The sequence below is a fragment of the Myxococcus sp. XM-1-1-1 genome, assembly GCF_020037095.1.
Taxonomy (GTDB): Bacteria; Myxococcota; Myxococcia; order Myxococcales; family Myxococcaceae; genus Myxococcus; species Myxococcus fulvus.
Genome location: NZ_JAIQDH010000004.1, coordinates 171555 through 229225 on the forward strand (window position 1 = coordinate 171555; position 57671 = coordinate 229225).

Annotated in this window: 42 protein-coding genes (2 of these 42 cut by a window edge); 23 read left to right on the top strand and 19 right to left on the bottom strand. The window is 69.3% G+C overall.

Annotated features, from left to right (window positions below):
- Positions 1 to 2539, top strand: partial view of a VWA domain-containing protein gene (locus K8640_RS11210; protein ID WP_223747041.1) — the 3' portion only. Its footprint begins 227 nt before the window's first position; 2539 of the gene's 2766 nt are visible here — the last part of the coding sequence; its start codon lies beyond the left edge, outside the window; its stop codon occupies positions 2537 to 2539.
- 33 nt (positions 2540 to 2572) lie between these two features.
- Here the strand turns inward: K8640_RS11210 and K8640_RS11215 are convergent, their stop codons facing one another.
- Positions 2573 to 3829, bottom strand: coding sequence for a calcium-binding protein (locus tag K8640_RS11215; RefSeq protein WP_223747042.1), 1257 nt, complete (start codon positions 3827 to 3829; stop codon positions 2573 to 2575).
- Positions 3830 to 4135: 306 nt separating this feature from the next.
- Between K8640_RS11215 and K8640_RS11220 the strand changes: the two genes are divergently transcribed.
- Positions 4136 to 5818, top strand: coding sequence for a hypothetical protein (locus K8640_RS11220; RefSeq protein ID WP_223747043.1), 1683 nt, complete (start codon positions 4136 to 4138; stop codon positions 5816 to 5818).
- 42 nt (positions 5819 to 5860) lie between these two features.
- On the opposite strand, the gene K8640_RS11225 is transcribed toward K8640_RS11220, so the two are convergent.
- Complete coding sequence (locus tag K8640_RS11225; protein ID WP_223747044.1) at positions 5861 to 7168, bottom strand: hypothetical protein; 1308 nt, start codon at positions 7166 to 7168, stop codon at positions 5861 to 5863.
- Between the two features lie 246 nt (positions 7169 to 7414).
- Between K8640_RS11225 and K8640_RS11230 the strand changes: the two genes are divergently transcribed.
- Positions 7415 to 8470 (top strand): hypothetical protein, encoded by a 1056-nt coding sequence (locus tag K8640_RS11230; protein WP_223747045.1) that lies wholly within the window; start codon positions 7415 to 7417, stop codon positions 8468 to 8470.
- 25 nt (positions 8471 to 8495) lie between these two features.
- Here K8640_RS11230 and K8640_RS11235 read toward each other — a convergent pair whose 3' ends face one another.
- Both K8640_RS11235 and K8640_RS11240 read right to left on the bottom strand, forming a co-directional pair.
- Positions 8496 to 13208 carry a translocation/assembly module TamB domain-containing protein gene (locus K8640_RS11235; RefSeq protein WP_223747046.1) on the bottom strand — a complete coding sequence of 1571 codons (4713 nt, stop codon included), beginning with the start codon at positions 13206 to 13208 and terminating at the stop codon, positions 8496 to 8498.
- Positions 13205 to 15334, bottom strand: a complete 2130-nt coding sequence (locus tag K8640_RS11240; RefSeq protein ID WP_223747047.1) for a BamA/TamA family outer membrane protein — start codon at positions 15332 to 15334, stop codon at positions 13205 to 13207. The genes K8640_RS11235 and K8640_RS11240 overlap by 4 nt, the downstream gene beginning before the upstream one ends.
- A 166-nt stretch (positions 15335 to 15500) precedes the next feature.
- Between K8640_RS11240 and K8640_RS11245 the strand changes: the two genes are divergently transcribed.
- Entirely contained in the window at positions 15501 to 15809 is a 309-nt protein-coding gene (locus K8640_RS11245) for a hypothetical protein (RefSeq protein WP_141325756.1), read from the top strand.
- A 66-nt stretch (positions 15810 to 15875) separates the two neighbouring features.
- On the opposite strand, the gene K8640_RS11250 is transcribed toward K8640_RS11245, so the two are convergent.
- Positions 15876 to 17426 carry a 4-alpha-glucanotransferase gene (locus K8640_RS11250; protein ID WP_223747048.1) on the bottom strand — a complete coding sequence of 517 codons (1551 nt, stop codon included), beginning with the start codon at positions 17424 to 17426 and terminating at the stop codon, positions 15876 to 15878.
- 134 nt (positions 17427 to 17560) lie between these two features.
- On the opposite strand from K8640_RS11250, the gene K8640_RS11255 reads away from it, so the two are divergent.
- The 4 genes from K8640_RS11255 (at position 17561) to K8640_RS11270 (ending at position 20171) form a co-directional block, all read left to right on the top strand.
- Positions 17561 to 18148: a DNA-3-methyladenine glycosylase gene (locus K8640_RS11255; protein ID WP_141325767.1), complete on the top strand. Its 588-nt coding sequence runs from the start codon at positions 17561 to 17563 to the stop codon at positions 18146 to 18148.
- Positions 18149 to 18183: 35 nt separating this feature from the next.
- Positions 18184 to 18798: an RNA polymerase sigma factor gene (locus K8640_RS11260; RefSeq protein WP_141325754.1), complete on the top strand. Its 615-nt coding sequence runs from the start codon at positions 18184 to 18186 to the stop codon at positions 18796 to 18798.
- Positions 18799 to 18867: 69 nt separating this feature from the next.
- Positions 18868 to 19107, top strand: coding sequence for an anti-sigma factor (locus K8640_RS11265; protein ID WP_141325753.1), 240 nt, complete (start codon positions 18868 to 18870; stop codon positions 19105 to 19107).
- Positions 19104 to 20171, top strand: a complete 1068-nt coding sequence (locus tag K8640_RS11270; protein ID WP_223747049.1) for a radical SAM protein — start codon at positions 19104 to 19106, stop codon at positions 20169 to 20171. The genes K8640_RS11265 and K8640_RS11270 overlap by 4 nt, the downstream gene beginning before the upstream one ends.
- A 14-nt stretch (positions 20172 to 20185) precedes the next feature.
- Here the strand turns inward: K8640_RS11270 and K8640_RS11275 are convergent, their stop codons facing one another.
- The 7 genes from K8640_RS11275 to K8640_RS11305 form a co-directional block, all read right to left on the bottom strand.
- A complete protein-coding gene (locus K8640_RS11275) occupies positions 20186 to 20611 on the bottom strand; it encodes a hypothetical protein (RefSeq protein ID WP_223747050.1) in 426 nt (141 codons plus the stop codon).
- Between the two features lie 23 nt (positions 20612 to 20634).
- Positions 20635 to 20820 carry a hypothetical protein gene (locus K8640_RS11280; RefSeq protein WP_223747051.1) on the bottom strand — a complete coding sequence of 62 codons (186 nt, stop codon included), beginning with the start codon at positions 20818 to 20820 and terminating at the stop codon, positions 20635 to 20637.
- Between the two features lie 39 nt (positions 20821 to 20859).
- Positions 20860 to 21657, bottom strand: a complete 798-nt coding sequence (locus K8640_RS11285; RefSeq protein ID WP_223747052.1) for a barstar family protein — start codon at positions 21655 to 21657, stop codon at positions 20860 to 20862.
- 121 nt (positions 21658 to 21778) lie between these two features.
- Positions 21779 to 22513, bottom strand: a complete 735-nt coding sequence (locus K8640_RS11290; protein WP_223747053.1) for a class I SAM-dependent methyltransferase — start codon at positions 22511 to 22513, stop codon at positions 21779 to 21781.
- A 351-nt stretch (positions 22514 to 22864) separates the two neighbouring features.
- On the bottom strand, positions 22865 to 23050 hold the full coding sequence (locus K8640_RS11295) for a hypothetical protein (protein ID WP_223747054.1): 186 nt from the start codon (positions 23048 to 23050) through the stop codon (positions 22865 to 22867).
- Positions 23051 to 23057: 7 nt separating this feature from the next.
- A complete protein-coding gene (locus tag K8640_RS11300) occupies positions 23058 to 30095 on the bottom strand; it encodes an RHS repeat-associated core domain-containing protein (protein WP_223747055.1) in 7038 nt (2345 codons plus the stop codon).
- Between the two features lie 30 nt (positions 30096 to 30125).
- On the bottom strand, positions 30126 to 31727 hold the full coding sequence (locus K8640_RS11305; protein ID WP_223747056.1) for a putative metal-binding motif-containing protein: 1602 nt from the start codon (positions 31725 to 31727) through the stop codon (positions 30126 to 30128).
- Between the two features lie 412 nt (positions 31728 to 32139).
- On the opposite strand from K8640_RS11305, the gene K8640_RS11310 reads away from it, so the two are divergent.
- Positions 32140 to 33309 (top strand): DUF6183 family protein, encoded by a 1170-nt coding sequence (locus K8640_RS11310; protein WP_223747057.1) that lies wholly within the window; start codon positions 32140 to 32142, stop codon positions 33307 to 33309.
- On the opposite strand, the gene K8640_RS11315 is transcribed toward K8640_RS11310, so the two are convergent.
- On the bottom strand, positions 33298 to 33615 hold the full coding sequence (locus K8640_RS11315) for a hypothetical protein (RefSeq protein WP_223747058.1): 318 nt from the start codon (positions 33613 to 33615) through the stop codon (positions 33298 to 33300). The two genes, K8640_RS11310 and K8640_RS11315, sit on opposite strands and share 12 nt — an antisense overlap.
- 157 nt (positions 33616 to 33772) lie before the next feature.
- On the opposite strand from K8640_RS11315, the gene K8640_RS11320 reads away from it, so the two are divergent.
- Both K8640_RS11320 and K8640_RS11325 read left to right on the top strand, forming a co-directional pair.
- Positions 33773 to 34393 (top strand): DedA family protein, encoded by a 621-nt coding sequence (locus K8640_RS11320; RefSeq protein WP_223747059.1) that lies wholly within the window; start codon positions 33773 to 33775, stop codon positions 34391 to 34393.
- 67 nt (positions 34394 to 34460) lie between these two features.
- Positions 34461 to 36599 carry a hypothetical protein gene (locus K8640_RS11325; protein WP_223747060.1) on the top strand — a complete coding sequence of 713 codons (2139 nt, stop codon included), beginning with the start codon at positions 34461 to 34463 and terminating at the stop codon, positions 36597 to 36599.
- Between the two features lie 171 nt (positions 36600 to 36770).
- Here the strand turns inward: K8640_RS11325 and K8640_RS11330 are convergent, their stop codons facing one another.
- Positions 36771 to 39914 carry an ABC transporter substrate-binding protein gene (locus tag K8640_RS11330; protein WP_223747061.1) on the bottom strand — a complete coding sequence of 1048 codons (3144 nt, stop codon included), beginning with the start codon at positions 39912 to 39914 and terminating at the stop codon, positions 36771 to 36773.
- A 66-nt stretch (positions 39915 to 39980) separates the two neighbouring features.
- Between K8640_RS11330 and K8640_RS11335 the strand changes: the two genes are divergently transcribed.
- Positions 39981 to 41000, top strand: a complete 1020-nt coding sequence (locus K8640_RS11335; protein ID WP_223747062.1) for a lasso peptide biosynthesis protein — start codon at positions 39981 to 39983, stop codon at positions 40998 to 41000.
- A 106-nt stretch (positions 41001 to 41106) separates the two neighbouring features.
- Here the strand turns inward: K8640_RS11335 and K8640_RS11340 are convergent, their stop codons facing one another.
- Positions 41107 to 42132 carry an arginine N-succinyltransferase gene (locus tag K8640_RS11340; protein WP_141331855.1) on the bottom strand — a complete coding sequence of 342 codons (1026 nt, stop codon included), beginning with the start codon at positions 42130 to 42132 and terminating at the stop codon, positions 41107 to 41109.
- Between the two features lie 350 nt (positions 42133 to 42482).
- Between K8640_RS11340 and K8640_RS11345 the strand changes: the two genes are divergently transcribed.
- Positions 42483 to 43469: a polysaccharide lyase gene (locus K8640_RS11345; protein ID WP_223747063.1), complete on the top strand. Its 987-nt coding sequence runs from the start codon at positions 42483 to 42485 to the stop codon at positions 43467 to 43469.
- Positions 43470 to 43512: 43 nt separating this feature from the next.
- On the opposite strand, the gene K8640_RS11350 is transcribed toward K8640_RS11345, so the two are convergent.
- The gene (locus K8640_RS11350; RefSeq protein ID WP_223747064.1) at positions 43513 to 44265 is read right to left on the bottom strand and encodes a hypothetical protein; all 753 of its coding nucleotides are present in this window, start codon (positions 44263 to 44265) and stop codon (positions 43513 to 43515) included.
- A gap of 117 nt (positions 44266 to 44382) precedes the next feature.
- Between K8640_RS11350 and K8640_RS11355 the strand changes: the two genes are divergently transcribed.
- Both K8640_RS11355 and K8640_RS11360 read left to right on the top strand, forming a co-directional pair.
- On the top strand, positions 44383 to 44841 hold the full coding sequence (locus K8640_RS11355) for a MarR family winged helix-turn-helix transcriptional regulator (RefSeq protein ID WP_223747065.1): 459 nt from the start codon (positions 44383 to 44385) through the stop codon (positions 44839 to 44841).
- 54 nt (positions 44842 to 44895) lie between these two features.
- A complete protein-coding gene (locus K8640_RS11360) occupies positions 44896 to 46125 on the top strand; it encodes a hypothetical protein (RefSeq protein ID WP_223747066.1) in 1230 nt (409 codons plus the stop codon).
- A 60-nt stretch (positions 46126 to 46185) separates the two neighbouring features.
- Here K8640_RS11360 and K8640_RS11365 read toward each other — a convergent pair whose 3' ends face one another.
- On the bottom strand, positions 46186 to 47130 hold the full coding sequence (locus K8640_RS11365; protein ID WP_223747067.1) for a haloalkane dehalogenase: 945 nt from the start codon (positions 47128 to 47130) through the stop codon (positions 46186 to 46188).
- A 66-nt stretch (positions 47131 to 47196) separates the two neighbouring features.
- On the opposite strand from K8640_RS11365, the gene K8640_RS11370 reads away from it, so the two are divergent.
- The 4 genes from K8640_RS11370 (at position 47197) to K8640_RS11385 (ending at position 50159) form a co-directional block, all read left to right on the top strand.
- Positions 47197 to 48108 carry a LysR family transcriptional regulator gene (locus tag K8640_RS11370; RefSeq protein WP_223747068.1) on the top strand — a complete coding sequence of 304 codons (912 nt, stop codon included), beginning with the start codon at positions 47197 to 47199 and terminating at the stop codon, positions 48106 to 48108.
- Between the two features lie 169 nt (positions 48109 to 48277).
- Complete coding sequence (locus tag K8640_RS11375; RefSeq protein ID WP_223747069.1) at positions 48278 to 48544, top strand: hypothetical protein; 267 nt, start codon at positions 48278 to 48280, stop codon at positions 48542 to 48544.
- Between the two features lie 161 nt (positions 48545 to 48705).
- Positions 48706 to 49296, top strand: a complete 591-nt coding sequence (locus K8640_RS11380; RefSeq protein WP_223747070.1) for a hypothetical protein — start codon at positions 48706 to 48708, stop codon at positions 49294 to 49296.
- A 161-nt stretch (positions 49297 to 49457) separates the two neighbouring features.
- Complete coding sequence (locus tag K8640_RS11385) at positions 49458 to 50159, top strand: hypothetical protein (RefSeq protein WP_223747071.1); 702 nt, start codon at positions 49458 to 49460, stop codon at positions 50157 to 50159.
- 50 nt (positions 50160 to 50209) lie between these two features.
- On the opposite strand, the gene K8640_RS11390 is transcribed toward K8640_RS11385, so the two are convergent.
- Entirely contained in the window at positions 50210 to 51676 is a 1467-nt protein-coding gene (locus K8640_RS11390; RefSeq protein WP_223747072.1) for a hypothetical protein, read from the bottom strand.
- Positions 51677 to 51748: 72 nt separating this feature from the next.
- On the bottom strand, positions 51749 to 52546 hold the full coding sequence (locus tag K8640_RS11395; protein WP_223747073.1) for a TetR/AcrR family transcriptional regulator: 798 nt from the start codon (positions 52544 to 52546) through the stop codon (positions 51749 to 51751).
- A gap of 89 nt (positions 52547 to 52635) precedes the next feature.
- Between K8640_RS11395 and K8640_RS11400 the strand changes: the two genes are divergently transcribed.
- The 4 genes from K8640_RS11400 to K8640_RS11415 form a co-directional block, all read left to right on the top strand.
- Positions 52636 to 53040 (top strand): VOC family protein, encoded by a 405-nt coding sequence (locus K8640_RS11400; protein WP_223747074.1) that lies wholly within the window; start codon positions 52636 to 52638, stop codon positions 53038 to 53040.
- 53 nt (positions 53041 to 53093) lie between these two features.
- Positions 53094 to 54617 carry a pyridoxal-dependent decarboxylase gene (locus tag K8640_RS11405; RefSeq protein WP_223747075.1) on the top strand — a complete coding sequence of 508 codons (1524 nt, stop codon included), beginning with the start codon at positions 53094 to 53096 and terminating at the stop codon, positions 54615 to 54617.
- 375 nt (positions 54618 to 54992) lie between these two features.
- Entirely contained in the window at positions 54993 to 56468 is a 1476-nt protein-coding gene (locus K8640_RS11410; RefSeq protein WP_223747076.1) for a serine hydrolase, read from the top strand.
- A 60-nt stretch (positions 56469 to 56528) separates the two neighbouring features.
- On the top strand, positions 56529 to 57671 hold the 5' portion of the coding sequence (locus K8640_RS11415; protein WP_223747077.1) for a TIGR04013 family B12-binding domain/radical SAM domain-containing protein. 141 nt of this gene lie beyond the right edge of the window; 1143 of the gene's 1284 nt are visible here — the first part of the coding sequence; the start codon lies at positions 56529 to 56531; its stop codon lies beyond the right edge, outside the window.

The window sequence follows — 57671 nt, forward strand, 5'->3', positions numbered from 1 at the left end:
CCAGGAGCTCCTCTCGCACCTGGAATCCCAGCGGCGCCCCGGCGACCGCGTGGGCGTCATCACCTTCGGCCGCGAGGCCCGGGTGGAACAGCCCCTGTCTTCGGTCGGCGCCTTCGGTGGCTTCAGCCGACCGTTGGACGCCGAGGCTTCGGACCTCTCCGCCGCGCTCGACGCCGCCAATGTCCTCATCCCGCAGGAGCGCACCGGCCGCGTGCTCGTCCTCTCCGACGGCCGCGCCACCGGCACGGATGCACGAGGCGCGGCGCGCAGGCTCGCGGCCCGAGGCATCGCCGTGGACTGGCGACAGCTCGCCCGGCCCGAGCCCGCGCTGGACGTCGCCGTCGTCTCGCTCAACGTGCCCACCGTCGTGGCCGCGCGCGAGCCCTTCCAGTTCTCCGCCCAGGTGTACGCCTCGGCGGCCGTCACCGGCACCGTGCGCCTGGAGCGCAACGGCCGCGTGCTCGTGAAGGGCCCCTTCGACTTCCTGCCCGGCCCCAATGTGCTGCCGCTCAGGGACCTCATCGAGGAGCCCGGCCTCGCGCGCTACCAGCTCACCGTGGAGGTCCCCGGCGACGGCGTGGTGGAGAACGACAAGGGCCTCGCGGTGCTGCGCGTCGAGGGCCCGGGCCGCGTGCTGCTGCTCACCCACCAACCCAAGGGCACGCTCGCGCAGGCGCTCCAGGCCACGGGCCTGCTCGTCGATGTCCGCGCCCCCTTCCGCCTGTCCCTCGATGACCTGGACGGCGTGGGCAGCGTGGTGCTCGAGAACGTGGACGCGAACCTGCTCGGCGAACCGGGCCTCAACGCGCTCGCGTCCTACGTGGAGCAGGCCGGCGGCGGGCTCGTGATGACCGGCGGACGCGAGAGCTTCGGCGAGGGCGGCTACCGTCGCTCGCCCATCGAGCCCCTGCTCCCCGTATCGCTGGAGATGCGCGAGGAGGTCCGCCGCGCCTCCATCGCCATCAGCATCCTGATGGACTGCTCGTGCTCCATGGGCGTCACCGTGCCCGACGGGCGCACCAAGATGGAGGTCGCCGCCGAGGGCGTCGTCGCCGCGCTCTCACTGCTCAACCCCCAGGACGAGGCCTCCGTGCACATGATCGACACGGAGACGCACGAAATCTTCCCGCTGCGCTCGGTCCAGGCGGGCCTGCCCTTCGACAAGGTCGCCCAGGGCTTCAGCGGAGGCGGCGGCATCTACGTGGGCGAGGCGCTGCGCTCCGGCCGCAAGCAAATCCTCCAGAGCGACAAGGCCACGCGCCACGTGCTGCTTTTCTCTGACGCGGCCGACTCCGAGGAGCCCGACGACTTCCGGCGCACGCTCGAGGAGCTCCAATCCAAGTCGGTGACGGTGTCGGTCATCGGCCTGGGCACACCGAAGGACTCCGACGCCAAGCTCCTCATGGAAGTCGCCCAGCGCGGCGGCGGGCGCATCTACTTCGCCGAGGACGCGATGAGCCTGCCGCGCATCTTCAGCCAGGAGACGCTCGCGGTCGCCCGGGCCACCTTCATCGATGAGCCCGTGTCGATGGAGGCCGCGCCCGACCTGCCGCTCCTGGGCCGGCTCCCCTCCGAGGGCCTGCCCCAGGTGGGCGGCTACAACCTCACGTACCTGCGCCCTCAAGCCAACGTGGCGCTGCGCACGCTCGACACCCACGCGGCCCCGGTCCTCGCGATGTGGCCCCGAGGCGCGGGCCGCACCGTGGCCTTCACCGCCGAGGTCGACGGCCCGTTCACCGGAGAGCTGCGCCAGTGGGCCTCGCTGCGCGCGACGCTGGAGGCGATGGTGCGCTGGACGCTGGCGGGCTCGTCTCCGCTGGGCGAGGCGGTGGTGCGCTCCGAGCGCCGCGGACACCTCCTGCGGGTGACTCTGGACCTGCCTCCCGAGGCGCCGCTGCCCGGCACGCTGCCCTCGATGATGTTGCTCGCGGGCGATGGCAGGTCGGAGCCGGTGGAGGTGCCCATGCGCTGGGAGGACGACGACCGGCTGGTGGCGGAGCTCCCACTGGAAGGCAGCGGCACATGGCACCCGGTGGTCCGCGTGGGCACGCGCGCCTTGAGGGCACCGCCCGTCGCGCTGCCGTACGCTCCGGAGTTCGAGCCAGGAAGTCCGAAGGAGGGTCTGGCGCTGCTGCGCGCCCTCGCCGCCGTGGGAGGCGGCGTGGAGCGACTGTCCATGACGGGCCTCTTCGCCGAGGCCCCCGAGTCCGAGGGCCAGCTCGCGCTGGCGCCGTGGTTGGTGTCGCTCGCGATGCTGGTGTTGCTCGCCGAGGTGGCCGTGAGGCGCTTGCTCTCCGCGCCCCGGCAGCGCGTGGCCACCGCGGCTTCACGGGGCACCGCCACGCCGAGAGGGGCCGCTCCCGGCGTGACGATGCCCGCACCCGACAGCACACGGGGCGCCTTGGAGTCGCCCACGTCCACTTCGAGCACCCCGGAGCCGAAGACAGACACCTCCGGGGCGAAACCATCAGGGGAGGGCGGCGTGGACTCGGCGCTGGAGGCCGCGCGCGCCCGCTCCCGTCGTCGACTGGACCGGTGAGTGGCGAGACGCGCCGCCCGGCTCGGGCCGGGTTCACAGATACGGCGTGGTGCTCACCGGATTGCCGAGTTCGCTCTGGAGCGTGTTGCGCACGGACATGCTCACGGGCCACCGCCAGGCGGTCTCGAACACGTCGGCCAGGTTGACGTTGGCCGCGCGGCTGGCGGCGAGCACGAAGTTGTCCGCCGAGGTGTAGGGGCTCGTCGCCGTGCCGGAGATGGCGCCCACCTTGCGCCAGAGCTGGAAGATGAAGGGCCAGCCATGGACGTGCTTGAGGCGGAGCACGAAGGAGGCGAACAGGTCCGTCGTGTCCAGGCCGCCGACGCCCTGCTTCACGAGCAGCGTATTCGCCCAGTCATGCTGGTAGCACGTCGTGCTGCCCGGCGAGACGCGCGTGCCGGAGACGCCCGGCGTCGTGCACGGCGCCGTGGCGATGCGGTACGTGTTCACCAGGCTCTTCACGTTGTTGTAGAGGCTCGCGTGCCCCGTGGAGACAGGCAGCGCGTAATAGTCCATGGACAGGAAGCGCATCAGCACCGCGTAGCCCGTCACCATGGCGTGGGCGTAGTTGCCGTTGGTGGACGCGAGCTGGTTCTCGTAGAACCAGAAGTTGCGGCCCAGCTCGTAGAATCCCGTGTTGTTGAGCGTCGCCACCGTGGCGAGGGCTTCCGCGCAGATGTCCGTCTGGTACAGGTTGTAGCGGAACTCGATGCCCGTCCGGCCGCGCTCACCGCAGGCCGGGTCCGTGGAGCTGCCGCAGCCCGTCGCGTACCCCGAGGGCAGCACGGCCATGCTGTTCAAGCCGTAGTAGTTGCGGAAGAGCGAGGGCTGAGCGCCCGTGACGTCCTTGTAGAAGGTGTAGCCCCGGTCGAACCCATCCACCAGCAGGGCCATCTGCGCGGTGATTTCCTTCGTCGAGCTCGCGCAGGTGGTGATGTCCGGCGTGCGCAGGGCGACGTACTGCCCCTTCCAGACATAGAGCGAGTGCGTCAGCCCCTGCTGCGACGTGTAGTTCGCGCGGAGCTGGCAGTACCAGGAATAGGCGTCGTTGAAGTTGCGGTACGCGGCCTGGAAGCCATTCGTGTGCTGCGTCTGGCACGCCTGGTTGAGGTCCATTCCCAGGTACTGGCCATTCTTGTAGCAGGACCAGCCATACGCATTGTTCGCGGTCAGCGTGGCGAAGGCTCCCGAGCCGTAGCGCTGCACGCAGTGCGCGGTGAGGTCCAGCCCGGGCAGTTGGAGGGCGGCCTGCGCGCTCCCCGGCGCGACGGCTCCCCAGACCAACGCCACGGCTCCAACGGCCCCAAGACATGAACGAGCAATCGCGGAGCGCCTGGCGCCCCACGGCTGGTGCTGAGACATGTGGTGATTCCCCCTCTGCGAAATGACGCGGGCCGCCCCGACCTGGAGGTGTCGTCACGGGATGAGGGGGCGGCCCGCTCCCCTTGAAGCTCACAGGGTAAAGACGAGATACACGGAAAGAGCGGTATGCACAACTGGGTCAAAATAGTTCCCCACTATCAAAAGTTGATGCTCGGTTCATGCGGTCAGGACCACCCCAGGAGGTGGGAGGGATCCGGGGTAAGAGGGCGGCCGATGACGGACGCACGGTGGACGCGCGTGGGACTTGGGCTGGGACTCCTGGGGTTGGGGGTGCTGGCCGCGCGGCTGGCCTTGCACAAGGCCTTCAGCATCGACGAGTTCCAGTATGCCCATGCGGCGTGGCTCGTCTCGAAGGGGCAGGTCCCTTACCGGGACTTCTTCGAGGTGCACTTCCCGCTCGTGTACCAGGCGCTGGCGCCGCTGTTCTGGCTGCTGGGGGACTCGCCCAGGGGCGTGCTCGCGTTGCGCGCGGCCATGCTGGTGCCGCTGTTGGGGAGCTGTGTCGCGGTGGCGGTGCTGAACCGGCGCGAGGGCCGGGCCGTGCGCTGGCTGGGGCCGGTGCTGCTGCTCTCGTGCGTGCCCTTCACGCGCTTCGCCACGGAGATTCGCCCGGATGCGCTGTCCACGGCGCTGTTCCTGGGCGCGCTCGCGGCGCTGTCGGTGCGGCCGGGGACGCGGTGGCCAGGCTTCGTGGCGGGGCTGGCGTACGTGACCGCGCTGTGGGCCTCGCAGAAGGTGCTGTTCTTCGGCGGGGTGGTGGGCGCGGCGCTCGCGGTGGACCTGATGGTTCGGCGCGGACGTGCACCCGCGCTGGTGACGCAGCCGGGGATGTTCCTGGCGGGCGCGGGCGTGGGGCTCGCGGCGGTGGCGGCGTACCTCACGGCGACGGCGTCGTGGAGCGCGTGGTGGCAATGGTGCTTCGTGTGGGCCGCCGAGCACCAGCGTCACTATCCCGGCTTCTCGCCGTGGGACTACCTGGGGCCGGTCTTGCGTGAGCAGCCGTGGCTCTTCGGCCTGGCGGGGCTGGGCGTGGCGGCGACGGTGAGGCGGTGGTGGAGCACCGGCCCCGAGCGCTGGGCGGACGCGGACCTGCCGTTGCTGCTCGCGGTGGTGGCGACGTTCGGCTCGTACGCGCTCCAGCGCGCGCCCTTCCCGTACAGCCTGCTGCCCTGGCTGGGCGTGCTCGCGCCGTTCATGGCGCGTGGGGTGGGCTTCCTCGTCGAGCACGTGCGCGCGAGGGTGGCGCTGGGTGTGGCATTGGGAGCGCTGGTCTGCCTGCAGGTGTGGCGACTGGAGTCCCTGCTCGACGGGGACGGCAATGCCAGACAGCGGGAGGTGCTGGGGCGCATCGCCACGCTCACGGGGCCCGAGGACGTGGCCTACGACAACTCCGGTGGCTACGTGAGCCGGCCGCACGCGCACTTCTACTTCTACACGGACGCGTACCTGCGCGGCGCCATCCCGGACCAGCTGGCGCGCGAGGTGCCCGAGGCGCTGGTGGAGAAGGGCTGCGTGCTGCGCGTGGATGACCTGCGGACGTCCGGGTTGCCGCCCGGGCTGCGCGGGTTCCTCGACACGCACTACCAGCCGTACGACGGGGACCTGTTCCTCTGGGGCCAGCGGTACGACGTGAAGAACGGGGACAGGCTGGAGGACCGCTTCCTCGCCGTGCGTCAGGGTCGCTACTTCGTCGAGCCCGCGTCCGTGCTCGAGACGGGCGCGCTGTTCATCGACGGCCAGCGGGTGACGCAGGCGGAGCTTGTGCTCGAGCGCGGCGAGCACCCGGTGCGCTACGAAGGGCCCGCGGAGCGCTTCCACCTGCTCTGGCTTCCTCGCGACGGCCGGCGATGGACGCCGCGGCCGGACGCGAGGCCCACCTACTCACGCCTGTTCTGAGCGGGACCGCGAGTCACCGCGGTCCCGCCTCCGTCCGGACGGCTACTTCACGCAAGGCACCTGTCCACCGGCCTGCTTGTACGCGCGGACGCGGCTGGCCAGGTTTCCGTTGTCGGTCTCCGGCGACGTCTGTCGGCCCTCACCCGCGCCGAAGGAGAAGCCCACGGAGTGCGCGGCGGCCAGCTCCGCGGTGTGCGAGAAGAAGTAGTCCACGCGGTTGTCCTTCCAGCGCGTGTTGCTGTTCGGCAGGCTCATGTTGCCCACCGGCAGCTGCCACCAGAAGTTCGGCTTGCCCAGCCGCTCGGAGATGGCGGCGGCCCAGGTGAAGGCCTGACGGAAGTGGGGCAGCTTGCGGTTGTCCACGTCCCACCACGTCTCCTCGCCGATGCTGTCGTAGAAGCCCGCGTCGCGGTCCGACGCCTCCACGACGATGAAGTCCGTGTCCGCCGCGCCCAGCTTCGACAGGAAGTCGGCCACCTTGCGCGCCTCGCCCGCGATGTCGAAGGACGCGTTGGTGTTGAGGTACACGTCGACGCGCGTCGACCAGGGGCTCGCGTGCAGGCTCACCTTCGCGTTCGGCGCGTACTTGCGCGCCATCGCAATCATGCAGCGGCTCAGGCCCGACGCGGTGTTCGCCATGCCCGCGCAGTCCGTGTTGTTCGCGCTCGCGACCTGCGCGGGCACCGAGTCCGGGTTGCCGTTGGAGAAGAACTGGAGATAGCCCCACAGGTCCGGCTCCAGGTGGAGCAGGGCGCGCGCGCTGCCCACCTGCTGCAGCGTGAAGCGATAGTCCGCGAAGTAGCGCCGCATCACCGCCGCGTCGTTGAGCGCCGTGAGCTGCTGCTCGCCCTCACCCGAGGGCCCCACGCTGCCCAGCAGCTGCTGGTAGTACGTGATGAACGGGAGCTGCTGCCGCCCCGCCGCCCGCGACACGAAGCCGCGGATGTAGTCCCCCGGCGGCTGCGACAGGTCCTGCCAGCAGCCCCACCACGCGCACGCGCCATTCGCGCAGGACGCGCCGCCCGCGTTGCAGCCCGACGTGCACGACGTGCACACGTTGTTCGAGTCCACCAGCCCGCTGGCGATGTACAGGTAGTGCACGTCGAACGGCGCGCTGGCCGCGGTGTCGTCCTCCATCTGCGCGCCCACCAGCAGCCGGTCCTCGCCCAGCGACTCCAGGAACGTCTCTCCCAGGCAGTCACCGCTGGCGGTGCCTCCGCCGTCCGGGGTGTTCGTGCCGCCATCCGCCGCGGGTGTCTTGCCGTCGTCGTCCGAGCTGGAGCAACCGCCCAGCACCGCGAGGGACACGCTGACCACCACCAGACGCTTCAGCCACATCGAGCAGGGCATGTGCATACGCCTAGGACGCTAGCCCGACGCGCCGCGTGAGCCTCAAGTCCCCTGGACTCCAGGACAGCACCCGCGCTCCGGGCGCCCATCCAGCTCGGCGCCAATAATCTGTCATTCCTTCAATTCAAGAAATTCTTGAGACGTGAGGCAGGGGCCGGGTAGACGAGAAGGCTCCCCCCCCTGCCGGGCCCGCTGGGAGGCGAGCGCTTCACTCGCGGGCACGGCGCATCTCCCCTCGAGGCCGTGATGAAGACGCGACTGTGGTGGCTCATGGTGCCCGCGCTGTTGGCGGTTGGCTGTGGCCCTGTCGAAGAGGAGCAGGACGAGTTCGTCGACGAGCTGACCGGACAGGTGTTGCAGCGAGCCACGGTGAAGTACGACATGCACCGGCTGCTGGAGGACGACAACCTCCTGGGCCACCAGTGGATTACGACCGAGCAGGTGCAGGCCTTCCTGACGCAGCAGGGCTCGTACCTGGCCACCTATCGGGACCCGGCCTTCAGCAACAAGACGGCGGCGGCGCTCATCGTCGAGCGCTCCAAGGCGTTCGGCATCAGCCCGCTGTACATGCTCGCGCGCATCCAGGTGGAGTCCAGCCTGGTGCAGAGCGGCACCTCCAACAACCTGAGCAAGGCGACCGGCTGTGGTTGTCCCGACAGCAGCGGGTGTGACGCGCAATACGTGGGCTTCGGCAAGCAGATTGATTGCTCGGCGAAGAAGCTGCGCGGCTACTTCACGGACCTGGACGCGGGGCGGGCCACCGTGTCCGGCTGGAAGGTGGGCACGACGAAGGCGACGTTGGACCCGTGCTCGGTGAAGCCGACCAACAAGGCCACCGCGGCGCTCTACACGTACACGCCCTGGGTGGGCGCGTACGCGACGCAGTGTGGCCGCACGACGGTGGGCGGCTCGTCGCTGGTGTCGGTCATCTACCACCGGTACGCGGATGGCGGCTTCAACTGGGGGGCCCCGACGTCCACGGGCTGCGTGTCGGAGACGGCGGGCACGACGGTGCCGGAGCTCGGCTGCGTGCAGAGCTCGTCCGATGCGATGTGGCGCCAGTGCGTCTCCGGCGTCTTCACCGCGGGCAGCACCACGCGTCCCACCAACTGCACCCAGGCGTGGCCGTGGTGCTCCTCCGCCACGCTGGGCCGCTCGGTGCCCGCGCGCACCTGCGTGCAGTCCTCGTCGAACCAGCAGTGGAGCCAGTGCGGCGTGGGCGGCGCGTGGGTGAGCTCGCCCATGGCGCCCGACAGCGGCGCGGGCCCGGTGGGCGCGTGCTTCGAGATGTACTGGCTGTAGCCCCCTCGCGCTTGGAGGGCGGCCCTCAGTACTCGTTGGTCCAGATGAGGTCGAGGCCGCCCGAGCGGGCGTCGCCGTACTGTCCTTCCAGGCTCCAGCGCGGTCCGAACTGGTACTCGAAGCGGACCGCGTTGGAGTTCTCACCCTGCTGGATGTTGGCGCCCACGCGTCCGGTGTAGCCGACGTAGATTTTGTCGGTGACGTAGGTGCCCACCTCCAGCTTGGTGCCGGCGATGCCCGCGCCGCCGGCTTCAATCGACAGCACGTCCAGCGGCAGCTTCGCGGCCAGCGCCTTGCGCGCCTCGTTGGCGACGAGCGAGCCCACCACGGAGGCCGCCTGCGCGCTGGCCGTCATGGACGCGCCGGAGCCTCGCTCCAGCGTGCGCCGGCCGGTGGCGAGCAGCGTGTAGATTTCGGACTCGGGCAGGGGCGGCTCGCTCGTGGGCTTCAGGGTGATGTCGCGGCCCTGGCCCCGGATGGTGACGTACACCGTGATGTTGGAGCTCTCGGCGCGGTGCTCCGCGGTGACGTTGATGTACGGGACGGTGGGCGGGCCGGTGAAGCTCACCAGGCTGTCGCGCTGCACGTCGAAGCGGCGGCCCAGCACGTCCACGCGGCCGCGCAGCACGCGCACCTGTCCGAAGAGGCGCGCCACGTCGGTGTACTCGACGCGGAAGTCCTCCGACAGGCCCAGCTCCACGTTGAGGTCGCTGCCCTTCACCCAGATGTTTCGCGGCGCGTTCACGTTCACCCAGTACGCGCGCTGGGGCTTCGGCTCGTCGCCCGTCTCCAGGTCCTCCTCCGCGTCGGCGGGCGTCGGAGGCTCCGTGGCCGGACCCGCGGCGACCTCGGGCTCGGGGTCTCCGGGCGAGGGCTGCTGGGGCTGCTTGCGCTTGCGCCGCTCGATGGGCTGACCGTTGCGCACGAGCACCACGTCGCCGGGGCGCTCCAGGTCCTGGAGGTCCTTGCGCTTGGCCTCGGGCAGCTCGACGGTGGCCTCCGGCACGGAGACGTTGCGCAGGTTGACCAGCCGCTCGGAGATAGTGCCCTCCACCTTCGCGCGCAGGCTCAGCACCGCCATCAGCTGGTCGTCGAAGACGATGGGGAAGTCGCGGGCGCGCAGCGGATATGGATTGTCCTGGGGGCTGGTCAGCTCGTACTCGCCCCGGGGGTTGCGCGTGGCCGTCAGCGGCGCGTCCAGCCAGACGGTGCCGCCGCCGGCCTTCATGGACAGCGTGTTGATGGCCAGGCGCTCCTGGCTGGCCTCCAGCGCCAGCTGGATGTCGCGGTACTCACCCAGCCCCATCAGCGCGAGCTTGCCGTCCTTCCACTTCATCGACCCCTGGAAGGTGGGCACCGCGAGCGTGCCCGCGAGCTTCGCGTCCGCCTGAATCAGCCCGCCGATGCTGCGCAGCATCTCCGCCGCGCCGGACAGGAACGACGGGTCGAAGTCCTTCGCCTGCAGCGTCACCTCCATGGGCGCGCGCGAGGTGTCCAGGCCGCGGCGAATCGCGGGCAGCGACACGTCCAGCTCCAGGCCGCCGTCCACCATCATGGTGCCGCCCGACGGCGCGGTGAGCAGCACGTCGAACTTGGAGCGCGCGTCCTGGTAGCCGTACTGCAACCGCGCCTGCCCCAGCGCCAGCGCGCCCATGCCCAGCTTCTGCACGCCGGCGGTCAGCTCCATGCGCGGCGCGTCCAGCGTGCCTCGCGCGGCCAGCTCCACCGCCAGCTCGCCCTGCAGGCCCTTCTGGGACGACGGCGCGCCCGTCCGCTGCGCGCGCTCACCCGTGGCGCGCGCCTTGGCCACGCCGGGCAGCTGCTGCAGCGACACCGGGCCCAGCCGGCCCTTGAGCTGGAAGGGGATGTGTCCGTAGACCTCCTGGTCCTGCAGCGCGCCCAGCGGCGCGTCCAGCGTGAGGTCCAGCTGCGCCAGGGGCCCGTCCTCGCGCTGCGCGGCCAGCGTCACGCGCACGTCCTGGTCGTCACCCACCACGCCCAGCTGGCTGTTCATCGGCGGCAGCCCGTACGCGGTGAGCCCCACGCCCAGCACGCTCAGGCGCGCCTGGGGCACCAGCGCGGAGCCGGTGAGGTTGAGCTGCACCGACACGTTGCCGCCGGGCTTCTGCAGTCCGCCCACGCCCTCGAACTGGGCCAGGGGCAGCTCCGCCACGCGGGCCTCCAGGTCCACCGACGCGGAGAGGAGGTCCTCGGCTTGCGGCGGCCGCGCCATCATCCCGCCCACCGTGAAGGGCGTGCGCAGCACCACGTAGGTCTGCTGGGTGCCCAGGCCGCGCACGTCCAGGCGCGCGTCCAGCGTGCCGTCCTCCTTGTCGGAGGCCGCGCGCAGCTCGAAGTCCAGCGGGGCCTTCAGGGCGAAGCCCGGGGGCGGCGCGCTGTAGTTCACCTGCTGGCCGAGCAACACGAAGTCCAGGCGCGGGTCCTTCGCGGTGCCGTCCACCACGAGCTGGGCGGACACGGTGCCGCTCACCGGCTCCGGACGCTCGAGCAGCTTCATCACCCCGGCCAGGTCCACGCCCTCGAGGTTCGCCTTGAGCGACAGCGTGTCCTTGCGCCGCTTCAGCACGCCCTGCACCGGCACGTCGAAGTTCGCGGTGAGCTTCGCCACCGGCAGGCCCGCGGAGAGTGTGCCCTGCGCGCGGTCCTTCACGTACGTCGCGTCCAGCGCGAGCTGCAGGTCCTCGTAGCCCTGCGCGCGTCCGTCGCTCCAGCTCAGCTTCACCTGCGCGTCCGGACGCGGCATCCGGCCCTGCGCGGTGACGAAGCCCGACACCGTGCCGCCCAGCCCCAGCGACTCCGGCACCGCGACGCGCGGCAGCAGCGACAGGTCCACCGCTTCCAGGTCCACGCGCGCCGTCAGCCGCTCGTTGACCAGCAGGGCGCGCACGCCCAGCGCCTGTCCGCCCGAGCCGAGCCGCAGCGCGGGCTCCACCTCCACCTTGCCCCCGCCGAAGCCCACGTGCGTGGGGCCTTGCAGCTTCCACGTTGCCTCCGGCCACGACAAGGTCAGCGCCTCCAGCGCCAGCCCCATGCCGTCGTCGTCCACCAGCCCCGCGAGCGTCAGCCCCAGCGCCGTGTCGCCCATGACGCGCACGCTGGCCTCCAGGCGGCGCTCCTCGGTGGCGATGCCCACGGACACGTCGCGGAACATCCGCTCGCCCACCTTCAGCACGCCCACCACCAGCGTCGCGTCGGTCGTCAGCGGGCGGGTGGCGTCCGGCACCTCCGCGTTCAGCGTGAGGTTGCGAATCGCGTAGTCGCCGTAGGTCAGCGACGTGAAGTTGCCCTGCGCCACCACGCCGGGCGCGCGCACGGGGCCCTCCACCTTGAACTCCAGCGTGCCGCTGCCGGAGATGGGCGGCACCGCGCCGGGCAGCAGCTTCGTCAGCGAGTCGGACAGCAGGGCCAGGTTGCCCGCCGTCAGCCCGCCGTCGATGCGCACCGCCTGCGCCGTGCCCTGGCCCTTGGCCTGGAGCGAGGCGCCCGGCACCAGCACCAGGAGCCGCGACAGCGTGTACTGGCCGTCCTTCGCCTTCGCGTGCAGCTCCACGGGCCCCAGCGGCTGGCCCTTGAAGCGCGACGGCGACACGGTGAGGTCCACCTCGCCGTCGAGCGTCTCCAGGCTGGTGCCGCCGCCCTTCGCGCTCAGGTCCGCGGACAGGCTCGTCTTCGGCCCCTCGGCCACGAGCGCGGACAGGTCCACGCCGCGCACCTTCACGGTGACGCCGCGGGTGCGCAGGCGCTCCAGGTCCACGTCGCCCTTCAGCTCGAGCGTCGCGTCCGCCGCCTTGCCGGACAGCTGGGCCTGGGCCAGGTCACCCTCGATGCCCGCCGTGCCCTCCACGTGCACGGGCACCAGCAGGGGCCACGAGGGCACGAAGCCGCGCGGCAGCTCCGGCGGCACGGTGAGCTTGCGCACCACTAGGTCCGCCTTCAGGGCGCCAGGAGGCTGGCCGGGCGGCGTCTCCGCGGGGAGCTTCGCGTTGGCGCTCGCGTCCAGCAGGAGCCCCGCGAGCTCCAGCTTCACGTCCGCGTCGAGCGCGCCCTCCTCGCCGCCGCCCTTGAGGCTCAGCTTCACGGGGCCCTTCGTCGGCTGCGTCAGGGCCGCGGTGGCCTCCAGCGTGGCGCCGAAGCCCTGCGTCGCCGCGGCGAAGTGTCCGGAGGCCGTGGCGTCCAGGTCCTCCAGCCGCGCGTGCCGCTCGCCGCCGTCCTCCAACTCCTGCCGGAAGTCGACGTAGCCGTCCTGGAGCACCAGCGCGTCCAGGTCCACGCGCAGCTTGCCGCGCGGACCGGGTGGCTCCTCGGGCTTGGGCACGCGGGGCGCAATCGCGCGCGACAGGTTCAACCCGCGCTCGTCCTGCGCGAGGTAGAGGCGGGGCGCCTCGATGCGGGCCTCCGTCAATCGGACCTGTTGCTGGAGGAGTCCGCCCAGCCGCACGCGGGCCTCGACGCGGGCAATCTCCGCGACCAGCTCTCCCTCCGGGTCATACAGCTTCACCCCGGTGAGCACCGCGCCCGGCGGCGCCAGGTCCAGGCCCCCGACTTCGAGCCTGCCGGAGAACTGCTCGTTGGCGATTTGAAGCCCCTTGCCCACCAGGAACCGCTCGCCCGGCGCGGACGTCGCCCAGACGAGCACGCCCACCACGGCGAGCACGATGAAGGCCAGGCCGCCCAGCAGCCCCCACAGCAGTCGTCGCCCCCAGCGTCGCCGGCTCAAAACGCCTCTCCAATCGACAGGTGCAGCGCGCACTGTCCGTCAGGGGCCCCCGCGAAGGTCGCCTGCCGGGAGGTGGGTCCATCCGGCTTCCACTTGCTGCCAATGCCGAAGCATCCACCGGAGGACGGATAGATGTACCCCGGCGTGGCCACGGGCAATCCCTGGCCCAGGTTGAGCCGCCGCGCGATGTCCAGGCGGATGGGGCCCACCACCGTCAGGTAGCGCAGCCCCAGGCCCACCGCGTGGTAGTGCTCGGGACCGAACAGCCGCGGCGCGCGTGGCGAGTCGAAGCCCTCCACGCCCACCAGGCCCGAGTCCCAGAACGTCGCCAGCATGATGCTCTCGGTGATCTGGTAGCGCAGCTCCAGCGAGGTCTCTATCAGGCTGTTGCCGCCCACCGGCACCGTCTCCCACTCCTCGTTCTGCACCGGGGTGTCCGGCTCGCCGTCCCCGTTGGTGTCCTCCTGCTTCTCCAGCGCGGCCAGGGGCGACAGGCGCTGGCCGTTGAAGCCGCGCATGGACGTGGCGCCGCCGGAGAAGAAGCGCGTGACGATGGAGCTCTGCGAGTTGCCCGCCGGGTTGAGCGTCCCCATCCGCAGCTTGCCCGCCAGCACCACGCGCTTCTCCTCGCCGAAGGAGCGGTAGAAGCGCAGGTCCGGCAGCAGCCGCACGTAGTTGAAGTCACCCTGCAGGAAGCCGCCGCCCTTCTGCACGGACATGCTCACGTAGTAGCCGTCGCGCGGCTCCACCGGGTCGTCGCGCCGGTCCCACGCGAACGCGACCTCCAGGAAGGAGAGCGACACGTCACAGCGCGTCTGCCCCTCGCCGCAGCCCAGGATCACGGGCGGCACGCGCGAGTCCGCGCTCACCCGACCCGACAGCCGGTACACCTGGAGGTTGTAGGACGGGAAGACGGAGAAGTTGCGGTGCGGCTGCCAGATGACGCCCGTCTGCAACCGGCCGCCGTAGAAGTCGTAGGCCTGCTCCAGGCCCTTCTCCAGCGTGAGCGAGGTCTGCTGGCGCAGGTCCCGGAAGAGGAAGCGCGGCTGCTCGTACTCGCCCGTCACCTCGAACACGGGGCCCTGCTTCGACGTGCTCAGGATGTTGGGGATGAAGGCGTAACCGGCGCGCCCCCGCACCGTCACCCGGCGCAGGCCGCCCAGGAAGTTGCGGTGCGTCCACTCACCCAGCGCGCGGACCTCCTGGCGCGCGGCGTCCACGCCGATACCACCACCCAGCCGCACCGAGCGGAACGGCGCCTCGCGCACGTCCACCACGACGGGCACCGTGGCGGACTCGCGGTCCGGCGCGCCCCGGTTCACCTTCACCGCGCCGAACACGCCCATGCGGAACACGCGCGCCTGCGCCTCCGCGAGCGCCGTCTCGCTGTACCAGTCCCCCTTGCGCAGCGCGCCCTGCACCTGCTCGATGATGCGGCGCGGAGGCACCTCGGGGTTGGCGTCCGTGGCCACGAAGGTGTTGCCGAAGCGGTAGCGAAGCCCCGGCTTCACGTCGAGCCGCACCCGGGCCAGCTTCGTGTCCACGTCCACCTGGACCTCGCCCGACACCTCGGCCTCCGCGTAGCCCTGCTCGCGCAGCTGCTCCTGCATCGCGCCCTTGGACTCCTCCCACGGCCCCTCGCGGAAGATGTCGCCCTTCTTGAAGGGCAGCTTCGACTCGAGCCGCTCGCGGTGCTTGCCGCGCTCCTCCTCCGGCAGCGCCTGCAGCCCCTCGATGGTGATGTCGCCGATGCGCGTGGGCTCGCCCTCGTTCACCTCCACGAAGAGCTCCACCGCGTCGCCCTTGGGCTTCACCTCGCTGTCCACCACCTCCGCCTGGTAGTAGCCCTGGGCCTGGTAGTAGCGCTCGATGCGGCGCAGGTCCGCCTGCCACGCGTTGGGGTCGAAGTAGTTGGGCCCGCCGAACGGCCAGAACGCCCACCACGGCGTCTGCGACGTGAGGATGCGGTCCTTGATGTCGCCCTCGCTCACCTGCTTCGTGCCCTCGATGTCGAGCTTGGCGACCTTGGGTCCCGGGGGCGGCGTGGACGTGGTGGCACAACCCGCCATGCTCAGGAGCAGGGCGACGGTGGCGATGCGGAGGAGTCGGAGCAGGTCAACGGCCACGGACTGTTCATACCCGGAAGGCAAGAGGGGCAGCGCGTCTTGTGGAGGACGACCTCCTCCCTTTGTCGCATTCCAACGTCTCTTCATCCCGGCCTCTGTCGGCAAGTCCTTGCTCGAAACACCTCGACACGTGCAAGCCGCGCCAAGGTGCGCCAGATTGGGGGCCATGCTCCTGTCCCGCCGAATCAGAGTCCTGGTGTTCTGCGTGGTGTCGGCGCTCGCCTCCGCCTGCGGCGTGGATGACGACGAGGTCGTCAAACTCCGAGAAGGTGAGAGCCTCGCGGACGCCGAGTACTGCGGCTCCTTCGGCTGCGAGCAGATCTACGAGTTCTGCGCCGAGGTATTCCTGGAATTCGGCCGCTCTCCGCCCATCTGCGTCACCGAGGACGTCTGCGACAGGCTCGAGTGCGCGAACTCCAACCGCCGCTGCGCCATCTTCGATGGCTTCCCCGGTCAGGTGAAGTGCATCGACTGAGGTGAGGGCCACGCCACCGCGCCCGGGTGCGAATCACCCCGGGCACGGCGGATGGGCAGGCGTCGTTCAGCGGCGCGCGGAGGCGGTGAGCCAGGCCAGCTTCTCGGCGGCCTCGCGCGTCGTGGCGTCGTTGAGCAGCGAGCCCACGTCCTGGGCGATGCGGTAGGCCCAGTTCGAGTCGCTCATGGAGCCCGGCAGGTTGATGCGGTCCCGGGTGCCGAGCACGTCCTGCCAGGGCAGCACGCACAAATCACTGCCCGAGTTGAGCGCCGCGGCCAGCAGGGCCCGGTGCACCTCCGGGGTGAACTCGCGCGACACCGGCACGCCGTGGAACTCCGGCCACGCGCGGGCGGCGGCCTGGCGCTCGTCGTCGCGGGCGCCCTCCCACCACTCCACCATGGTGTCGGTGTCGTGGGTGCCCGTCGTCACCAGGGAGATTGCGGGGAACTGGTGGGGGTTGCGGTACGTGTTGTCGTCGCGCTCCCAGCGCATCACGCGGTAGCCGGGCAGCTTGAGCTCCGCGAGGATGTGGCGCACGAAGGGCGGAATCACGCCCAGGTCCTCGGCGACGATGCCCGCGCCCTCGGAGAGCAGCTCGAAGTGCTTGCGGCCCAGCCGCTTGTGGCTCTCCTCGTCCGGCGGGATGAAGCGCCCGGTGGGCGTCTGCTCGTCGCGAATCCACTGACGGAAGTAGCCCACCGCGTGGTCCACGCGGCGCAAGTCGTAGTAGCTGGCCGCCTTCTTCGCGCGCGCCTTGAGCCAGGCGTAGTCGTCCTTCTGCATGGCGACGAAGTCGAAGTAGGGCAGGCCCCAGTCCTGGCCCGTGGCGGAGAAGTCATCCGGCGGCACGCCCAGCCGCGCGTCGCGGCGCAGGATGGTGGGGTTGGCCCAGCAGTCCGCGCTGTCCTGGCCGATGATGAACGGCTCGTCGCCGCACAGGAGCACGTCCTGGGCGCGGGCCTTGGCGCGCGCGGCGTTCCACTGCTCCTCGGCCACCCACTGCAGCCACGCGTGGTAGCGCACCCGGCGCTCCAGCTCCTTGCCCTTGGCGGCGAGCGCCTCCGGCTGGCGGGTGCGCAGGCCCTCCGGCCACTCCCACCACGCGCGGCGGTCCTCCTGCTCGCTGATGGCGGTGAACAGGGCGTAGGTCTCCAGCCAGCCCGCCTGGGCGTCGCGCCACTGGGCGAAGGCGCGGGCGCGCTCGGACTGGGAGGCCCAGTGCTGCGCCTCGAAGGTGTCGAACGCGCGCGCCAGGGCGGCGTCCTTCAGGGGGAAGACCAGGTCGTAGCGGATGCGCGGGGCGCTCCGGGCCTCGGCGAGCTGCCGGCGCTGCTCGTCGGAGAGCGCGGCCTCGCCGCCCGAGGCGGTGAACTCCGGCAGCGCGTGCAGGTCGATGAAGAGCGGGTTGAGGCCGAACGCCGAGCGGGTGGCGTAGGGGCTGGAGTCACCCGGCGCGGTGGGCAGCAGCGGCAACAGCATCAGCAGGCGCTGACGCCCGAGCTTCATCCAGGAGAACAGGCCGTCGAGCGCGCCGAAGTCACCGATGCCGAAATCCGTCGGGGAGCGCAGGGAGAAGAGCGGAAGCAGGAGACCGGAGAGCCGGCCGGGGGTGGACATGGTGCGGCGCAATCTGCACCAGCCCCGCGCTGGAGTGAACTGGTCCGGCGACAGGAAGTGCAGGGCCGTTTTCCGCTGGTGGACGGTTGTCCATTCCAAGGCGCAAGTCGGCCCTGACCGGTACACTGCTGGACGTGAGCGTGTTGCCTTCGTCCTTCTACGCGCGCCCGGCCCTCGTCGTGGCGCGGGAGCTGCTCGGTACGCTGCTCGTCGTGCAGGCGTCCGACGGCGCCCGGCGGGTGGGGCGAATCGTCGAGACCGAGGCCTATATCGGCGAGCACGACCTGGCCTGCCACGCCGCCAAGGGGCTCACCCCTCGCACCGAGGTCATGTTCGGCCCGCCGGGAAAGGCCTACATGTATCTCATCTATGGGATGCACCACTGCTTCAACGTGGTGACGGACGCGCCCGGGGTGGGGGCGGCGGTGCTGGTGCGCGCGGTGGAGCCGGTGGAGGGGCTGGACGCAGGCGCGCGCACGGACGGGCCCGGCAAGCTGTGCAAGGCGATGGGGCTGACGCTCGCGCACAACCGGGTGGACCTGGCCTCACCGGGGCTGCACCTGCTCCCGGGTGTGCCGGTGGAGGAGGGGCGGGTGGAGAAGGGCCCCCGCATCGGCGTGGAGTACGCGGGGGCGTGGGCGGACGAGCCCTTCCGGCTGTGGGTCCGGGACAGTCAACATGTCAGCAAGCGGCCTGGGACGAGGCGTCGCAACCGCGCTTGACGAAGGCGCTTCCGGCTGGTTGGGTGCGCCCCGCCATGTCCGACGAGGTCGCCACGGAAGATGATCGCCAGCTCCTCGCCCGCGCGCAGGACGGGGACATGTCCGCCTTCGAGGCCCTGGTGGGAGCCCACCAGGACAAGGTGTACGGTCTGGCGCTGCGGATGACGCGCTCGGAGGCGGACGCCGCCGAAATCACCCAGGACACCTTCCTGTCGGCCTACCAACATCTCAAGGATTTCCGCGGGGATGCGGCCTTCGGCTCGTGGGTGCACCGCATCGCGGCCAACCATGCGCTCATGCGCCTGCGCCACCGGCGGGTGGCCCAGGCGGCCGAGGCGGAGCTCCAGGGGCCGGAGTTCACCCCCCGGGGTACGCTGGCGGACTACCCCCAGACGGACTGGAGTCGGGACGCCGAGGAGAAGGCCCTGGACGCGGAGCTGGGCCAGGCCATCCGGCAGGCGGCGGACCGCCTGCCCGAGGGGTATCGTGAGGTCTTCCTCTTGAAAGACGTGGACGGCCTCAGTTACGAACAGATTGCGGAAGTGACGGGGGATTCCATCCCCGCCATCAAGAGCCGCCTGCACCGGGCTCGTCTCGCGCTCCGGGAAGCCATCGACGCCTTCTACAACCGCGACAATCCCGGGCCGTGAAACGCGAACGGGGGGCTCCGCATCTTCCGAAGCGAGGACGAGGGCGCGCCGCAGCCAGCCGAGGTTCGGATGTACACCTGTAAAGACTCCATCAACCTCCTGCTGGAATACCTCGAGGGCGAGATGTCGCCCGAGGATTCGCGCCATCTCCAGGAGCACCTGTCCGGGTGCAGTCCCTGTGAGGAGTTCCTCCGCACGTACCGGGCCACGCCCAGTCTGTGCAAGCGCGCGCTGGCGGCGAGGATGCCGAAGGAGGTCAGCACCAAGCTGACGGACTTCCTTCGCTCCAAAATCAAGTCCGCCTCGTGAACCTGAAGCAACTCTCGCTCCCGGAGCTGGAGGCGGCGCTCGCGCCGCTCTCCCCGTCCCCCACCGCGGTGCGCAAGGTGTTCGCGGCCGTCTTCGCCCATGGACGAAAGTCCGTGACGGAGGTGGCCCGCTCGCCGCAGGTGCCCCGCCGGGTGACGGACTACCTGGAAGCCCATGCCGAGATGCCGAGCCTCCAAATCGTGGAGCGCCGCAAGGCGGACGACGGCTTCGTGAAGTACCTCTTCGACTCCCCGCTGGGCGGGCGGATTGAAGCGGTGCGCATCCCCATCTTCGACGAGAAGTACGTCATCTGCGTGTCCAGCCAGGTCGGCTGCGCGCTGGCGTGCGACTTCTGCATGACGGGGAAGTTGGGCTTCAAACGGAATCTGTATACCTGGGAGATATTGGACCAGGTGCTGCAGGTGAGGGCGGAGGCGGACCGGCCGGTGCGGGGTGTGGTGTTCATGGGGATGGGCGAGCCGCTGCTCAACTACAAGGAGACGCTGCGGGCGGCGGGCATCCTGTCGAACCCGGCGGGTTTCTCGATTGCGGGCACGGCGATTACGTTCTCCACGGCGGGGCATGTGCCGGCGATTCGGCGCTACACGCGGGAGGGGCATCCGTACCGGCTGGCGTTCTCGGTGACGAGCGCGATGTCGGAGAAGCGGGCGAAGGTGCTCCCGATTGAGAAGACGCATCCGTTGCCGGAGCTGATTGAGGCCATCCGCGAGTACAGCCAGGTGCGGCGCGAGCGGGCGATGATTGCCTATGTGGCCATCTCCGGTTTCAACCTGGAGCGCGAGGACGCGGAGGCGCTGAAGGTGGCGTTCGAGGGGATTCCCATCAAGGTGGACCTCATCGACGTGACGGACCCGACGGGGAAGTACCTGCCGCCGTCGGCGGAGGAGCTGAGCGCGTTCCGGGACTACTTGCAGATACTGAAGGCGCCGGTGGCGCGGCGGTACTCAGGGGGCAAGGAGATTGGGGCGGCGTGCGGCACGCTGGCGGCGACGCAGTACGGCGGCACGGTGATGCCAGTTCCTGGGGCTTCGACGAGTACGTGACGGTGGGCTCGGGCTCACTGCGTGGTTGAGGTGTCGCGCTCGATGAGGAGTTTCGCTCCGCTGGGGGCGAGTCGTGCTTGGAGAAGCTCCATCTCCACGCGTGTGCCCTCTGCCAGTTGACGGGGCAGGGACTTCAAGAGTTCGCCCGTGTCCTGGAGGCTCAGGCCCATGACGTCGCGGACTGCGTGGAGAAGCTGGACTCTTCGTGGGCCTGGTTCTTCGAGACGCAGTGCCCATTTCCCGTGCGTCTCGTAGAAGAGAGGGCGGAGGTCTTCCGGGATGCGGGAGTCGTCGCTCTCGAAGGCGTCACCGCATTCGAGGCAGTGGAACGAGCTGGCGAAGCTCAGTCCCTCGCTCCTTGCCGTCGCCGTGTGGATGCACTGTTGGAGTGCGCCGCACTGACGACACGACATGCTCGTGGTGATTGTCTCGCGAACCATCTCGTCCTGAGCCCCTCTCGCTGTTAGCGAGGCGTGTTCGCATCCTCTTCGTTGTGCAGGTCGTAGACGGTGCACGTGCCGTGCTTTTCCTCGAGAAGATTGAAGGCCTCTTCGCCGTCTACCGCCATCACTGTCACCGGTGTTCCAGGCCAAGTGAGGTCCGGAGTCCAGATGAACGCTTTGTACTCTTTCAATTTCTTCTGGGTCATCTCTGTCTGCCTCAAGGGATTCGTGTGCGGAAATAAGTGTCAGAACGTCCCGGCCAGGTACTTGTGTGCGAGGGCTTCAAGGTTCTCCTGGACGCCCAACGCAATGGCTTTGTGAAGGAGTTCCACGCACGAAGGGACATCATCGTTCGGAATGCGTTCACCCGGGATGGTCTTGTTGTGGCTGAGCAGGACGAGCAGGCTCCATGTCGCCTGCTCCCTCAGTTCGAGTGATTCGTGGACGCAGAGGCTGGGGAGCGCTCTGGCGAAACGCTCCCGGTCCCAGCCCCGCATCCTGAAGGCCAGGAAGAGTGCATTCCTGATTTGACGCGTCGACCCGTCACGCTGCTCGACGATGTTCATCACGAACTCGAAGCCGTCGAACTTCTGGGAGATGAACTGGAGTTCGTCCCGAACGCTGCTGCTGTCCAGCTCCGCCTTGAGTCGCCTCCAGGGGGACCTGGGGCGGATGTCCGCGAGCGGCGCCAGAACCCGGTGCCTGTGCTTCTTCGCGAACACGATATCCAGCACGTAGTCAGTCCTCCCTCGCCAGCTCCCGGCGGACTCCTCCAGAACATGCAGATAGGTGCTGAGGTCCTCGGGAGACAGGGTCGGGAGCTCGTCGTGGATGAGCGTGACTCGTCCCGCTGGGAGCCAGGAGAGGTCCCTTAGGGACCTGGAGAGCGCGTCCCACGTTCGCTCGAAGGACGCGGGCAGTCGCAGCGCGGCTTCGAGCGCCTGCATCAACTGCTCGGTGCCAGAGGCGCCCGCGCAGACGCGTCCGACATGCGCGCCCCTGGGGTGGAATCCTTCGGGGTTCTTCACGAAGTAGATGGACATGGGGCGTGGGTGACCCAAATGGGCGAGGCCATGGATGCCTCGGAGGCATGGACCCGTGCAACCGCCGGGCCCTGACTCCTCCGAGATGCTCCCGCTGTTCCCCCCATCCACCGTGCGGGACTCAGCCCTGGGACGCAGTCCCGGACTGGGTGAGGAACACCTTGAACTGGAGCGAGACGAAGAGGGGCTTGGGCGGCGTGAAGCCCGCCTGCTCGAGCATGCCAGCCAGGGCCGCGTCTGACTCGATGGGCGTCACCTTGGCGTCGAAGAGCTTGCGACGGTGGTCCAGCTCCTCCTTTGGAATTCCATGGGCCCGCAGGCGGCGGAACTCCACGTCCGTCAGCACCGGGTCCTTTCCGACGCGGCAGCCGATGACGAAGGGCGCTCCGGGTTTGAGCCGACGGGCCACCTCGCGCAGCAGCTCCAGGCGGGCCGTGTCCCCCTCGACATGGTGCAGGATGCCCATCATCTGCGCGCCGTCGAACGCAGGTCCCTCAGGAAGGCTCTTCAGCTCCCCCACGTGGATGTGCGTGCGAGAGAGCAGCCCCTCGGTCTCCAGGCGCTTCCGGGCCACGTCGAGCATGGCCGAGGACGGGTCGATGCCCGTGAAGCGCCAACCCGGAACATCGAAGCGCAGGTAGGGCACCAGCTCCGTCCCCGTGCCCAGGCCCACGACGAGCAGGGAAGCGTCCTGCTGGCCGTCGAGTCGAGAAGTCATCGCGCTGACCACCAGCTCGTACATCGCCTGGACACCCGCGAGACTGAGCGCGGCCTGGGCGTCGTAGTGAGCGGCGCGGTCCGCGCCGAAGCCCGGAACGATGTGATGGACGGAATGTGCGGAGTGGTCGTGGGCCATGGCGTGTCCTCGAAGGTCGGGTGAGTCTTTCGAGGATGCGCGCCGGGCCGTCAGTCCGGTAGAGCGCGGATTCAGGCCACATCGGCGGATTGTTGGGCCAGCCGTCGGGGACGGAGTCTGTTGTGCGACACAACGGAGTTGCTCCGAATGTCAGGTTCTGCGAGGTGCCTGTGAGGGGGAGCACAGACCTGGGCTGAATCCCGGGTCTATGCTCCCCCACGAGGGTCGCCTCGTGACCTGAATGGGCACGGGACCACTGACCATGGACTGTGCCCTCCATCAAGGAGGACGGCGAGTTGGTGCTCGCACGTCCATCTTCAGCCACCGACACCTCGATAGATGACAAACCTGTTATCGGAACGTGCTCGCATCTCTGAGGTTGTGCACGTCGAAAACGTTGCCATTGCCATACTTCTTCGTGAGCAGCATGACTGCTTCAGGAGAGGTGGCCGCCATCACCGTCACGGGCAGACCAGGCTGAGTGAGGTCCCGGGTCAAGATGATTGCTCGGTACTCTTTCAAGTTCTTCTGAGTCATGTCGTGCCTATCTGAAGGGCGCAAGACAGGTGTCACTGTAGCACAGGGCTCCGATGATGGTGCCATCGCTCCTCATGACGCTTCTGATCTCTGCTGGCGACAGCTTGGTGATGTCGTAGACAGCTACGTTGGGTAGCATGCCCCAGCGAGAATCGTCGTCGATATGGAAGTTGGGCTCCGGAAACATCCCGCCCGAGCGTGAGCCGTGTGCCCCTGAGAGAATATGGACGTCTCCCTTCAAGAGACCGTTGTTCACCTGCGCCTCGAAATCAAGCTGGGTGATGGGCCCGTTGGAGGTCCAGACCTCTCCACCCGCCGTGTTCCGGGTCATGGAGAATGAGCCGGGCTGCGTGGGGGCGATTCGAGTCTGGAGGGCTTGAATCGCTTTTTTCAGTGCACCCGGAGCTTTCGTGGCCTGGGTTTTGATAGTCGATGCAATGACTCCCGCCGACTTCGTGGCCCCAAAAATGCTGGCACCGGATGACAGCGTGTAGAACGTCGCCTTTCCTGTCCCGATGACACAACCGCCGATGGCGCCACTCCCACAGGCGGACTTGGCCTCCAGAAAGCTCTCTCCCGCGGAGACGAAGGGTACGAACTCGTTGAGGGCGAAGCTGGCTGCGGCGAGCTTGCTGACGGGGGCGTATCGGTCATACGCCTCATAGGCGTTGACCGCGCTGTCCCACTGGCCCATGGCCATGTCTCTCGTTGCTTGGCACAGCAGCTTGTTGCGGCAGGGAAGCAGGCTCGCGAGCGCGTTCGTCACATTCTCGACCGTCAGCAGCGGTGATGTTCGCGTCGATGTGGCGGCCCCCGAGCTCTGCCCGATGTCACTCGAGTGACGTGCGTCGGGCTGGGTCCTGGCGTCGTCCAGTGACTGGACGCTGGGGAGCTTGGAGTTGACGCTGGGGAGATACAGGGACGGGCCCGGCATGGACAGGTGCCTCGCCAGGGCGGTCATCATCAGGCTTTGATTCGGCTGGGGACCCACGGACCAGCCGCCACCCCCGCTGCCCACCAGGCTCCCTCCGTAGGGCGTGAAGCCACTCGGGTCCGTGTAGCGGAGGGGGTTGTTGAGGACGTACGAGTACGCGTTGTGGGCCTGCGCGGAGCCCGGCTCGGCGATGACCGGGTCCACGCTGAGGAACTTCATCATCCGCGGGTCGTAGATGCGCCCGCGCATGTTGATGAGGCCCAGCTCGTCGTCCTGCTCGTGCCCCGTGAAGCCCCTGCGCGCCCCGGAGTGGCTCGTCGTGGACGCCTGCGCCAGGTTCGTCGCCTGTCGCCTGCCGCCGAAGGGCTCGTACTTGATGCGCTCGAGCACCGCGCCCGTCGCATCCGTCACCGTGTCGGGGCTCCCCTGCGGGTCGTTGAGGAAGTAGCGCGTGGACTCCGACGTCGAGCCCTCGTTCCAGGACACCTCGGCGACGACTCCTTCCGGACTCGGGATGCTGACGATGTGGGTGACAGTCAGTCCCTGCTTGCGCCGCTGGTAGAGGCCGCCGACGTAGACGGTCTCCTCCAGTCCATCATCGGAGCGCTTGCGGACACGCGTACCGGAGGCGTCGTAGTCGAAGAGGACGGTGCCACTCGACGAGGAGATGCTCTCGGGCAGGTTGAAGGGCGTGTACTGCACCGAGCGAACCAGCGCGCCCTGGTCATCGCGCATCGCGAGCTGGTTGCCGCGGTGGTCGTACTCGTAGGTGAAGGACTCGGCGCCGAGGTGGGCCTTCTTGACGGCGTGCGGCCCGCCCGACGTCCCGCCCGTGTACAGCAGACTCGCGGAGGGCTCCGAGCCGACGACAGGCGCACGGCTGAGCATGTTGCCGAGCTTGTCGTACTGGAACTGGACGTCGAGCGTCTGGCAGTCCTGCTGGACCTTCCACCGGTCCAGTCGGTCCAGCGCGTCGTAGGTGTACTTCTGCGTGACGCCGACCACGAGGTCGTGGCGCGCGGCCAGGTTGTCGTTGCCCGTGTACTCGTAGGCCAGCCGTTGGACGTCGGTGAGGTGCTTCTTGGCCTCGGTGAAGCGCAGCCGTCCCTGCGTATCGTAGCGGAACTCCCGCGCGACGCTGTTGCCGTAGTGGGCCTCCGTGAGCCGGCCCATGCTGTCTCGCTGGATGGCCCGCCAGTAGCTCAGGACGGTGTTGGGCCGGTAGACGCTCGAGAGCTCACCCTGGTTCGTGTGCGAGTAGCCCACCGAGAACGGCGCGCCGTTGAGCTGCGCGGGGTAGATGAGGCGGTCGACCCGTCCGTAGTCGTCGTACTCGCGACGGGTCTCGAGCGTGCTTCCACCCACCGTCTGGGAGATGCCCGTGTCGCGACCGAAGACGTCGTAGAGATACCGGGTGTCGACGAGCCCACCGGGGTTCCCCACGGGCGTGCGGCTCGCTCGCGTCAGACGTCCCTTGCCACCGGGGCCCTCGTCGTACCAGTACTGGAGGGACTCCTGGGGATTGGTGGCGGTGACGACACGTCCCAGCAGGTCGCGCGCGTAGGTGGTGGTGAGGCGACCGGCCGCGCCCACGGGGGCATCCGAGTGGCTCTTGAGCTCGCCGAAGGCGTTGTAGAGGAAGAAGCGCGTTCCAGCGTTGGGGTCGACCGTGCGCTCCAGTCGCCCCGCGGCGTCATAGAAACGGGAGCTGCGGTGATTGGCCGGGTCGTCGGTGTGTTCCAGCCGACCGAAGGGACCGTAGACGTACTTCATGGTGGCCGCCTGGCCTGTCCCCACGGCCTCCGTGGCTTCCACCATCAACCCGCGGAAGTCGACGAGCGTCTTCTTCATCACGGCGGCCGCATCCGTCGACGTCGCCTGGGTGAGGTAGGGGCCGCCCACGGAATAGGTGAGGGTCTCGATGTCCCGACCGTTGGGCCCGGTCGAGTCATCCGCGAATCGGCGCGCCGTGACGCGGTCGAGCGCGTCGTACTCGTAGTGCTCCCAGGCGGGACGCTCGGAATCGCGAATCGGCGCCTGGGTCTTCACCACGCGCCCGAGGGCGTCGTAGATGACCTTGGTGGTCACCAGGTTGCCGTCGAAGCGTGGCGACCGGGTCGACTCCGGGCGACCCATCGCATCGAACCGGGTGGTGGTTTCGTTCACCGCCCCGCTCTGCGTGGCGATGCGCGTCCGGTGTCGCGGCAGCGTGCCGTCCCACTCATAGAACGTCTCGACGATGGACCTGTTCGCGGGCGCCACCGACGGGCCCTGGTACAGCGGCGTCGCGATGCGCTGACGACCGAAGCCGTCGTACTGCAGGCGCACGTGGACCCCGTTCGGGTCCGCGCTCTGCGCGAGGACTCCCAGGCCAGGATGGAAGAGGTACTTCCAGGTGAGTCCCTCGGCGTTGGTGGTCGTGGCCAGTTGCGTCTGGTCGAGGCTGTCGTAGGTGACCGCCTCGGTCCGAGCGGGACCCGTGCTCCCTTGCTGAGTTACCTGCTCGACGAGGCCCTTGGCGTTCCGCTGGAAGGTCGTCTTGAGGTACGTCTCGGAGGTGGTGGGCGAGGCGGCTTCGCCGATGAGCGACGGTTCGTTCTCGGCGCTCGCGATCTGCCCCTGCGCGTCATGGGTCACCTGCTGCGTGCGGATGTGGGCCGGATCCGCCTGCGCGGGGCAGGAGACCTCTCCCTGGGTCGTTCGCGTGCAGGACGTCCAGGACGTCGTGACGGTCCAGGTCCCCGTGGGCAGCCAGCTCACCGGGTCGAAGGTCGAGGTGGTGACGGTCTTCACCTGCTCGGCCACGCCCGCGCCGTGGGTGATGACGGTCTGCGACTCCGGCGTGCCGTAGGCATCCAGGGTCGTCAGCGTCTCGGTCTCGGAGATGGGCGTCACGCCGCCGCCGCGGTGCTCCTGGGTCTTCTCGACGATGCGCGTGGCGTACTGGGCATAGGGCACGGCGTGGACCCCGATTCCCGAGCGCGCATAGGTCCACTGGCGCTGCGTCTCGAACATGACGCCCGGCTCCAGCGGCACATGCGTCACTTCCGTCAGAGGCAGGTGGGCCAGGGGCGCCAGGGCCTTGCGCTGCTTGTCTTGCTGAGAGGGGTTGCCCTCCACGGTGGTGGAGTTGTCGTAGGTCGTCGTGGTGCGAGCCCCCGTCACCTCGTCGATGACGATGTGCTGAGCAAAGCCCAGCCACCCCAGGCCCCGCGTGTCCGAGCGTCCATCACGGTAGAGGTGCCGCCAGCCGCGCACGCGCTCCTCGTTGGAGTGGATGGACATGCGCGAGACGACGCGCATCGATTCGGGCGCACGGCGCAGCCACGGCTTCTGGGGCGTCTCCGTGTGGTTGGTGGCGTAGAACGGCTCGTCTGGAGTGAAAGTCCCATGCGGCCTGCGCTGGGAGAGCGGTGCGTAGTCGAACGCGTAGCTCAGGCCCGAGTGGCCCTGATACGTGGCGAGCTGGATGTTGCCGTGCACGCGCTTGAGCTCGTCCACCGGCTTCTGCCGGCGCGCGATGCGCAGCTCGTTCCCCACGCGATAGGTGAAGTCCAGGACGCCGTCGTTGTTGACGTCGATGACCTGGGACCAGTCCTTGTTGTCGCCGCTCGGAACCAGGGTCAGGTTCTTCAGTTGGGTGAACTGTCCTTGAGGGCCCGCGAGCAGCAGTTGGACCGACGCGTTTGGCCGGAAGATGGCCAGGTCCACCCGGCCATCCCCGTCGAAGTCTCCGTGCTCCGTCTTCGCGCCGAGCAGCACGGTGGTGAAGTGGCTGGGGAGCACCGTCTCCTGGACCTCCGTGAAGCCCTTGCCGGTGTTGAGCTGGACCAGGAGCCGGAGCGTGGTGTCGGTCGCCTCGAGTTGCCCCAGCGTCACCGCGTCCTGGAGGCCGTCACCGTTCACGTCGATGAAGTCGAAGGTGAACGCGTACAGCTTCGGCCAGAAGGGCAGCCAGTTCGGAGGTCTGCGCAGCGTGGTGGGCGCGACCATCAGTTGGGCGACCACGTTGTTGGCCGACCAGACCTCTCGGAAGCCGACCGCATCCAGGAACGTGCCCGGGTTCGGGCTCGTGCCCAGGCCCACCAGACTCAGCTTGCCGGAGCCATCGAGGTCCGCCCCGCGCACGCCCAGTCGCGCGCTCTGGGGGTAGACCGCCGGGGACATGGAGAACGGCCTGTTGGCCGACAGCATGGGCGGTTTGATGGTGGAGGGGCGGTCATTGGTGATGACGACCCGTCGCTTGAGCGAGGCATTCGGGTCGTTCGGATTCAGGAGGTCCACCTCGTGCCGGCCGATCCACACGCGCTCGTTGCGCCGGTCTCCATCCACGTCGAGCCAGTACTGGGGGTTCAGCTCGGTACCGACCACGTGAAGCAATTGGCGGTTGGGGCTCAGTTGATGCGCGTAGACAGGCGTGTAGGTGGTGTTGCCTTCGAACAGGCCCCAGTAACAGGACAGGCCCATTACCTTGGACTGTCCCGCGCCATCCCAGTCCGCCAGCAGGGGAAAGAGGTTCCGGTCCTCGCGGTCTCCGCAGAATCGGTTCCCGGCGCCCCCGCCGAAGGGACCTCCATCCGCGTTGAAATAGGGGTCCCAGCTCGCGATGCCGCTGACGGTCGAAGACCCGAGCGTGGTGGACGCGGCGTCCTGGTACTGCAACAGCCGCATCTGGTCCTCCCAGAGCTGCTGCGTCCAGTCGGTGGGGAAGTTGGCTTCAACCTCGGTGACGAGCGTGGCGCCCGTGTAGTACGCGAGGCCCTGTCGCCCAGCGCCCAGTCCGAACGCGCTGAGGCCCGCGCCCGCCTTCGCGCTGCTCACGTCGACGGCCGGCAGGTAGTCGAAGTCCCAGGAGCCCTGCTCCCAGTCGAAGCGGACGGGCGTCTTGCAGACCTCGCGGCCATCGCACTCGCGCAGCTCGGTCAGCAGGCTGCGTCCGCTGACGGCGCCCGGGTAGTACGTCAGGCGGTAGGAGCGCAGCGGCACCGTGGTCAGCGTGGTCGCTCCCGGCGCGAACCCCGGGCCACGCATGTTGATGCGTGACAGTCGGAAATCGCGTCCGACCTTCACTCCGGAGAAGTACCCGGTGAAGGTGTCCGGCCGGGACTCGTACTCGAAGGTGACCTCGCGTCGCCCCTCCTCGACGGTGACCTGGGTCGTCCCCGTCTGCGGGTCGACGGCCTCGCGGCGGAAGCCGGTGTATGCGATTCGCGACGGGCGGTGCCAGGCGACGGAACTCGCGTCGACGGCGGGACCCTGGTCGTAATACACGTCCAACTGGTTGCCGAAGCGGTCCTGGATGGAGGCGAGCGCCCAGGTGATGGTCACCGCCTCGTTGTCCACGGAGGAAATGGTGCCGTCGGTGTTGGGCGTGGGCTTCGAGTGGAAGCCCCGGATGAGCGCGTCCGAGCGCTGTGTGCCGTGGACCGTCGTCGACCTGCCGTAGGTCCGGATGAGTCCGTCCCGGCCGCGCACCTCGAAGGTCGCCGGGTCGGTGGGACTCTGGCCCGTGGGGATTCGGATGGCGGCATAGGAGTCCACCTCCGTCTTGAAGGTGTTCGTCCCGGTCGACACGAGCCGCGCACCGTCCAGGCAGAAGACGCGGCTGTAGTCGTCGGGCTCGGCAGGCGACATCCAGTGGCGCGTGTCCGCGGGACGGAGCTTTCCGTCGCGCGCGAACGAGTTGGCGCAGAGCGTGATTTGTGACAGGCCCGCCAGGTTGAAACCTGGCCCCATCAGTCCGTCACTGCCCTGGCTGTCGTAGACGATGGAGAGCGAGGGTTGGAGGCCCGCGCGCCCCGGCGCGACCCACAGGGGAATCGAGACGGCGGCCGAGCCATCGGGCGTCACATTCGCCGTGAAGGGCGTGACACCCGGTGCTTCGGGTGTGGCGGAGGTGGTGTCGAGGAGGGTGTCGGGCCGCAGCTCGAACGGGATGGTGTCGAGCGCGGCTCGAGCGTGCGCGACTTCGCGGGTGCCTTCGACCTCCTCGGATGCGCCCGAGGGCATACAGCCGCTCAAGAGCTGGGTGCCGTAGAAGAACAACATCAGGTTCGCCGTGAGGCGCTTGAGGCGCCCGGGAGGGCGTGCGGGGTGTGATTCGTGTCTCATGTGGAAAGGACCGTGATGAGTCGAAAGGGGTTACTGACAGAGAGACTGGTCGCAGACGTTTCCGTCGTCCGGCGTCCCCGTGCAGTTGTTGTCGATGCCGTCGCAGACCTCGATGGCGCCGGGCTTCGTGTCAGCGCGGGTGTCATCGCAGTCGCCAGGGACGCGTGAGTAGGTCGCGGGCAGCCGGCACGCGCGGGTTGCTTCCCAGCTCGCGCCATAGCCGTCGCCATCGCCGTCGCGATAGAAGGTCAGCAAGGCCGCGCTGTCCGTCGAATCGTCGATGACGCCGTTGCAGTTCTCGTCGAGGCCGTTGTCACAGACCTCGGGGGCGGGCGCGCCGGGCGTGCACACGCCATGCGGGCCCCACTCGCAGACCTCGACGGGAGGCCTGTTGGGGCTCGTCTGCACCCACTCGCAGAGGTTGGCGCAGGCCGGAGCGGTGCGTCCGCACTCGCCCACGCCGCAGGCGATGGTCAGGTCATCCACCTCGCCGTTGCAGTCGTTGTCCAACTGGTCGCAAAGCTCGGGGCTGGGCGGTCGCGGGGTGCAGGTCTGCTCGACGCCGTTGACGCAGGCCGGGACGCTGGCCTGGCACTCCCCCACGCCACACTGCTTCGTCACCCCCGGGTTCACGTTGAAGTCGTGGTCGTTGCAGTCCAGGGCATTCGGTGCGGCGCCTCCGGGGACGGTGCAGGCCATGCCGATGGGCGCGCCCGCGCCGTAGCCATCCCCGTCCTGGTCGGCGTAGTAGGTCGTCATGACACCGTCGTCGACGGTGCCGTTGCAGTTGTCGTCGATGTTGTTGCAGGTCTCGGCCCTGGGCTGGCCCGGGGTGCACGAGTTGGCGATCCACTCGCAGACGATGACGGGGGGCTTGCCGGGCTGCGTCTCCTCCGCCACGCAGAAGTCGATGCAAGCGGGCACGGTGCGCTGACAGTAGCCCGTGCCACAGTTGATGGGCGGCAGGTCGTCCACCACGCCGTTGCAGTTGTTGTCGATGCGGTCGCAAAGCTCGGCGGTCGCGGGCTTGGGGATGCACGCCTGCTCCACGCCGTTGACGCAGGCCTGGACGGTGGTGGCGCACGCGCCGATACCGCAAGACTTGATGGCGCCCGGCTTCACGGTGGCGTCGGCGTCGTTGCAGTCGGTGGCGTTCGCGACGTGGCCAGCAGGCGCGCCGCACGAGTCCTGCCACTGGTTGGGATTGCCGAAGCCGTCTCCGTCCGCGTCCCGGTAGAAGCGGCCTGCCTGCCACACGGCGGGATTGGCGTCGTTGCAGTCCGTGTTGTTGGTGACCCAGCCATGGTCGACACAGCCCTGCACCGGGGCGCCCGCGCCGTGGCCATCGCCATCCGCGTCCCGGTAGATGGTGCGAGTGACACCTTCGTCCACCAGCCCGTCACAGTCGTTGTCGAACCCGTCGCAGATTTCGGGGTCGCAGATGGGCTCCTCGGGCTCGCAGTCGGGACAGCCGGGAGGGGGCAGGCGCTGCGCCCCGGGTTTCGCGCTCGAAGTGGGCGGAGGGCTTGCCGGAGCCGCGAGGTTCGAGCCCGAGGCAAGCAATGGAATCAATGCCAAGACATAGGGAAGGAGTCGCCACACGCGCGTGTGGACCCCGGGGTGTCGTTTCATGAGGTGCTTTCGTGGTGGACGCGCGTGCGCTTCGCGGAGCGCGAACAGGGAACCATGGCGCACTGCTCGCCGTCAGACGGAGAATCCTTGGCGAGTGCGCACGCGTGGGCCCGATACTGCGTTTGACGCGTGCGGTTCTCTTAAGAGATTCTTTGTTCAAAAAGCAAGCATGTCATTCCGTACGCTGGGTGTGCGCCGGACCCGGAATATGAAAGGGGCCGGACATACGTTTCGACGGTGGGTTTTGGGTTGTCGGGCCCGAAATCCAGTCAGGCTTCAACGACTCCTCGCCACGGGTTCGTGCTGCCCCTGGGATACGTTTCAGGAGGACGCCGTGGGACAGGGGCTCGGCGTTTCGAGGGAGCGCGCAGGGTGTCCCCCGGACCATATTTCCCTTGTAGGCTCGCATTCCATGAGTTCGACGGTGAGCGCGTTCCTCGACGACATCTCCACTCGCGACGGGCTGAAGGCTGCGCGGGCGCACATCGGCCGGCTGGGAGACGAGCGGGCCTATCCGGCGCTGGTGGCGCTCGCGGCGGAGCTGGAGGCGCGGCAGGCCTCGACGCCCGCGGAGGCCCGGGAGCGGCTGCACGCGCTCTCCGACCACCTGGAGGAGGTGCTGGCCCAGGGCCAGGACCTGGACAGCGCCCTGGCCCTCCTGGAGGTCGCCCGTCAGCCGCGTGACGCGCGCTATCAGGGAGGTCTCTCCGCCGCGCGACGTGAGCGGGAGCTGGCGGCGCTCCTGGCCACCCATCGCCCCGCGACGAGCTTCGTGGAGCTGCTGTCCCTTCGACAGGGCCCCGAGGACCTGCTGGAGCTGTTCGCCTGCTGCGTCCACGAGTTCGTCCTGCGCGGCGCGGACCTGTCCTCGGTGCCCGGGGTCCTGGCGCTCCAGGAGGAGCTGTCTCGACGCGGCCATCCGCTGGCGGTGCTGCCGCTCCAGCGTCGGCGCTGGGAGTCCTCGTTCGGGCGCCTCATGGGCACGGAGGAACTCGACCCGTACGACACGCTCGGGGAGCGGCTGTCCTCGGCGTCACGGGAGGACGAAGAGGACGAGTACACTGCGCCCGACATCCGGCTGGCGACGCAGGACGAGCCCGTGCCGCCCGGGCTCGCGGCCGTCCTGGTCTCGGAGGACGGGGAGAGGCCTCACGAGGCCATCGAGCAGCGGGTGCTCAAGCTGCGTCCCGCGCTGCCCAAGGCGCCCTCGGACACGATGACCTCGCTGCTCATCGACCTGGGCCTGCCGCTCATGAAGGACGCGGCCTTCGTGGTGTGCGAGCGGGACACGCTGTCGCGCGTGTCCGACTTCTTCTTCTCCCGGGTGGCGTCCCGCGCTCGTGGGTGGCTGGGCGCGGCGTATGGACGTCTGGCGTTGTGGCGCACGCTCGAGGCGCTCGGTGGCATCGAGGTCTCCTGGTCCAGCGATGCCCCCGAGAAGCGCTGGAACGCCTGCACCTGGTACCAGTTCAAGGGCTCCTGGCAGGACGCGCGTCCCCCTGTCATGGGGGTCGTCTGTCTTCGCCCCGGTGGGACATCGCTCGCGCTCGTCGCGGTGCGCGACACGGCGTCACTCTGGTAGGGACCTGCGCTTCCACAGGCGGAAGGCCCGCTTCGCGCCGTGGCCATCGGGGTCGCGAGGCTGGTTGAACTCCAGGAGCCGCTCGTTCTTCAGCTCGTTGGCGATGAAGCCCACCGCGCCGCCGCTCTCGTAGCCGCGCCACGTCTGGCTGCGCTGGATGGCGCCCTCGAAGAACCGCTGGCCCTCGGGCGTGTCCTCGACGAGCCCCTGGTAGACGAGGAACCGCCAGACCTCGTCGGCATTCCCCTGGAGGTCGACGACGTGCAGCGAGGTGGTCAGCCTGTCCCAGTAGCGCGGAAGAATCATGGCGGCGACTCCGACTCCTGAGTTCGAGCGGAGCATAGCCGACGTCCCGGGCACGGTGCTGTCGTTGCACTGTTCACCAACGGCCACTCACGCTTTCCCCTCCGCGAGGGCTGCCTTATGACGGGTGCCTGGCACCTGGAGGAGGTCGTTCGCGCGGATGGTGGAATACATCGACCAGCTCATCGGGGCGCTCGGTCCCCTGGGGCTCCTGGTGTTGGGCGTGGCGGCGGCCCTGGAGTACGTGGTGCCTCCCTTCCCGGGGGACACCATCACCCTGCTGGGTGGCGTGTACGCGGTGCGCGGTGAGCAGTCGATGGTGCTCGTGTTCCTCGTGGTGACGGCGGGCAGCGTGGTGGGCGCGGCCATCAACTACGCGGTGGGCCACTGGCTGGCGGGGCGCTTCGACGCGAACCCGGGGCGCAGCTACCTGGGCATCAGCCACGCGCGGCTCTCCGAGGTGCAGTCCCGGATGCGGCGCAACGGGCCCTGGCTGCTGCTGGCCAATCGCTTCCTGCCCGGCATCCGCGGGCTCATCTTCGTCGCGGCGGGTGCCTCGCGCGTGCCGCGCATCAACGCGCTGGGGCTGGGGGCGCTGTCCGCCATGGCGCACACGGGGCTGGTGCTCGCGCTGGGGGCCGCGGTGGGCGGAAATCTGGAGCGGCTGTCGGCGCTGATGAGCCGCTACCAGTACGCCGTGGTGGGGCTGGTGGCGGTGGGCGCGGTGGCGGTGTTGGTGCGCATGTTCGCCCGGCGACGGGCTCCGGCCCCCGGGCCTTGAGTCCTCGGGACGACGGCATTCCACGGCGACGTTGCATGGGGCGGCCCGGGCGCGCTTGAGTCGAGGGATGGCCTCGCGCACCTCTTCGTGGACGCTCCTGCTCGTCGCGCTCGCGCTGTCGCTGACGGGCTGTCGCTGTGGGGATGACTCGGGCACGGGCGACGCGCGCCAGGGCTTCCGTCCCCAGGAGACGGAGGTCGACTTCGGTCGCGCCCTGGAGGGCAGCCTCACGCGCAGGCAGGTGACGCTGCTGGCCACCGGACGCGCGAGCCTCACCGTGACGGCGTCCGTGGGCGCGCCCTTCAGCGTGGCGAGCGCGGAGGTCACCGTGCCGGGCAGCGGGACGACGGTGGTGGAGGTGGACTTCCTCGCGGCCAACGGGCCCGCGGAGGGGACGCTGACGCTGACGGGCGCGGGGCGCACGGAGACGGTGCGCCTCACGGGCCTGGGGGTGCGGCCGCTCACGTGTGTGCCATCGAGCCCCTGTCACGAGTCGAGCTTCGACCTGGCCACGGGCACCTGCATCGAGCGGGCGCTGGAGGATGGCGCCACCTGCATCCCCACCAGCCGCTGCGTGGTGAACGGGCGCTGCGAGTCGGGTGCTTGCGTGGGCTCTCCTCGCACGTGTGATGACGACAACCCGTGCACGGTGGATGCGTGCTCGCCCTCGCAGGGCTGCGTGACGGCGCCGGTGGTGTGTCCGACGCCGAGCAACCGGTGCAAGGTGGGCGTGTGCGACCGGGACGAGGGTTGCCAGGAGGTGGATGCCGAGGACTTCATCCCGTGTGGGCCGGGGGACTGCAAGTCGGCGCGGCTGTGCTTCAACGGCTCGTGTGACGAGTTCGCCACGCCGGATGGCATCGTCTGCGCTCCCGCCACCGCGTGCCGGGGTGAGGGCACCTGTCAGGATGGCGAGTGCGAGCGGCCCGACGCGGGGGAGCTGGAGGCGGAGTTCAGCCAGCAACTCGGCGGGGAGCCCGTGGGGGCTCCCGCGCTGCTGGTGCAGGACGGTGCGTTGTTCTCTTCCGTGTGTGACGAGGATGCGGGCTGCCGGCTCGTGTCCTTCACCCAGGGCGGGCTGCTGCGCTTCGAGTCGCCCTATCCGGATGGGGGCGCACGCACGCTGCTGGCCGCGTCCGATGCGGGGGTGGTGGTGGCTGCGCCGGAGGGGCTGGAGTCGTATGCCCCGCGCACTCCGGGAGCGAGACAGTGGGAGGCGTCGTGGACGTCGCTCGGTGCTTCTTCGGATGCGGGGCCGTGGCTGGGTCACGTGGAGGCGGGGCAGGTCGCGCTGACGGCGGCGGGGGATGTGGTGGCGCATGTGGCGTGGGGCCCGGTGCCGGAGGATGGTGGCGCGGTGGCGGTGCCCGAGAGCACGCGGTGGGTCTGGCTCGCGGGACGTGAGGATGCGGGCACGGTGCTGCGCGCGGGGCCCGTGGAGGCGTGGCGCGGTGAGGCGCGGCTCGCGCTCGATGCGGAGGAGACGGCGTTCCGGTACACGGTGGATGGGCGGCTGGAGCGCGCGGACTTCGAGCCGGATGGAGGCTCGCTGCTCATCTCGGAGCTGGCGGACGGTGGTGTCCCGGGTGGGAGCGCGTCGCTCGCGGTGGCGGGGGGCACGTTGTTCGTGGGGACCCGGGCCTTCGTGCCCACGGATGGCAGCGCTCCCGTGACGGTGGACTGGGACGCGGGCTCTCGGACGCTGATGTCGTTGGCCGAGCCCGCGCTGCTGTCCTCGGCGGGGAACCCGGGCTACGTGTTCGCTCGCTCCTGCTCTCGCACGGATGGCTTGCCATGTGCGCCCGACGAGGAGCGCACGGTGCTGCGCGCGGTGGACTCCAATACGGGGCTGGTGGCGTGGGAGGTGGACGCGCTGCCCTTCGAGGAGGTGCCGGGCTCGTTCCACGATGCGACGCTCGTCGAAGGTGACGCGGTGGGTGTGCTCGCCGACGCCGAGCGCACGGACGGGCGACAGGTGTGGCTCCAGTTCTTCGCGCGAGGGAAGAAGGTGGAGATGTGCGCGCTCCCCGGACGACCGACGCGCGTTGCGGGCAGCACGTTCTCCGGCGGCCGGCTGCTCGTCGTGTTGGAGCGTGATGGCGTCTGGCGCGTGGAGGCCTACGGGATGGGTGGCATCCAGGCGTCGCCCTTCGGCTGGCCCCAACGACACGGGAGTTCGTCGGGCGTGAGGCGCGAGGCGCGCTGAAAGACATCGCCGCGCTCAGGTCCACCCAAGGCGCTCGACGTGAGTCTCGCGCCGACCTCAGCGACGCGACCGCGTGGCGGGTTCACCCCGAGGGGGGCGATGTGTGCGGAGGCTGCTCGAAAGTCTCGACGCAGGCCTCGGTTCGGCCCCAGCGGCTCGAGGCGCGCCGAGTCACTCCGTGGTGTTCGTGTCCACCCAGAGGGTCTCGAAGCGGACCTGGGGCGGCGTCTGGTGCAGCCGCAGTCCCTGCACGGCCGCCGAGGCCGCCGCGTGCACGCGCTCGTGGTACAGCGGGATGAGCGGGCAGTCGTCGCGGAACAGGTGCTCGGCGCGCACGTAGAGCTGCTGGCGCAGCTCCGGGTCGATGGACACGCGCGCCTCGGAGGTGATGCGGTCCAGCTCCGGGTTGCGGTAGCCCACCGGGTACACCGTCTGCGCGCTGGAGTTCAGCAGGAAGTAGAGGAACGTGTCCGGGTCCGGGAAGTCCGCCAGCCACAGCGTGCGGAAGGCCGACATCTTCCCGTCGCGCAGCCGCGTCAGGTACTCCTCCGGCGCCAGCTCCACGTGCTCCAACTGCAACAGCCCCGCCTGCATCAGCGGACGGAACAACACCGCGTCCTCGGTCGACGTGTCACGCCCCACCGGGTGGTGCAGCGTGAGCTTCAGCCGGCGCAGTCCCGCGTCGCGCAACAACTGCTCCGCCAGCGCCACGTCGGGCGCCGGCAGGGGCGCCATCTCGGAGCCCGCCAGCAGCTCCGGCGGCGTCAGCGTGCGCGCCACGCGCGCCCCCGGGTGGAACTGCTCCACCAATCCGATGATGTCCATGCCCGCGCGCAGCGCCCGACGTACCCGCACGTCGTCATAGGGCGGCTCGCGCAGGTTGAGCGCCACGAAGGCCGTGGAGGGCGTGGTGCTCGCCAGCACCTGGAGCGACTCCAGGCCCGGCACCTCGACGTGCTCCGCCGAGAGGAACGACACCAGGTCCGCCGTGCCCGTGCGCAGCCTCGACACCGCCTCCTGCCGCGAGTCGACGAGCTGGAACTCCAGCCGGTCCAAGAGCGGCGTCCCCGAGCGCCAGTAGGACGGATTGCGCTCCATCACCACGCGCTCCGGCTCCAGTGACATGACGCGGAAGGGGCCCGTGCCCACCAGCCGCCCGCTCCCGTCCATCCTCGCCACCGACGTGGCCGTGAGCGCCATCAGGTGCAGGAAGAACGCCTTCGGCTCGCGCAGCCGTATCTCCAGTGTGGCGTCGTCCAGCACCTCGATGCCCGTCACCTCGCGCGCCAGGCCCGACGAGAACTCGGGCGCGCCCTCCACGTCCTCGAGCAGGCTGCGGTCCGGCGAGCGCACCGCCGGGTCCAACAGACGCTCCAGGTGTCGCTTCACATCGCCCGCCGTCAAGAGCGAGCCGTCGTGGAACGTGACGCCCTTGCGCAGATAGAAGCGATAGCGGCGCGCGGACGGGTCCGCGTCCCAGCGCTCGGCCAGGTCCGGCTCCAGGCCGCCGTCCTCCAGTCGCACGAGCCCGGAGAACGAACACGCGGTGAGCTCGGAGAGCTGGTTCTCCACGCTGAACAGCGGGTCCACCGCCTGGCGGTTGCGCAGCGAGGCGGACTGGTGCAGCACCACGCGCAGCGTGCCGCCCGTGCGAGGCTGGGGCAGGCGGAAGCGGAACACCTCCGTCTCCAGTCCCACCGCCTCGTGGCCCAGCTGGTCCACCGTGCGCGTCAGCCCGTCGCCGATGCGGATGACCCGGCGCGCGTCCTCGCGCACCTGCGCCACCTCCTCGCGAATGGAGGCGTCGGCGCGCGTGAGCACCACGTTGGCGGTGCGCAGCTCTTCAATCGCGGCGCTCAGGCGCACCACGGACTCGGACAAATCGCGTCCCGTGCGCGCCTGGTCCTCGGCCTTCTGCGAGGCGCCGTGGCCCACGCGGGCCATCTCCTGCGTCTGGCGCACCAGCTCGCGCGCGTGGCCGGCCTGTTCAATCGCCATGCGCGTGACGTCCTCCACGCGCCGGGCCACGCGGCGGCTCGCCTCGACGACGGTGGCGCCCTGGGCCTCCAGCCGCTGCGTCTCCGTCACCGTGGCCTCCACGGCGCTGAAGGTGCGCTGGGTGATGGTGCGAATCTCCACCAGCGCCTCGGACGCGCGGTCACCCAGCGCGACGCCGGTGGTGGCCTGCTCGCGGCCCTCGTGCACCAGCGTCACCGCGGTCATCACCGCGTCGCGGATGCCGGACACCATGGCGGCGATTTCGCGCGTGGAGCGCGTGGTGCGCTCGGCCAGGTTGCGAATCTCGTTGGCCACCACGCCGAAGGGGCGGCCGTGCTCGCCGGCCTGCGCGGCGATGATGGCGGCGTTGAGGGCGAGCAGGTTCGTCTGGTCGGCGATCTCCTGGATGACGTCGACGATGCGGCCAATCTCCGCGGAGCGCGAGCCCAGCGTGCCCATCAGCTCCGCGGCCTTCCGGACGGTCTCCTCCACCCGGTACATGCCCTTGACGCTGTCGCCCACCAGCACCTCGCCGCGCTCGGCGGTCGCCGTCACGGCCAGGGCCAGCTGGTTCGTCTCGCTGGCGCGCCTGCGCACGGAGTCGATGCCACCCTCGACCAGCGCCACGAAGTTCTCCGCCTCCGCGGCGAAGCGCGCCAGCTCGTCACCCGAGGACGCGATGTTGGCCAGCCGCTCGCTCATCGCCTGCATCAGCGAGGTGGTGTGGTTGGCGAAGTCGTTCACCTGCGACAGCGACTCCACCACCTGCTCCAGCCGCTCCGTCATCTCCAGCAGCGCGCCGGTGGTGTCCACCGCGAACACCTCCAGCTGGTGCACGCGCTTGCCCACCACCTGGAGGCTGCCGCCCATGCCGCTGACGGAGTGCAGCGTGCGCTCCACCGCGCCACCCTGGCGCCGCGCGGCCTCCAGCAGGCTCAGGGCCTGCTCGCTCACCTCGTTGCTGGTGCGGTGCAGGTTCGCCGTCACCCGCTGCACCTGCGACAGCGCGCGGCGCAGCGACAGGATGAGCCGGCGGACGTCCTCATGCCCCTCGTAGCGGAAGCCGCCCGTGGTGGTGAGGTCGCCCTCGGCCAGCTGGGCCATGACGCGCCGCCGGGCCAGCCTGCGCAGCGCCGCCCAGCGGAACCACGACAGGTAGCCGCCCACGATGTAGAGCGTGGGCGTGGCGAAGAGCAGCGCCGTCCACGCGGACACGTCCAGCCGCTGGCCGGTGAGCTGGAGCACGCCCCCCAGCACGAGCGCGGAGAGCAGACCGGCCGCCAGGCCGAACGCGAAGAGGTACCGTTTGGCGCCCATGGACCCGGGGAAGGGTACTCCGCCTTCTCGCGCCGGTCCTCAAAACGCCGCAGACTCGTCCCCCTCGTGCCCATCCTGCTCGCCCTCCTGGCCCTGGCCCTCCCCGCGAACCCCGTCAGTCCGGGCTCGGCGCGGGCCCACCCGCCCGAGGAGACGGCCTGCTACGTCTTCGCCTGGCGCGGGGTGCCCGTGGGGACCGTGACGCTGACGCGTGAGGCGGCGGCCTTCCGGTACGACAGCCATCACCTGCACACGCGAGGGGAGGACTCGGGCGCGCGTCGACGCACGGCGTTGCTGGAGGTGGACGCCGAGGGGCGCCTCGTCGGCCGCCCGGTGGTGCCCCAGGCGCTGTGGCTGTGGCGCGGGCCTCCCACCCCGGGCTGCGTCACGGGGCGCGAGGAGCTCTCCGGCCGCGAGGGCCCGCACTGCGTCACCGGTGGGACGGCCCCCTGGGTGGAGGGCACGCTCCTGGGGACACCCTTCCGGGCCCGCTACGACGCGCGTGGCCTCATGGATGTGCTGGAGGTGGGCGAGTCCCGCTTCACCGTGGCGTCGCCGGACACGCGGCTGGTGGCGCCTCCGGACTTCTTCGCCCAGGGGCTGCCGGTGCAGGGCGAGCGTGGGGCGCTGACCCTGGTGCCCGCGCTGGAGGTGCCCGCGAGGCTTCCGGGCATGACACCCTGGACGGCCCGGGCCGCGAGGGCGCTGGCGGCGCGGGTGCACGCGGCCTTCATCGAGAAGGGACCGAGCGCGGCGGACTGGCGCGAGGACGGCGAGGGCGAGGCGGGTGGGTGCCTCGCGCACGCGCTGCGCTTCGCGGCCGGAGCCCGCAAGCGGGGCGTGAAGGTGGCCCTGGTGCACGGGCTGTTGGTGGTGGACGGCGGGCCCGCGCGGCCGCACGCGTGGGTGCGCGTGGCGCTGGAGGACGGGGGCACGCTGGAGCTGGACCCCACGTCGATGGACCCGGTGCGCGAGGACACGCACCTGCCCGTGGCGCTGGCGGATGCACAGGGCCCGGCGCTGGAGGCCGGGGCCCGGTGGCTCGCGCTGCTGCGCGGAGACCACCGCGTCGTCCGACGTCCGTGAGTGCGCTGCCCATGGCGCTGGCGGATGCGCGGGGCCCGGCGCTAGAGGCCAGCGTGCGCTGGCCCTCCAGGGCAAAGACCACCGCGTGGTCCGACGTCCGTGAGTGCTACTCGAACGGGATGATGGAGAGCTTCGCGCCGGCGCTCGCGCCCAGGATCTCCTTGGCGCGCGCGGGCAGGTAGGCCACCTGGTTGTCCAGCCGGGCGTGGCAGCGCACCGAGCGGAAGCGGTTGCGGCCCGACTCGCGCTCGAAGGCGACCAGGACGTCATCCCCCTCCAGCTCGAAGTCCTCGGCCGCCAGCTTCACCGTGCGGTACTTGCGCACCAGCGTCACGTCACCGGTGTTGGCCTCGAAGTGGGGCCCGCCGTCGAACGGGTCGATGCGCTCCACGTACCGGAAGCCCACGCGCTCCAGCATGCGCTGCACGCCGCGCGTCTGCGGCCCCACCTCGCCGAGCACCTTCTGCACCCGGTCCGGGAAGAGCGACGCGTAGATGTCCGACGCGGGGAACAGCTCCTTGATGAACTCCTTGTTCTGCCGGCTGAGGCGGTCCGCCTCCAGGTACGTCAGGCCGGTGAACTTCTTGCCGCACGCCTCCCACAGCAGGCTGCGTCCATCCGGCAACAGCGGCGGGAGCAGCTCCGCCAGCACCCGGGGACGGAACAGCCGCCGGTGCATGGCGATGAACAGGAAGCGCACGTAGGACAGCTGCTTGCCGGGCTTGTCCGGCGTGGCGCGGTAGGGCGGGTCCACCACCAGCCCGCCGATTTCGGTGGGGCCCTCGTAGTTGTAGGCGATGGACAGCACCTTGTGCCGCAGGTGGCGCTCCAGGGACGCGGAGTAGTGCTCCCGCTCGCTCACCTCGTAGTAGATGTGCGGCGCCTCGTACGTGCCGTGCTGGGCGATGATCATCGACGTGCCGATGATGAGCCCGTTGCGCATGTCCTCCAGCACGAAGAGGTACTCGCGCTCGAAGGGGTTCTTCACCTTCCCGGCGAAGCTCTTCACCGACTTGTCGATGATGCTCTCGAGCGTCTCCTCGTTGTTCGGCAGGTTCACCGTGTTGAGCACGGCGGCGAGCCGCTTGAGGCCGGCCAGGTCGGTCTTCTGGACGTCACGCAGGACAAGCATGGTTGCACCCGGGACGCTGCCGGAACGGAGCGCCGGAAGGGGTGGGGACCATACACCACACCACCTCCGAACGGTCAGCCCATGGCTCCCTTGTTTCCTTGCGTGACGCGCCGAGTCATAAGCTGAACTCACCGGTTCGGCCGGGTGGTGCGAGGCGCTTCCACTCGCCGAAACATTTATCAGACATCCATCCCCCTGCCCGGATGCTCGCTCTGTTGTCAGGCAAGAGGGAAGAATTTGCCGGGGGAATGAAACACGGAATCGTTTCGGCTACGGTCTGTCGAAGGTTGGCTTTCAAACCTTCGCAAGGACATGTGCCATTGAGAGTCTTTGTCCCTGGATTGCTGGCGATGTTCCTGCTCCCTGGCCTGGCGTCGGGGGACATCCTCTGGCGCGGTGACTTCGAGACGGGCAACCGTTCGCAGTACACGCGCGAGCAGATGGTCAGCTCGGACCGTCTGTTGGTGGTGAGCAACCCCGTGGCCGAAGGGAAGTACGCGCTCAAGGTCACCGTGAAGCAGGGCGACGACCCCATCAACTCCAGTGGCAACCGCAACGAGCTGGTGTACCTGGGCAAGGAGAAGGAGGGCTCGGAGTACTACTACCGCTGGAAGGTGATGTTCGCGCCGGACTTCCCCAGCGTGGACACGTGGCAGCTCTTCACGCAGTGGCACCATGATGGCTGCTGCGGCTCGCCCCCGCTGGAGTTCTACGTGCGCGGCGAGGAGATGCGCATGGCGCTCAACTCCGACTCCACGATTCCGTGGCGCGGCAAGCTCGTGCGAGGCGTCTGGCACGAGTTCATCCTGCACGTGAAGTGGTCCGCGAAGGCGAGCACGGGCTTCGTGGAGCTGTGGCACAACAAGGAGAAGGTGCTCGCGAAGCGCGCCGCCGCGACGATGTACGCGGGGCAGAACAACTACCTGAAGCTGGGCCTGTACCGCAGCGATACCGTGAAGCCGGTGGGCGTGCTGTACCACGATGGTTTCATCCAGGCGACGACGCTCGCGGACGTGCTGCCCACGACGCCCACCCCCACGCCTGACGCGGGCACGCCCGTGGACGCGGGCACGCCCGTGGTGGACGCGGGGACGGCGGATGCCGGGACGCCCGAGGTGGACGCGGGGACGCCCGTCGCAGATGCGGGGACGCCCGTCGCGGATGCGGGCTCCCGGCCGGACGAGTCACCGGGCGGCGTGATTCCTCCCGGCGGTCTGTCCCCGAGCGAGGACGACGAGGAGGCCGTGGGCTGCAACAGCTCCGGCGGTCCGCTCGCGGGGATGGCGCTGTTGGGGTTGATGGGGCTCATCGGCGCGCGTCGGCGTCGGCGCTCCTGAGCCTGCGTGGAGGGCTCGGGAGCGGCGTTCCCGAGTCCCCCGCTCACAGCTCCTGGGCCTGCTCGCGCTTCTTCTCCAGGGCCTCCAGCTCGGTGGAGCGCTTGCCCAGGTGGGGCTCCAGGAAGCGGCTCACGTAGTCGAGCGTGAGCCTGCGGGTGTCGGGCTGCTGCCAGCCGGTGAGCTGGAGCTTCGTCTCCGTGTCCTTCCACGACTTCTCCACGACGTAGTCGGACTGCGCCGCGAGCGCCTCGACGCGGACCTTGTTCTCGTAGGCGAGGTCGTCCGCGGTGGTGCGGGAGCGTCGGGTGCCTTCACCCAGGCTGCGGTTGTAGGACTCCGCGCTGCGCACGCGCGCCTCCGCCTCCTCGGCCGTGTCCCGCCGCGAGGTGGGCTCGCCGTACTTCATGGACAAGAGCTCCGAGAGCGCGTCGAAGTCCTCGCGCAGGGGCGCGCCGGTGTCGAAGCGCAGCGACACGACGGCCAGCTTGTTCAGCGTGAACTGGAAGTCCACCGTCGCCGGGCGGTCCGTGACGCGCAGGGCGACGCGCAGGTCACCTTCGGACGACGTCGTCCGAGCCTCGGGGTAGAGCGCGCGGACCTCGTCGGGAGACATGCCCCACCGGGTCTCCTGGAACCCGCTCTTGCCTCGGTGGTTCGCCAGCTCCTCGGCGGCGAAGGCGCTGTTGGACTCGCGGATGGACTCCCGGCGCTCGAGCAGCGCTTGCTGTCGGGCGGAGCTTCCACAGGCGGCGGCCAGCAGGCACAGGGGGAGAAGTCCGGCGAGGGGGCGAAGCATCTCAGGCTCCTGGGGGCGGGGATTCAGCTCCCTGGACGACCGGAGGCTCCGGAAATTCACGCGAACCGGGGTGGCGGCGCTTTTGACAGGGCACTGTCAATCAGCCAGCCTGTGGGCATGGCGAAATACACGACGGCCGGGTCGACCTTCACGGACCTGGTGCTCGAAATCTTCCAGAACAACGGCCTCTTGCTGGCGGCGGGGGACCGGTTGGCGGCGCCGTCGGGGCTGACGAGCGCGCGGTGGCAGGTGTTGGGGGTGGTGGACCACGAGCCCGCGCCGGTGGCGAACGTGGCGCGGTCCATCGGATTGACGCGGCAGAGCGTGCAGCAGACGGCGGACGCGCTGGAGGCGGAGGGGTTCATCGAGTACGAGGAGAACCCGCACCACCGTCGGGCCAAGTTGATGCGATTGACGCCGAAGGGGCGCGAGCGGCTGCGCGAGGTGGAGGCCCGGCAGCTCGCGTGGGCCAACAAGCTGGGCGGCAAGCTGACCGCGGCGTCCTTGAAGACGGTGGTGGGCACGCTGCGCGAGGTGCGCGAGGCGCTGGAGCAGGACGCGTCCACGAACGCGTGAGTGGGGATGCGCACGCAGCGTGAATAGGGCGTGTCGGCGTGCGTCATCAGGCGCATGCACGACATCTTGCGCCGCACGGTGCTCACCGCACTGTTGGCCACGTCCGCGACGGCGTGGGCCGAATCATCTCAGTCCCCCGACGTCACGGTCTCCCCGGTGCCGTTGATTGCCCTGGCTCCTGGCCGGGTTGTCTACGCCGACTCGCAGGGCTCGCGGAATCTCGCCGAGTGCGAGTACGTGGAGGAGCGCAAGTGGCTGGCGGGACCCGAGAAGGGGACGCGGTTCCAGGAGAAGGAGCCGTGCTCGCTCTGGTTCCTGGCGGTGCATCCGTCCACGGGACGTTGGGCGATGTCGCTCTCCGTGGGCGGGGACGAGGGGCACGAGCGCCTGGTGAGCGTGACGCTCGCGGGGCGGAAGCTCGAGGTGCCCCGGAGCAAGTCGGGGCGCGCGAAGCAGGGCTCCTTCCTCGTGATGGGGGACCTGAACGGGGTCGTGGGGGTGACGCCCGGCGTTGCTTCGCAGTGGACCGAGAACAACGTCCACCACTCGCAGATGCCGATGATGTTCACGGAGGATGGCGCTCGGGTGCTCGTCACCAATGGAACGGTGACGACCACGGATTGGTGGAGCTGGAGCTTCGGTCCGAAGCCCGAGGGCATTCGCGTGTTGCCGGTGCACCAGACGGACAAGGCGGGCAATGAGGTGCTGCCAGGCGAGTCGCGCACGGTGCTGCGTCATGACAAGGGGGGTGTCCGCATCGCCACGATGGACCCCACTGGGACGAAGCCGTGGAAGGTGGGGCCGCCGCTGAAGCTGAGGCGCAAGGGGATGCTGTCGCCCATGGTGATAGGGGACACGATGGTCTTCTATCGCGAGGGGACGCAGGACGAGGGCGGCAACTGCGAGGGCGCGGACTCGGCCACCTATCGGCGCCTGGACCTGCGCACCGGTCAGGAGCGGGTCTGGAAGACCCATGACACCTACTGCAGCAGCTACGAGCTCACGGCGGGGAGCCCGCGGCGCAAGTCGGTGTTCTTCATCGAGAGCAACTACTACGAGCGGAAGCTCTCCCAGTTGTACGAGTACTCGGTCGAGCGGGACGAGGTCCGGGTGACGAAGGCCGAGGGCTTCGAGGGCGCGCACGACATCAGCGAGGATGGGCGGACGCTGCTGCTCTTCGACCCGGGACGCTCGGTCGCCGTGTTCGATGCGGATACGGATGAGTACGTGTGGCTCAAGGGCTTTGGGCGAATCACCGACGCGGGGCTGTTGGACCTGCGCTGAGGGTCGTCAGGGCTCGCTCTTGGCGGAAGTCGAGCAGGCCCTGGTCGGTTCGCGGTGAGCCTACCAGCCCTGGTGGTCGAGCCAGCTTCGGAGTGCCTTGGTGATGTCCTCGGGCACGTCCTCCGGCGCGTGGTGGCCCGCCGGGCCGAGGGGGACGATTTCGAGGCGAGGGAACTGGGTGCGGGCCCACTCGATGGTCTTGGGCGCGCTGAGGCTGCCGCCATCGAACGTCAACAGGAGCGCGGGCTTCCCGGTGGGCTGGGCGAGCCAGGCGTCGTAGCGCTCGATGACGGCGGCGACATCGGCGGGGCTGCCGTCGATGGGAATCTCCCGGGGCCACTGGAGCATGGGGCGCCGTGACGCGGCGTCGGGGTAGGGCGCGTAGTAGGCCGCCCGGGCGCTGTCGTTGAGGCCCGTCTTGACGCCGTTGCTGAGCGAGCGCTCCAGGAACTCGTTCTGCTCGAGCACCATCTGCTCGCCGACGCCGGGTGTGCGCAGTGCGCGGAACAGCTTCTCTCCCTGGGGCGGCCATTCGCTCCAGTGCATGGGGCGCAGGAAGGTCTCGAAGACGACGACGCCGCGCACGCGGTCCGGGTGCCGAGCGGCCCAGTCGAGGGCGAGCACGCCGCCCCAGTCGTAGCCGACGAGCACGACGTCGCGCAGACCGAGCGCGTCGAACCAGGCGTCGAGGTATCGCGCATGGTCGGCGTACCGGTAGGCGATGTCGGGCTTTCCGGAGCTCCCCATGCCGATGAGGTCGGGTGCGAGGCATCGACCCTTGTCCGCGAGCCGGGGCGTCACGTTGCGCCAGACGTACGAGGAGGTGGGGTTGCCGTGGAGGAACACGATGGGTGAGCCGGTGCCCTCCTCACGGTAGGAGAGGAAGGAGTCGAGGACGGGGAGTTGGTGGGTGGTGGGCATGGGCGTGGGGTGGGGGATGACGGGTGCGGATGCGTGGCACGCGATGAGCGCGCCGGTGGCGAGCCAGCCGAGCAGTCTGTGCATGCCCCAATATGTGCCCGGAGCGTCCTCGCTGGCCGTGATGGTTCGTGAGCAGTAACCTCACGGAAAATGAGCATTCAAATCGGGGCCATCGACCTCAACCTGCTCCTGGTGCTCCACACCGTGCTCGTCGAGCGCAGCGTGGTCCGAGCGTCGGAGCGGCTCCACGTCACGCCGTCGGCCATCAGCAACAGCCTGGCGCGGCTGCGTGCGCTGCTCGGAGACCCGCTGGTGACGCGCAAGGGGCGGGGAATCGTCCCGACGCCCAGGGCGCTCGCGTTGGCGCCGGCGATTGGTCGCGGGCTGCGGGAGATGGAGCTGGCGCTCCATGAGGTTCCGTTCGAGCCGGGGCGCTGCACGCAGACCTTCACGTTGGCGGTCGCGGATGCGGGGCAGCTGACGTGGGTGCCGCGCATCGCGGCGCTGATGCGTCGGGAGATGCCGGATGCGCGGCTCTCCGTGGTGGGCATCGACTCGCTCGTGTCGCTGGGGGATTTGGGGTCGGGGCAGGTGGACCTGCACCTGGGGCTCGCGGGGAAGGGGACGGGGCTGCACCTCGAACCGTTGCTGACGGAGCGCACGCTGCTGGTGGCGCGCCGAGGGCATCCGGTGCTGGGCAAAAGGCTGTCCGTGCGGGCGCTGGGTGGGCTCCAGCATGTCCGGGTGGAGATGGTGCCGGGGAAGAGCTTTCGTGACGCGGTGGGGGCGGCGTACGCGCGGGCGGGGATTGCTCGGGAGGTGGTGATGGCGGTGCCGTCGTTCACGGCGGCGGCGGCGGTGGTCGCCACGACGGACCTGGTCGCGACGTTGCCGGAGTCACTGGTCAGCGAGAAGGGGGCGAGGTTCGCGGTGCAGGCGGTCGATGCGCCGATTCCTCCGCACACGGTGCGAATCTCGATGTGCTGGCACGAGCGCACCCACGTGGACCCGGCGGCCCGCTACTTCCGCGAGCTGGTGCGGCGCGGTGTCCTGGCGTCCTGAAGTGGTCCGGGCCGACCCTTCGGCGTGTCTTCGGCGGGCATGATAGAGAATGGGGATGGAGTCGTTGGCGGCGACGTGTCCTCTTCATCCCGAGCGCCTCGCGGACGGGGCATGCAGTCGATGTGGCACCTTCGTGTGTGAGGGCTGCCGCAGGTGGCAGGTGGGGAGGATGCTGTGCCTTCGCTGCCACAAGGTGGCGCTGGGGGAGAAGCCATCCAGGAGGGCGACGCTCGCGGTCGTCTTCGCCACGTTGGGGTTCTGCGGATTCGTCCCGGGGCTCGTCGGACTGGTGCTGGGCTACCAGGAGCTGGCGGCCATCCGCGCGGGCACGTCGCCCGGGTCGGGCGAGGGCTGGGCGGTGCTGGCGCGCAATGTGGGGTGGTTCCATCTGGTGGTGCTGGTTGTCATTGGCGTCGGGTTGATGCTCCAGGTTTGAGGGATTCTGTCGGGTTGCGTGTACGCTTCGCGGTCAGGCCGATGGACTCCCTGGAGTCCGAGGGTCGACGTCTTCTGACGCATCAAGTGGGGGCATGAATGGCTACGAGGAAGTTTGCTCTGGAGGCAGGTGGTCCTCTGCGTCTCGAGTTTGTGTGGGGGATGTTCTGGAGGAACTTCACGGTGGTCCTCGACGGCCAGGTCGTGGGGACGTCTGAAGGCGGAGCCTCCGCGCTGAAGAAGGGGGTGCGGTTCACGCTGCCGGACCGGACCGTGCTGGACGTGCAGCTCCAGTCCGGCGTGCTCAGCGCGGAGCTGGCGGTGAAGCGCAATGGACTCCCGTTGCCCGGGTCGTCGACGGACCCCGAGCAGCAGATCAAGACCGCGGCCTACATGCTGTATGTCCTGGCGGGCCTGAACACGCTGCTGGGCGTCATCGGCATGCTGACGGCGAGCGAGGAGATGGAGGCGCTCGGGCTGGGCATCGGCTCCATCGTCTTCGGCGCGCTGGTGGCCGTGTTCGGCTTCTTCACCTATCGGGCCACGAGGTTCGGGCCCATCCTCGCGGTCCTGCTGTACATCGGCGACACCGTCGTGACGTTGATGGATTCGATTGATGCCGGTGGCAAGCCGAACATCTTCGGGTTCGTCGTCCGCGTGTACATCATCGTCACGCTGGTCAAGGCCGCGCAGGCGGCGGGTGAGCTGAAGCGGCGGGAGCAGGAGAACGCCGGCGTGTCACTCCAGCCCTGAGGCTGGATACGTCAGATGTGGGTTGGCTCGTCCCATGCGGGCCATTGTGCACGGCGCAATGGCCCGGTCTCGAGCATCGGAGCGGATGGGGTCGTTGCCACCCTCTGTTGTCGCTCTTCGAAACGAGCCATGCTCTTTCAGCCTTTGGGTTGGAGGGGACCATGGCGATACCCGTGCTGAAAGTGCTGCAGTTGGTTGATGGCAAGGGGCTGCGAACCCTGGCTGCGTTACGGAAGGTGAGTGACCGTCGCGCCGACGCGGAGCTGAGGCAGGCTCTGGCGACGGCCTACAAAGATTCGCTCCAGCAGCTGATTCTCGACCTTGATCGCGAGGCGCTCTATCGGCTGTTGCGTCGCCCATTCCGGTGGAAGGACCGTCGCTACTTCTCGCCGGATATTGGCAGCTATACGCAGGCCCAGATGGTGGCCTTCGCTCGTACGATCTTCATTCAAGGCGAAATCCCCCCAGAGTTCGGAAAAGAGTCCATGAACTCCGAGCTCAATCTGGACGAGCACTTCGTTCGTCCCGTGACGAAGGCGGGCGCCGCACTCAAGACAGCGGCGTCGAAGGGGATGGAATCCGACGAAGAGGTGGGGCACACGGTGGTCGCGCCATCCGTGGGTTATCTCATCGGGCTCTCGCACGACTGGAGCCGGCCTCGCATTGTCAGCGCTGTTCTGCGCGGGCTCGGAATGGAGGTGCCGGAGCGCTTGCGAACCTCCCGTTTCCAGGAGGCCGTGCGCAAGTTGGTGGACCTGGGCATCGAGATGTCCGATGCGGATTCCGGCAAGGTCCTGACCCACAAGGACCCCTCGCCTGGAGTCGATGGAAAGGTGCGGCTGCGCAAGATTGCGCGGCCTTAAGGCTCCAGGCGCGAGTCGTCGGATGCACGTGACGACTCGCGCCGTGGGACTCAGCGCTGTCCCGACTCGAGGCCCGGGCGGTCGTCGAAGAGCTGGACCCAACGGCCGTCGAAGCCGCCGTTCGCGGGCAGGTACCAGGCCCCTGGCAACCAGAAGCCCTGCTCCACGCCGTCCGTCGAGTCCGTGAAGCCCGCGTGCACGAAGTAGTCGTGCTGCCACCAGAACGAGGACGGCGACGTCGTGTAGCCGCTCGCGCTCGCCCGCGTCTGGCCCCGTGAGTCCACCGCCGTGCTCGCGTAGGCGTTGTCGTGGAAGGCGTTGGAGCCGCCCCCTCCGAAGTCGGAGGCGCTGTCGTTCATCTCGTACGTCCCGACGAACCACTTCTTCGCGATGTACCCCTCGCGGTCATCGTCGTTCTCCACGTCCCGCGTCTTGGGGAAGAAGCGCTGCATGCCCGCGCTCACCTCCGTGGCGCCGCCCTCGTTCACCAGCGCGCTCTCCAGGTAGAAGTCGATGGGCCCTGTGTCCAACCAGTGCGTCGCGTAGCCGCCGTGCTGCCAGTGCGTGGGCAGGATGTCCGCCAGGTCCTGGAGCTCATACGTGACGCGCTTCACGTTGGGCCAGGTGATGGTCTTCCCGTTGTCGTAGCGGCTCGCCAGCGCGTCCGCCGTCGCGTACGTGAGCGCCCGCGCTCCGAACGCCGCCACCGCGTCCGCCGAGCCCTCCGGCACGAAGGCGTAGTGCACGTTCTTCCGCCCGCCATCGTTGTTCACCCCCGCCTCCGCCTTGCCCGCGCTCGCCATCCTCCCCGCGAAGAACGCATACGGGTCCGTCACGAAGCGCAGCTCCTGCCCATGCGCCGCCGCGAGCTTGTCCGACCACTCCGCCTGCCAGATGAGCAGGTGCTTGCCCGTGGCCGTCTGCATGAAGTTCAGGTCCACGTGTCCCGCGCGGCGCACCACGTTGCGCTTGTGCTGCGTCACCACCGCGTACGCCACGGACTCGCCACTGCCCGGTGCGCCCACCGCGTTCGTCACCAGCATCTCCACCCGCTCCCAGTCGTGGAGCTGGTAGTCCCCGGCCGCGTTCTTATCGAGCGCGTGATACACGTGGTAGATGAGCTTCAGGTTCTTGCTCCCATCCATGAACTCGATGAGCGACGTGTAGAGCGTCGGACGGATGCGCCAGGCGTCATACGCGCTCGGCCCCGCCCGCGAGGCGTCCACGTACTGGGGGATGCGCTTCCAGTTCAGCTTGTTGTTGGAGAAGTTCCCGTCCCGGTCGAAGTCGAAGCTCGTCACCCAGTCATAGCCGTGCCGTCCGTCGTCCCCGTTGCCCCGCTTGAGCAGCACGGGCGCGTAGTACTGGAGGAACGCCTGCCGCTGCTCCGTGGTCAGTGTCCACGCCTGCGCGTAGGCGCTCGTGGGCCAGCTCAGCGCCGCGAAGGTCAGGGCCAGCACGCCGTACAGGCCAAGCCGTGAGTACCGGGGAGCACGTCTCGTGATGTCTGGGGTCATGCCCCCAGCAAACCACGGCCTTCCCTCTCAAGATGAGCAAAGCGAGAATAAGTCACTTTCTCGAAAGGGCGCTCATCGGGGTGTGCGAGGAGGGGACCTTCGTGGCTGTCTGGCCTGGATGAGCGCGCCCAGCCCATCGAGGACGCGCTGGAGGCCGAAGCCGAAGGCATGGTCCGGACTGTAGGCGGCCCCGTGGGCTGCTCCCGCCGCGGCCCCCACACGTGAGGCCAGGGGATAGCGGGCCGGGTCCATGACGCGGGCCAGCAGCGGCTCGTTCGCCTTCCACCAGGCCTCCTCGGTCTTCGCCGTCTCGACGGAGGCCGCGCGTGCTCGGCTCGTGCTCCTCGCGGAGGATTCGACGAAGCCCAGCACGAAGGTCAGCGCCGCATCCATCTCGACATCGTCCAGGCCGAGCCCTTCCAGCGCGCCGAGCTCGTGCTCGTACTTCGCCATCAACCCAGGGCCCAGGGGCGGGCGACTGGTGGCGATGTCGCTCATCCAGGGGTGCCGCTCGTACAGCGCATGGTTGTCGCGGGCCACCGCCTCGAGCCGGGCGCGCCAGCCCGTGTCCTCGGGCGCGCGACGCGGCATGTCCGCGTAGAGCTGGTCGAGCATCAGGTCCACCAGCTCCGCCTTGCCCGGGACATACGTGTAGAGCGTCATCGGGCCCACCGAGAGCCGCTCGGCCAGCTTGCGCATGGTCAGCGCTTCCAGGCCCTCCAGGTCCGCCAGCTCCACCGCCGAGGCGATGATGCCGTCGACGCTCAGCGTCGGCTTGGGCCCCCGCTGCCCCGCCGAGGGGACGTCCTTCCTCCAGAGCAGCTCCAGCGTCCGGGCGGGGTCCCCCGCGCCGCTGCGATGTGTCGCCATGCGCTCTCCAGTGCCAGAGCCCGCCTTGACTGGCTACTCCGTACATTGTACGTAGATTCTCGTCCACATCGAGCCGGAGGCCTGTCCGCATGCGCATCACCGCATCCGCCATCTCGCTGAATGTCGAAGATGTGTCCGCGTCCGCGGCGTTCATGAAGCGCCACTTCGGGTTCACGGAGGACATGTCCGCGGACGGGTTCGTGTCCCTGTCGCGCAAGGACGCGGGGTTCAACCTCATCTTCCTGCGCACGGGGCTCGAGTCGCTCAAGCCCGAGTCGCTCAAGCACCGCAAGGCGGAGGGCATCCTCGTCGCGTTCGTCGTCGACGACATCGACGCCGAGTACCGACGGCTGCAGGACGAGGGCGTCCGAATCCTCACGCCCATCGAGACCGAGCCCTGGGGCGAGCGCTTCTTCCAGGTCGCGGATGACAATGGCGTCATCCTCCAGCTGGTCCAATGGATGCACCCGCCTCCGGAAGGCGTGGTGAGTTGAGGCCGCGCGGCGACCTGCTTGAAGCGACCCGAGGCTCGTGCGAGGTGTCGGCCATGCGCGACGAATCGAACCGTGGTGATGGCGGCGTGCCCCATCTGAGCCCCGAGGAGTTTCGTGAGCTGGGCCACCGGCTGGTGGACTGGGTCGCCGACTATCAGCAGCGGCTGGAGTCCTTCCCCGTGCGCTCGCAGGTGGCGCCGGGGGAGGTCGCCTCGAAGCTGCCCCTGCGTCCTCCGGAGGAGGGGCTCGACGGGGTGAAGGGCTGGGATGCGGTCCTCAAGGATTTGGAGGACGTCATCCTGCCGGGCGTGACGCATTGGCAGTCGCCGTCGTTCTTCGCGTACTTCCCCGCGAATGCCTCGGGGCCGGCGGTGCTCGGGGAGCTGTTGTCGGCGGGCCTGGGGGTGCAGGGCATGCTCTGGTCCACCAGCCCCGCGGCGACGGAGCTGGAGACGCGCGTGGTGGACTGGCTCGTGGACCTGCTGGGCTTGCCCGAGGACTTCCGCTCCACCTCCGCGCGAGGTGGTGGTGTCATCCAGGGCACCGCGAGCGAGGCCACGCTCGTGGCCATGGTGGCGGCCCGGGAGCGCGTGCGTCGTTACGGCGCCCCCGCGAACTCCGAGTGGGTGGCCTACGCCTCCACCCAGGCCCACTCGTCCGTGCTCAAGGCCGCCATGCTGTGCGGCGTGGCGCATGGCGCGGAGGACACGACGCATGTGCGGCTCATCGAGACGAACGACCGCTATGGGATGCGGGCCGAGCTGCTGGAGCGCGCCATCCTGGAGGACCTCGGCGCGGGGCGCGTGCCCTTCTTCGTCTGCGCCACCGTGGGCAGCACGTCGTCCGGCGCGGTGGACCCGGTCCGAGCCATCGGTGAGGTGATGGCTCGCACGCCGGTGCGCTCCACCGGTGGTTGGCTGCACATCGACGCGGCGTGGGCGGGCTCGGCGCTGGTGTGTCCCGAGCACCGGGGGTTGCTCGACAGCATGAACCGGGTGGACTCGTTCGCCTTCAACCCGCACAAGTGGCTGCTCACCAACTTCGACTGCAATGCCTTCTTCACGCGCGACCGGAAGGCGCTGCTCGAAGCGCTCAGCGTGACGCCGGAGTACCTGCGCAACGCCGCGAGCGCGAGTGGCGCGGTCATCGACTACCGCGACTGGCAGGTGCCACTGGGTCGCCGCTTCCGTGCGCTCAAGCTGTGGTTCGTGCTGCGTCACTACGGCGCGAAGGGGCTGCGCGCGCACATCCGTGAGCATGTGCGCCTGGCGCAGTGCTTCGAGTCCTGGGTGAAGGAGGATTCGCGCTTCGAGCTGGTCGTGCCCCGCTCGCTGTCGCTGGTGTGCTTCCGCTTGAAGCCGCTTCCGGGTGAGGCAGTGAAGGACACGGATGCGAGGAACCGCGAGCTGCTGGAGCGCGTGAATGCCTCCGGCAAGGTGTTCCTCACGCACACGGTGTTGCCCTCGGTGGAAGGAGCGTCCGCACGGTACGTGTTGCGGATGGCCATCGGCGCGGCGACGACGGAGGAGCGACATGTGCGTGCCGCCTGGGAGTTGCTCGTCGCCTCTGTCCGCTGACACCGCGTGCGAGGGAATACACGCGCGAAGGGCGTGCCCTTCGGCCGACGGCGCGCCCGCGCGAACGCAGATGAGGCTGGAGGGCTCTTCTCCCGTCCGCTGACACCGCGTCCGTGTGGCACGTGGGCTTCCACGTGCGCCTTTACATGGCGAAATGAAATGAGTCTCGGTGGCGGGCGTTCACACCCGGCCTGCGTCATGGGCCCTGCCGTGCACCACACCCCTACCCGGAGTCATCTCTTGTCGCGACGCGTCCTGTTCCTGCCGCTCTGCGCGCTTTTGGCCTGTGCTCACGCCTCTCCCGCGGATACAGCTTCGCGCGCTCCTTCCCAGACCCTCAGCTCCGGGCGGATTGCGCCTGAGGCCACGAGCGCCATGACCCGCTCCTGGATGGCCCAGCGTGAGGGAGACCTGCCCAAGGCCCAGGACGAGCTCCGTCGCGCGTGGGACGCGGGGCACCATGCTCCCGAGCTGGCTCGGGTCGCGGCGAACGTGGCCGCGGAGGCGAAGGACACAGCGGCCGCCTTCACCTGGCTGGAGCGCGCCCTGGACGTGGGCTACGCCGACCCGGGTGGACTGCTCCACGCCAAGGCCCTGGCTCCCGTGCGCGAGCTGCCGGGCTACGACGCCCTGGTGGAGCGCGCGCGGAAGAACGCTCGCGAGGCTCGCAGCACCTGGGGCGTGGGCTCCGGACTGGAGAAGACCACCCCGAGCGAGGCCGGCCTGTCCGAGCCCGCGCTCGCCGCGCTGCTGAAGGCCGCCGAGGACTCAGGCTCCGCGGGCCTCGTGCTGCTGCGCCACGGCAAGCTCGTGGGCGAGTGGTACTTCGGCGGTGACACGCACCGCATCGAGGCCATGTCCGCCACCAAGGGCATGGTGGCGCTGGCCATCGGCCTGCTCATCGACGAGGGGAAGATTCCCTCCCTGGACACGCCCGTGTCCGCCTTCTTCCCCGAGTGGAAGGACGGCCTCAAGGGACAGGTGACGGTGCGACACCTGCTCAACCACACCTCGGGACTGGCCGCGAACAGGGGGACCCTGGACATCTACGCGTCGAACGACTTCGTGCGCTACGCGCTCGACTCGGAGGTGACGGACACGCCGGGCAGCAAGCACGCGTACAACAACAAGGCCACGAACCTGGTGGCCGGCATCGTCGAGCGCGCGTCGGGCGAGAAGATGGATGTGTACCTGGCTCGACGGCTGTTCGCGCCACTCGGCATCCGAGACTTCCGCTGGGACACGGACCCGTCGGGCAATCCCGTGGGCATGGCGGGCCTGCAGCTCCACCCGTTGGACTTCGCCAAGGTGGGGCAGATGCTCCTCCAGGGCGGGATGTGGCAGGGCCAACGCATCCTGAGCACGGAGTGGATTCACGCGATGGGCGGCGCACCCTCGCAGCCGCACATGCCCACGGGCGGCCTCCTGTGGTGGCTCCTCTACGAGGATGGGATGAGCGTCACGCTGGGCTCGGACATGCTGGAGCAGGCGCTCCGCAATGGCTTCCCCGAGGCGTCGCTCGCGCCGCTGCGGGAGATCGCGGACCGGCCTCTGCCCCAGAAGGACTTCTACCCGGCGTTCATGGCGAAGCTGGGCGGAGACTCGAACCGGGTCCGGGACTTCATGATGAAGTCGGCGCCCTACAACCTGAAGCAGGCGGTGGAAGGGGCGCCGAGCGGCTTCGCGGCGGTGGGCCAGGGCGGAAACCGGGTGCTCGTCCTGCCCAGGTATGACCTCGTGGCAGTGCGCATGTCGGACCCCGATGAGCGCGTCTCCGACGAGGTCCTCGAGTTCACCGCGTTCGCCGAACTGGTGCTCCGCCTGGTCCGCCCCGAGCCCACCGCCCGCTGACCCACCTGCTCGCACCGGGGCCCTCGCGTCCGGGGCCGTGTGGCATCATGCCGTCCGCTCATGGTGCCGCACCGTTCCGTCTCGCTCGTCCTCAGCTATCAGTACCCAGGCAAGTACGCCTTCACCGTGCTGGCGGGCGCCGTCGAGTCGGACCCGGCGCTCGCGGACGTGAAGCTGTTCTTTCCCCGCGACCGCGAGACGCTGCTCGCCACGCTCAAGGAGCGCCATGACGCAGGCGACACCGTGGTCGCCGCGTGGTCCTTCTACTCGGCCAGCTTCGCGGCCTCCGCGGAGGAGCTGGCCTGGGTGCGCGAGCGGCTGGAGGGGCGCTTTGTCCTCTGCATCGCCGGCGGCGTGCACGCGACGGCCGAGCCGCTGCAGACACTCCAGGCCGGCTTCGACCTCATCGCCATCGGCGAGGGCGAGCACTCCCTGCGCGAGCTGCTCGGCCGCGTCCAGCGCGGGGAGGAGCCCCGGGACACGCACGGCGTGGCCCACCTGAAGGACGGCAAGCTGGTGCAGCACGGGCGAGGGGAGGGCGTGAAGCTGGATGACTTCCCGCCGTTCGCCGCGCGCAACGCGATGTTCGGTGCCATCGAAATCACGCGCGGCTGCATCTACGCGTGCCGCTTCTGCCAGACGCCCTTCATGAGCAAGGCGCGCTTCCGCCACCGCTCCGTGGCCAATGTGGCGCACTGGGCGCGCGAGCTGCGCCGCTCGGGCCGCCGCGACATCCGCTTCATCACGCCGACGTCCATGTCCTACGGCACCGGCGACGAGACGATGAACCTGGCCGCGGTGGAGGAGCTGCTCGCGGCGGTGCGCGAGGCCATGGCCCCCGACGGGCGCATCTACTACGGCACCTTCCCCTCGGAGGTCCGCCCCGAGCACGTCACGCCCGAGGCGCTCGCCGTCCTCAAGCGCTACGTCCACAACGACAACCTCATCATCGGCGGCCAGTCCGGCTCCGAGCGCATCCTCCAGAGCACCCGCCGGGGCCACGACGTGGAGACGGTGGTGCGGGCCACCCGGCTCGCGGTGGAGGGCGGCTTCGTGCCCAACGTGGACTTCATCCTCGGGCTTCCGGGCGAAGAGGCCGACGACGTCGCCGCCACCGTCGCCCTCATGGAGCGACTGGCGGAGCTGGGCGCGCGTGTGCACGGCCACACCTTCATGCCGCTGCCCGGAACGCCTTTTCGAGAT

What these genes read in the sequence shown, in the direction of transcription:
- K8640_RS11345 (WP_223747063.1), top strand. Translation starts at nt 42,483, where the DNA reads ATGTTCCTGCTCCCTGGCCTGGCGTCGGGGGACATCCTCTGGCGCGGT.
- K8640_RS11290 (WP_223747053.1), bottom strand. Translation starts at nt 22,513, where the DNA reads ATGGCCCACGACCACTCCGCACATTCCGTCCATCACATCGTTCCGGGC.
- K8640_RS11400 (WP_223747074.1), top strand. Translation starts at nt 52,636, where the DNA reads ATGCGCATCACCGCATCCGCCATCTCGCTGAATGTCGAAGATGTGTCC.
- K8640_RS11305 (WP_223747056.1), bottom strand. Translation starts at nt 31,727, where the DNA reads ATGAAACGACACCCCGGGGTCCACACGCGCGTGTGGCGACTCCTTCCC.
- K8640_RS11325 (WP_223747060.1), top strand. Translation starts at nt 34,461, where the DNA reads ATGGCCTCGCGCACCTCTTCGTGGACGCTCCTGCTCGTCGCGCTCGCG.
- K8640_RS11310 (WP_223747057.1), top strand. Translation starts at nt 32,140, where the DNA reads ATGAGTTCGACGGTGAGCGCGTTCCTCGACGACATCTCCACTCGCGAC.
- K8640_RS11365 (WP_223747067.1), bottom strand. Translation starts at nt 47,130, where the DNA reads ATGCACAGACTGCTCGGCTGGCTCGCCACCGGCGCGCTCATCGCGTGC.
- K8640_RS11355 (WP_223747065.1), top strand. Translation starts at nt 44,383, where the DNA reads ATGGCGAAATACACGACGGCCGGGTCGACCTTCACGGACCTGGTGCTC.
- K8640_RS11340 (WP_141331855.1), bottom strand. Translation starts at nt 42,132, where the DNA reads ATGCTTGTCCTGCGTGACGTCCAGAAGACCGACCTGGCCGGCCTCAAG.
- K8640_RS11250 (WP_223747048.1), bottom strand. Translation starts at nt 17,426, where the DNA reads ATGTCCACCCCCGGCCGGCTCTCCGGTCTCCTGCTTCCGCTCTTCTCC.
- K8640_RS11245 (WP_141325756.1), top strand. Translation starts at nt 15,501, where the DNA reads ATGCTCCTGTCCCGCCGAATCAGAGTCCTGGTGTTCTGCGTGGTGTCG.
- K8640_RS11260 (WP_141325754.1), top strand. Translation starts at nt 18,184, where the DNA reads ATGTCCGACGAGGTCGCCACGGAAGATGATCGCCAGCTCCTCGCCCGC.
- K8640_RS11375 (WP_223747069.1), top strand. Translation starts at nt 48,278, where the DNA reads ATGCTGTGCCTTCGCTGCCACAAGGTGGCGCTGGGGGAGAAGCCATCC.
- K8640_RS11220 (WP_223747043.1), top strand. Translation starts at nt 4,136, where the DNA reads ATGACGGACGCACGGTGGACGCGCGTGGGACTTGGGCTGGGACTCCTG.
- K8640_RS11410 (WP_223747076.1), top strand. Translation starts at nt 54,993, where the DNA reads ATGACCCGCTCCTGGATGGCCCAGCGTGAGGGAGACCTGCCCAAGGCC.
- K8640_RS11380 (WP_223747070.1), top strand. Translation starts at nt 48,706, where the DNA reads ATGTTCTGGAGGAACTTCACGGTGGTCCTCGACGGCCAGGTCGTGGGG.
- K8640_RS11330 (WP_223747061.1), bottom strand. Translation starts at nt 39,914, where the DNA reads ATGGGCGCCAAACGGTACCTCTTCGCGTTCGGCCTGGCGGCCGGTCTG.
- K8640_RS11350 (WP_223747064.1), bottom strand. Translation starts at nt 44,265, where the DNA reads ATGCTTCGCCCCCTCGCCGGACTTCTCCCCCTGTGCCTGCTGGCCGCC.
- K8640_RS11265 (WP_141325753.1), top strand. Translation starts at nt 18,868, where the DNA reads ATGTACACCTGTAAAGACTCCATCAACCTCCTGCTGGAATACCTCGAG.
- K8640_RS11385 (WP_223747071.1), top strand. Translation starts at nt 49,458, where the DNA reads ATGGCGATACCCGTGCTGAAAGTGCTGCAGTTGGTTGATGGCAAGGGG.
- K8640_RS11285 (WP_223747052.1), bottom strand. Translation starts at nt 21,657, where the DNA reads ATGTCCATCTACTTCGTGAAGAACCCCGAAGGATTCCACCCCAGGGGC.
- K8640_RS11395 (WP_223747073.1), bottom strand. Translation starts at nt 52,546, where the DNA reads ATGGCGACACATCGCAGCGGCGCGGGGGACCCCGCCCGGACGCTGGAG.
- K8640_RS11390 (WP_223747072.1), bottom strand. Translation starts at nt 51,676, where the DNA reads ATGACCCCAGACATCACGAGACGTGCTCCCCGGTACTCACGGCTTGGC.
- K8640_RS11405 (WP_223747075.1), top strand. Translation starts at nt 53,094, where the DNA reads ATGCGCGACGAATCGAACCGTGGTGATGGCGGCGTGCCCCATCTGAGC.
- K8640_RS11295 (WP_223747054.1), bottom strand. Translation starts at nt 23,050, where the DNA reads ATGACTCAGAAGAACTTGAAAGAGTACCGAGCAATCATCTTGACCCGG.
- K8640_RS11225 (WP_223747044.1), bottom strand. Translation starts at nt 7,168, where the DNA reads ATGCCCTGCTCGATGTGGCTGAAGCGTCTGGTGGTGGTCAGCGTGTCC.
- K8640_RS11300 (WP_223747055.1), bottom strand. Translation starts at nt 30,095, where the DNA reads ATGAGACACGAATCACACCCCGCACGCCCTCCCGGGCGCCTCAAGCGC.
- K8640_RS11275 (WP_223747050.1), bottom strand. Translation starts at nt 20,611, where the DNA reads ATGGTTCGCGAGACAATCACCACGAGCATGTCGTGTCGTCAGTGCGGC.
- K8640_RS11315 (WP_223747058.1), bottom strand. Translation starts at nt 33,615, where the DNA reads ATGATTCTTCCGCGCTACTGGGACAGGCTGACCACCTCGCTGCACGTC.
- K8640_RS11370 (WP_223747068.1), top strand. Translation starts at nt 47,197, where the DNA reads ATGAGCATTCAAATCGGGGCCATCGACCTCAACCTGCTCCTGGTGCTC.
- K8640_RS11230 (WP_223747045.1), top strand. Translation starts at nt 7,415, where the DNA reads ATGAAGACGCGACTGTGGTGGCTCATGGTGCCCGCGCTGTTGGCGGTT.
- K8640_RS11360 (WP_223747066.1), top strand. Translation starts at nt 44,896, where the DNA reads ATGCACGACATCTTGCGCCGCACGGTGCTCACCGCACTGTTGGCCACG.
- K8640_RS11320 (WP_223747059.1), top strand. Translation starts at nt 33,773, where the DNA reads ATGGTGGAATACATCGACCAGCTCATCGGGGCGCTCGGTCCCCTGGGG.
- K8640_RS11280 (WP_223747051.1), bottom strand. Translation starts at nt 20,820, where the DNA reads ATGACCCAGAAGAAATTGAAAGAGTACAAAGCGTTCATCTGGACTCCG.